Origin of the sequence: Aeromonas cavernicola, from assembly GCF_002795305.1 — a bacterium.
In the GTDB taxonomy this organism is placed as follows: domain Bacteria; phylum Pseudomonadota; class Gammaproteobacteria; order Enterobacterales; family Aeromonadaceae; genus Aeromonas; species Aeromonas cavernicola.
In genome coordinates this window covers 1-55,943 of the sequence record NZ_PGGC01000059.1, presented here as the reverse complement: position 1 = coordinate 55,943, position 55,943 = coordinate 1, and the positions used below count along the sequence as shown (strand labels likewise).

Annotated in this window: 53 protein-coding genes, 8 tRNA genes and 1 pseudogene; 38 read left to right on the top strand and 24 right to left on the bottom strand. The window is 53.8% G+C overall.

The genetic code is table 11. The features are described from left to right. From CUC53_RS06670 to CUC53_RS06645, 6 genes and pseudogenes are all read left to right on the top strand, one after another. A pseudogene (locus CUC53_RS06670) lies at positions 1–270 on the top strand (TolC family protein); the annotation flags it as partial. Positions 271–355: 85 nt separating this feature from the next. Continuing rightward, entirely contained in the window at positions 356–1,357 is a 1,002-nt protein-coding gene (locus tag CUC53_RS06665) for an HlyD family secretion protein (RefSeq protein ID WP_100293425.1), read from the top strand. Beyond that, positions 1,357–2,490: an ABC transporter permease gene (locus CUC53_RS06660; protein ID WP_100293424.1), complete on the top strand. Its 1,134-nt coding sequence runs from the start codon at positions 1,357–1,359 to the stop codon at positions 2,488–2,490. The genes CUC53_RS06665 and CUC53_RS06660 overlap by 1 nt, the downstream gene beginning before the upstream one ends. Beyond that, on the top strand, positions 2,484–3,644 hold the full coding sequence (locus CUC53_RS06655) for an ABC transporter permease (RefSeq protein WP_100293423.1): 1,161 nt from the start codon (positions 2,484–2,486) through the stop codon (positions 3,642–3,644). The genes CUC53_RS06660 and CUC53_RS06655 overlap by 7 nt, the downstream gene beginning before the upstream one ends. Before the next feature lie 204 nt (positions 3,645–3,848). After that, positions 3,849–3,925, top strand: a tRNA-Trp gene (locus CUC53_RS06650). 216 nt (positions 3,926–4,141) lie between these two features. Next, on the top strand, positions 4,142–4,846 hold the full coding sequence (locus tag CUC53_RS06645) for an SDR family oxidoreductase (protein WP_100293422.1): 705 nt from the start codon (positions 4,142–4,144) through the stop codon (positions 4,844–4,846). Here the strand turns inward: CUC53_RS06645 and folK (CUC53_RS06640) are convergent. After that, on the bottom strand, positions 4,775–5,332 hold the full coding sequence (gene folK, locus CUC53_RS06640) for a 2-amino-4-hydroxy-6-hydroxymethyldihydropteridine diphosphokinase (RefSeq protein ID WP_100293421.1): 558 nt from the start codon (positions 5,330–5,332) through the stop codon (positions 4,775–4,777). The two genes, CUC53_RS06645 and folK (CUC53_RS06640), sit on opposite strands and share 72 nt — an antisense overlap. A 231-nt stretch (positions 5,333–5,563) precedes the next feature. On the opposite strand from folK (CUC53_RS06640), the gene CUC53_RS06635 reads away from it, so the two are divergent. The 5 genes from CUC53_RS06635 to msrQ all read left to right on the top strand — a co-directional run bounded on the left by CUC53_RS06635 (position 5,564) and on the right by msrQ (position 10,720). Further along, entirely contained in the window at positions 5,564–6,973 is a 1,410-nt protein-coding gene (locus tag CUC53_RS06635; protein ID WP_100293420.1) for a sensor histidine kinase, read from the top strand. After that, complete coding sequence (locus CUC53_RS06630) at positions 6,970–7,464, top strand: hypothetical protein (RefSeq protein WP_100293419.1); 495 nt, start codon at positions 6,970–6,972, stop codon at positions 7,462–7,464. The genes CUC53_RS06635 and CUC53_RS06630 overlap by 4 nt, the downstream gene beginning before the upstream one ends. A 21-nt stretch (positions 7,465–7,485) precedes the next feature. Then, positions 7,486–8,766 carry a sigma 54-interacting transcriptional regulator gene (locus CUC53_RS06625; protein ID WP_100293418.1) on the top strand — a complete coding sequence of 427 codons (1,281 nt, stop codon included), beginning with the start codon at positions 7,486–7,488 and terminating at the stop codon, positions 8,764–8,766. A 350-nt stretch (positions 8,767–9,116) separates the two neighbouring features. After that, positions 9,117–10,121, top strand: a complete 1,005-nt coding sequence (gene msrP, locus CUC53_RS06615; protein WP_100293416.1) for a protein-methionine-sulfoxide reductase catalytic subunit MsrP — start codon at positions 9,117–9,119, stop codon at positions 10,119–10,121. Beyond that, positions 10,112–10,720, top strand: a complete 609-nt coding sequence (msrQ, locus tag CUC53_RS06610; protein ID WP_100293415.1) for a protein-methionine-sulfoxide reductase heme-binding subunit MsrQ — start codon at positions 10,112–10,114, stop codon at positions 10,718–10,720. The genes msrP and msrQ overlap by 10 nt, the downstream gene beginning before the upstream one ends. 15 nt (positions 10,721–10,735) lie before the next feature. On the opposite strand, the gene CUC53_RS06605 is transcribed toward msrQ, so the two are convergent. Then, positions 10,736–10,981, bottom strand: coding sequence for a PepSY domain-containing protein (locus CUC53_RS06605; protein WP_167386707.1), 246 nt, complete (start codon positions 10,979–10,981; stop codon positions 10,736–10,738). Between the two features lie 63 nt (positions 10,982–11,044). Between CUC53_RS06605 and CUC53_RS06600 the strand changes: the two genes are divergently transcribed. Genes CUC53_RS06600 through CUC53_RS06585 form a run of 4 tightly spaced genes read left to right on the top strand, consistent with a single transcriptional unit; the run spans position 11,045 to position 13,944 of the window. Beyond that, the gene (locus CUC53_RS06600) at positions 11,045–11,380 is read left to right on the top strand and encodes a PepSY domain-containing protein (protein WP_100293414.1); all 336 of its coding nucleotides are present in this window, start codon (positions 11,045–11,047) and stop codon (positions 11,378–11,380) included. Positions 11,381–11,400: 20 nt separating this feature from the next. Beyond that, a complete protein-coding gene (locus CUC53_RS06595; RefSeq protein ID WP_100293413.1) occupies positions 11,401–12,057 on the top strand; it encodes an AHA_4052 family stress response regulator transcription factor in 657 nt (218 codons plus the stop codon). Between the two features lie 37 nt (positions 12,058–12,094). Beyond that, positions 12,095–13,444: an ATP-binding protein gene (locus CUC53_RS06590; RefSeq protein ID WP_100293412.1), complete on the top strand. Its 1,350-nt coding sequence runs from the start codon at positions 12,095–12,097 to the stop codon at positions 13,442–13,444. Positions 13,445–13,482: 38 nt separating this feature from the next. Beyond that, positions 13,483–13,944, top strand: a complete 462-nt coding sequence (locus CUC53_RS06585; RefSeq protein ID WP_100293411.1) for a hypothetical protein — start codon at positions 13,483–13,485, stop codon at positions 13,942–13,944. A gap of 46 nt (positions 13,945–13,990) precedes the next feature. Here the strand turns inward: CUC53_RS06585 and folK (CUC53_RS06580) are convergent, their stop codons facing one another. Both folK (CUC53_RS06580) and folB read right to left on the bottom strand, forming a co-directional pair. After that, positions 13,991–14,527 (bottom strand): 2-amino-4-hydroxy-6-hydroxymethyldihydropteridine diphosphokinase, encoded by a 537-nt coding sequence (folK, locus tag CUC53_RS06580; protein WP_100293410.1) that lies wholly within the window; start codon positions 14,525–14,527, stop codon positions 13,991–13,993. After that, positions 14,527–14,898 carry a dihydroneopterin aldolase gene (gene folB / locus CUC53_RS06575; RefSeq protein WP_100293409.1) on the bottom strand — a complete coding sequence of 124 codons (372 nt, stop codon included), beginning with the start codon at positions 14,896–14,898 and terminating at the stop codon, positions 14,527–14,529. Before folB ends, folK (CUC53_RS06580) begins: the two co-directional genes overlap by 1 nt. Positions 14,899–15,080: 182 nt before the next feature. Between folB and plsY the strand changes: the two genes are divergently transcribed. The 10 genes from plsY (at position 15,081) to CUC53_RS06530 (ending at position 22,489) form a co-directional block, all read left to right on the top strand. Continuing rightward, positions 15,081–15,743: a glycerol-3-phosphate 1-O-acyltransferase PlsY gene (gene plsY / locus CUC53_RS06570; RefSeq protein WP_157798210.1), complete on the top strand. Its 663-nt coding sequence runs from the start codon at positions 15,081–15,083 to the stop codon at positions 15,741–15,743. Between the two features lie 47 nt (positions 15,744–15,790). Then, positions 15,791–15,866 (top strand) — tRNA-Phe (locus CUC53_RS06565). A 51-nt stretch (positions 15,867–15,917) separates the two neighbouring features. Then, positions 15,918–15,993: transfer RNA gene (locus CUC53_RS06560), tRNA-Thr, on the top strand. Positions 15,994–15,996: 3 nt separating this feature from the next. Continuing rightward, a tRNA-Phe gene (locus tag CUC53_RS06555) sits at positions 15,997–16,072 on the top strand. An 8-nt stretch (positions 16,073–16,080) separates the two neighbouring features. Continuing rightward, positions 16,081–16,156 (top strand) — tRNA-Asn (locus tag CUC53_RS06550). Positions 16,157–16,691: 535 nt separating this feature from the next. Then, a complete protein-coding gene (gene sbnA, locus CUC53_RS19025; RefSeq protein ID WP_201796728.1) occupies positions 16,692–17,669 on the top strand; it encodes a 2,3-diaminopropionate biosynthesis protein SbnA in 978 nt (325 codons plus the stop codon). Positions 17,670–17,693: 24 nt separating this feature from the next. After that, on the top strand, positions 17,694–18,701 hold the full coding sequence (sbnB, locus tag CUC53_RS19020) for a 2,3-diaminopropionate biosynthesis protein SbnB (protein ID WP_201796727.1): 1,008 nt from the start codon (positions 17,694–17,696) through the stop codon (positions 18,699–18,701). Continuing rightward, a complete protein-coding gene (locus CUC53_RS06540; RefSeq protein ID WP_100293407.1) occupies positions 18,695–20,551 on the top strand; it encodes an FAD/NAD(P)-binding protein in 1,857 nt (618 codons plus the stop codon). Before sbnB ends, CUC53_RS06540 begins: the two co-directional genes overlap by 7 nt. Then, positions 20,548–21,981 (top strand): L-lactate permease, encoded by a 1,434-nt coding sequence (locus tag CUC53_RS06535; protein ID WP_100293406.1) that lies wholly within the window; start codon positions 20,548–20,550, stop codon positions 21,979–21,981. Before CUC53_RS06540 ends, CUC53_RS06535 begins: the two co-directional genes overlap by 4 nt. 1 nt (position 21,982) lies before the next feature. After that, on the top strand, positions 21,983–22,489 hold the full coding sequence (locus tag CUC53_RS06530; RefSeq protein WP_100293405.1) for a DinB family protein: 507 nt from the start codon (positions 21,983–21,985) through the stop codon (positions 22,487–22,489). 218 nt (positions 22,490–22,707) lie between these two features. Here the strand turns inward: CUC53_RS06530 and clpB are convergent, their stop codons facing one another. The 3 genes from clpB to rluD form a co-directional block, all read right to left on the bottom strand. Further along, positions 22,708–25,284: an ATP-dependent chaperone ClpB gene (clpB, locus tag CUC53_RS06525; protein ID WP_100293404.1), complete on the bottom strand. Its 2,577-nt coding sequence runs from the start codon at positions 25,282–25,284 to the stop codon at positions 22,708–22,710. 189 nt (positions 25,285–25,473) lie between these two features. After that, a complete protein-coding gene (pgeF, locus tag CUC53_RS06520; RefSeq protein WP_100293403.1) occupies positions 25,474–26,211 on the bottom strand; it encodes a peptidoglycan editing factor PgeF in 738 nt (245 codons plus the stop codon). 105 nt (positions 26,212–26,316) lie between these two features. Further along, on the bottom strand, positions 26,317–27,297 hold the full coding sequence (gene rluD / locus CUC53_RS06515; protein WP_100293402.1) for a 23S rRNA pseudouridine(1911/1915/1917) synthase RluD: 981 nt from the start codon (positions 27,295–27,297) through the stop codon (positions 26,317–26,319). A gap of 117 nt (positions 27,298–27,414) precedes the next feature. Between rluD and CUC53_RS06510 the strand changes: the two genes are divergently transcribed. After that, the gene (locus CUC53_RS06510; RefSeq protein ID WP_100293430.1) at positions 27,415–28,170 is read left to right on the top strand and encodes an outer membrane protein assembly factor BamD; all 756 of its coding nucleotides are present in this window, start codon (positions 27,415–27,417) and stop codon (positions 28,168–28,170) included. Between the two features lie 131 nt (positions 28,171–28,301). Here the strand turns inward: CUC53_RS06510 and CUC53_RS06505 are convergent, their stop codons facing one another. Beyond that, positions 28,302–28,673, bottom strand: a complete 372-nt coding sequence (locus tag CUC53_RS06505) for a DUF1422 family protein (RefSeq protein WP_100293401.1) — start codon at positions 28,671–28,673, stop codon at positions 28,302–28,304. A gap of 21 nt (positions 28,674–28,694) precedes the next feature. After that, entirely contained in the window at positions 28,695–29,315 is a 621-nt protein-coding gene (gene fabR / locus CUC53_RS06500) for an HTH-type transcriptional repressor FabR (RefSeq protein ID WP_100293400.1), read from the bottom strand. Positions 29,316–29,464: 149 nt separating this feature from the next. Here fabR and CUC53_RS06495 point away from each other — a divergent pair, with 149 nt between their 5' ends. Then, the gene (locus CUC53_RS06495; RefSeq protein WP_100293429.1) at positions 29,465–30,583 is read left to right on the top strand and encodes a fatty acid desaturase; all 1,119 of its coding nucleotides are present in this window, start codon (positions 29,465–29,467) and stop codon (positions 30,581–30,583) included. Between the two features lie 76 nt (positions 30,584–30,659). Here the strand turns inward: CUC53_RS06495 and hemW are convergent, their stop codons facing one another. Then, positions 30,660–31,805: a radical SAM family heme chaperone HemW gene (gene hemW, locus CUC53_RS06490; protein WP_100293399.1), complete on the bottom strand. Its 1,146-nt coding sequence runs from the start codon at positions 31,803–31,805 to the stop codon at positions 30,660–30,662. Positions 31,806–31,867: 62 nt separating this feature from the next. Further along, on the bottom strand, positions 31,868–32,461 hold the full coding sequence (gene rdgB / locus CUC53_RS06485) for an RdgB/HAM1 family non-canonical purine NTP pyrophosphatase (protein WP_100293398.1): 594 nt from the start codon (positions 32,459–32,461) through the stop codon (positions 31,868–31,870). A 225-nt stretch (positions 32,462–32,686) separates the two neighbouring features. On the opposite strand from rdgB, the gene CUC53_RS06480 reads away from it, so the two are divergent. The 3 genes from CUC53_RS06480 (at position 32,687) to CUC53_RS06470 (ending at position 35,555) form a co-directional block, all read left to right on the top strand. Beyond that, positions 32,687–33,850, top strand: a complete 1,164-nt coding sequence (locus CUC53_RS06480; RefSeq protein WP_167386706.1) for a multidrug effflux MFS transporter — start codon at positions 32,687–32,689, stop codon at positions 33,848–33,850. Positions 33,851–33,985: 135 nt separating this feature from the next. Further along, positions 33,986–35,032, top strand: coding sequence for an oxidoreductase (locus CUC53_RS06475; protein WP_100293397.1), 1,047 nt, complete (start codon positions 33,986–33,988; stop codon positions 35,030–35,032). 310 nt (positions 35,033–35,342) lie between these two features. Then, positions 35,343–35,555 carry a hypothetical protein gene (locus tag CUC53_RS06470; RefSeq protein WP_100293427.1) on the top strand — a complete coding sequence of 71 codons (213 nt, stop codon included), beginning with the start codon at positions 35,343–35,345 and terminating at the stop codon, positions 35,553–35,555. A gap of 61 nt (positions 35,556–35,616) precedes the next feature. Here CUC53_RS06470 and CUC53_RS06465 read toward each other — a convergent pair whose 3' ends face one another. Together CUC53_RS06465 and CUC53_RS06460 are read right to left on the bottom strand one after the other, a co-directional pair. Then, a complete protein-coding gene (locus CUC53_RS06465) occupies positions 35,617–36,168 on the bottom strand; it encodes a GNAT family N-acetyltransferase (protein ID WP_100293396.1) in 552 nt (183 codons plus the stop codon). Then, the gene (locus CUC53_RS06460; RefSeq protein ID WP_100293395.1) at positions 36,168–36,722 is read right to left on the bottom strand and encodes a GNAT family N-acetyltransferase; all 555 of its coding nucleotides are present in this window, start codon (positions 36,720–36,722) and stop codon (positions 36,168–36,170) included. The genes CUC53_RS06465 and CUC53_RS06460 overlap by 1 nt, the downstream gene beginning before the upstream one ends. A 333-nt stretch (positions 36,723–37,055) precedes the next feature. On the opposite strand from CUC53_RS06460, the gene CUC53_RS06455 reads away from it, so the two are divergent. Beyond that, positions 37,056–38,825: a M4 family metallopeptidase gene (locus tag CUC53_RS06455; RefSeq protein WP_100293394.1), complete on the top strand. Its 1,770-nt coding sequence runs from the start codon at positions 37,056–37,058 to the stop codon at positions 38,823–38,825. Positions 38,826–38,959: 134 nt separating this feature from the next. On the opposite strand, the gene CUC53_RS06450 is transcribed toward CUC53_RS06455, so the two are convergent. From CUC53_RS06450 to CUC53_RS06435, 4 genes are all read right to left on the bottom strand, one after another. Further along, a complete protein-coding gene (locus CUC53_RS06450) occupies positions 38,960–39,250 on the bottom strand; it encodes a hypothetical protein (protein ID WP_100293393.1) in 291 nt (96 codons plus the stop codon). Between the two features lie 237 nt (positions 39,251–39,487). Then, on the bottom strand, positions 39,488–39,811 hold the full coding sequence (locus CUC53_RS06445; RefSeq protein ID WP_167386705.1) for a hypothetical protein: 324 nt from the start codon (positions 39,809–39,811) through the stop codon (positions 39,488–39,490). Positions 39,812–39,855: 44 nt separating this feature from the next. Next, entirely contained in the window at positions 39,856–40,278 is a 423-nt protein-coding gene (gene fos, locus CUC53_RS06440; protein WP_100293391.1) for a fosfomycin resistance glutathione transferase, read from the bottom strand. Positions 40,279–40,300: 22 nt separating this feature from the next. Then, positions 40,301–40,468: a hypothetical protein gene (locus tag CUC53_RS06435; protein ID WP_167386704.1), complete on the bottom strand. Its 168-nt coding sequence runs from the start codon at positions 40,466–40,468 to the stop codon at positions 40,301–40,303. A 56-nt stretch (positions 40,469–40,524) separates the two neighbouring features. Here CUC53_RS06435 and CUC53_RS06430 point away from each other — a divergent pair, with 56 nt between their 5' ends. From CUC53_RS06430 to gshA, 4 genes are all read left to right on the top strand, one after another. Beyond that, the gene (locus tag CUC53_RS06430) at positions 40,525–41,490 is read left to right on the top strand and encodes an NADP-dependent oxidoreductase (RefSeq protein WP_201796726.1); all 966 of its coding nucleotides are present in this window, start codon (positions 40,525–40,527) and stop codon (positions 41,488–41,490) included. A gap of 95 nt (positions 41,491–41,585) precedes the next feature. Continuing rightward, positions 41,586–42,023, top strand: coding sequence for a YqaA family protein (locus CUC53_RS06425; protein WP_100293389.1), 438 nt, complete (start codon positions 41,586–41,588; stop codon positions 42,021–42,023). 27 nt (positions 42,024–42,050) lie between these two features. Beyond that, entirely contained in the window at positions 42,051–44,864 is a 2,814-nt protein-coding gene (locus CUC53_RS06420) for a M16 family metallopeptidase (RefSeq protein WP_100293388.1), read from the top strand. Positions 44,865–44,927: 63 nt separating this feature from the next. Beyond that, a complete protein-coding gene (gene gshA, locus CUC53_RS06415) occupies positions 44,928–46,523 on the top strand; it encodes a glutamate--cysteine ligase (RefSeq protein ID WP_100293387.1) in 1,596 nt (531 codons plus the stop codon). Between the two features lie 241 nt (positions 46,524–46,764). Here the strand turns inward: gshA and CUC53_RS06410 are convergent. The 6 genes from CUC53_RS06410 to rsmC all read right to left on the bottom strand — a co-directional run bounded on the left by CUC53_RS06410 (position 46,765) and on the right by rsmC (position 51,071). Beyond that, positions 46,765–46,850, bottom strand: a tRNA-Leu gene (locus CUC53_RS06410). 44 nt (positions 46,851–46,894) lie between these two features. Beyond that, a tRNA-Leu gene (locus CUC53_RS06405) sits at positions 46,895–46,980 on the bottom strand. Between the two features lie 51 nt (positions 46,981–47,031). Further along, positions 47,032–47,117, bottom strand: a tRNA-Leu gene (locus CUC53_RS06400). 129 nt (positions 47,118–47,246) lie between these two features. After that, the gene (gene glgA, locus CUC53_RS06395; protein ID WP_100293386.1) at positions 47,247–48,707 is read right to left on the bottom strand and encodes a glycogen synthase GlgA; all 1,461 of its coding nucleotides are present in this window, start codon (positions 48,705–48,707) and stop codon (positions 47,247–47,249) included. Next, complete coding sequence (gene glgC / locus CUC53_RS06390) at positions 48,697–49,914, bottom strand: glucose-1-phosphate adenylyltransferase (RefSeq protein ID WP_100293385.1); 1,218 nt, start codon at positions 49,912–49,914, stop codon at positions 48,697–48,699. Before glgC ends, glgA begins: the two co-directional genes overlap by 11 nt. A gap of 128 nt (positions 49,915–50,042) precedes the next feature. Then, a complete protein-coding gene (gene rsmC, locus CUC53_RS06385; RefSeq protein ID WP_100293384.1) occupies positions 50,043–51,071 on the bottom strand; it encodes a 16S rRNA (guanine(1207)-N(2))-methyltransferase RsmC in 1,029 nt (342 codons plus the stop codon). A 277-nt stretch (positions 51,072–51,348) separates the two neighbouring features. On the opposite strand from rsmC, the gene dapA reads away from it, so the two are divergent. After that, a complete protein-coding gene (gene dapA, locus CUC53_RS06380; protein ID WP_100293383.1) occupies positions 51,349–52,221 on the top strand; it encodes a 4-hydroxy-tetrahydrodipicolinate synthase in 873 nt (290 codons plus the stop codon). Between the two features lie 54 nt (positions 52,222–52,275). Here dapA and CUC53_RS06375 read toward each other — a convergent pair whose 3' ends face one another. Further along, complete coding sequence (locus CUC53_RS06375; protein ID WP_100293382.1) at positions 52,276–53,247, bottom strand: CYTH domain-containing protein; 972 nt, start codon at positions 53,245–53,247, stop codon at positions 52,276–52,278. A gap of 169 nt (positions 53,248–53,416) precedes the next feature. Here CUC53_RS06375 and CUC53_RS06370 point away from each other — a divergent pair, with 169 nt between their 5' ends. Further along, positions 53,417–54,097 (top strand): TIGR00153 family protein, encoded by a 681-nt coding sequence (locus CUC53_RS06370; protein ID WP_100293381.1) that lies wholly within the window; start codon positions 53,417–53,419, stop codon positions 54,095–54,097. Positions 54,098–54,118: 21 nt separating this feature from the next. Further along, entirely contained in the window at positions 54,119–55,384 is a 1,266-nt protein-coding gene (locus CUC53_RS06365; protein ID WP_100293380.1) for an inorganic phosphate transporter, read from the top strand. Positions 55,385–55,943 lie beyond the last annotated feature (559 nt).

Here is a 55,943-nt window from a genome sequence, read left to right as displayed (position 1 = left end):
GCTCAGGGGCTAGAAGAGTATCAATCCCTCGCCTCGACCCAAGCCTTGGCACAAGAGACTGTGCGCTTGCGGGATAACGCCTTTGGCCAAGGATTATCAACGTCGCTGGACGTGGTCGATGCTCGTACCCAGTTAGCCGGAGTCAAAACTCAGCGTGCGGCGGCAGCGTATCAGTACGTCGTCTCGCTGGCGCGTTTGTTGGCCCTGTCCGGTCAGATCGAGCGCTTTAAACAGTATCAGCAAGGTCAAGTGGTTGAGTTTGGCTCATGAAGATTGAGAGCGGCTCGGCATGTGAGTCGATGTTTATCCATTTGTTAGCTATCGCCAAAGGCGATCTGTGTATTGAGGTGACGTGATGAGCCATCCCCTGAGCAATAAGATGAGCCGAGGTAAGTCAGGGCTATTAGCGCTGGGATTAGTGCTACTTGCCAGTTGGCTGGGCTGGCGTTTTTGGCTGGCTTATCAGCCGCAGCCGATCCGCTTACAAGGGCAGATTGAGGCGCAACAATACGCAGTCTCCTCCAAGGTCGCGGGGCGTATCGACCAGGTATTGGTGAAAAAGGGCGACCAGCTGACCAAAGACCAATTGGTGTTCACGCTGGCTAGCCCAGAAATTGAAGCCAAGCTGAGCCAAGCCAAGGCGGGAGAGGCCGCCGCAGGCGCCATGGCCCAAGAGGCAGAAAAGGGGGCGCGTTCCCAGCAAATTGCTGCTGCTAAAGATCAATGGCAGCAAGCCAAAGCGGCGGCCCTACTGCAGGAGAAAACCTATCAGCGGATTGCCAGTTTGCATCGAGATGGGGTGATGCCTCTGCAAAAACGTGATGAGGCGTGGACGGCTTGGCAGGCTGCCCGTTACAGCGAAGGTATGGCATGGCAGCAATATCAGTTAATTCAAGAGGGGGAGCGAGAAGAGACCAAGCTGGCTGCTCGCGAACAGGCTAACATGGCTGCCGGTTCGGTTGCGGAGGTGCAAGCGTATCTGGCGGATACCCGGATCAATAGCCCCCATCAGGGCGAGGTGTCACAAGTGTTGCTGCGCAGTGGTGAGCTTGCCCCACAGGGCTTTCCAGTGGTGACGCTCCTCGATATGGGGGATGCATGGGCTCAGTTCCATGTGCGTGAAGATCTGTTACCCCGTTTCCAAGTCGGTACCGAGTTCGAGGCCACCGTACCGGGGCTGGGCGAGCAATTAATACGCTTTAAGGTCACCCATGTCGCCGTGATGGGGGATTTTGCCACGTGGCGAGCCACCGATACTCGCCAGGGGTTCGACATGAAGAGCTTTCAGGTCGAAGCTCGCCCGCTGCAACCCGTTGCGGGGTTGCGGGTCGGGATGAGCGTGTTGGTTGAGCTCTGATGAGATCTGAATTTCGTCGGTTGTGGCAGGATCGTTTCAGCCTCGCGCTGGCCAGCTGGGTGCCATTGCTGGTGATGGGGCTACTGTGCTGGATCTTCTCGGCTGGGCTGGCGCGAGACCTCAAGGTGGGCTTGGTGGATCTCGATAAGAGCCAGTTATCTCGCACCTTGGCGTTCGCCCTCGACAGCTCAGCAGGGTTACAGCTCGCCGACGAGTTTGATTCAGTGGCTGCGGGTGCCCGTGCGCTGCGTGGTGGTGACATCTATGCGCTGGTGGTGATCCCTCGCCATGTAGAGCGTGATGCCCGCCAAGGGGCACAGCCGCAGGTGACCGTGTTTAACAATGGCCAGTTCATCTTGATCGCCAAGTTAGTTAATGCGGCACTGGCGCAAGTGGTTGGCACGGCCAATGGCCAAGTGGGGGTATTGTCGGCCATGGCAGACGGTCAAGCCCTGCCGCAGGCGCTGGGGGCGGCAGTGCCTATCGGTAGCCAAGTCACCGCGCTCTATAACATCAATGCCAGCTATGCCCAGTTTTTGCTCAGTGCGATCTTACCTGCAGTATGGCAGATCTTGTTGGTGCTCTATGGCATCAATGCACTGGCTCGCGCCGATCTTCATCAGTGCGCTTGGACATCGCAGCGGGTTGGCCGCACGCTCTGGCAGATTTTGCTGCCACAGGTGCTGATTGGTTGGGCTTGGGGAGTGGCGTGGAGTGGGTTGTTGTTTAAGGGGTTTGGGTACCCGATGCAGGGTAGTTGGTGGGTGCTCATTGCCGGGCTAGGTCTTGCAGCAGCGGCATGTGTGGCGATGGGGGCTTTTTTTTACGGCATTATCCGTGATCCGACGCGCGCGCTGTCGATAGCGGGTGCCTATACCGCACCGGGGTTTGCGTTTATGGGGGTGACGTTTCCGGCGACTGCCATGGGAGAGTTTGCCCAGTTCTGGCGGAGTTTATTGCCGATGTCTCACTACGTTGAGTTGCAAATCGGTCAGAGCAACTACGGGGTGCCCGCCAGTGCCGCATTACCCCAGCTAGGGGCCCTGCTGCTGTTTCTGCTGCCTCTGTTGCTGGTTGGCTATCGCTATCAACGGCAGGCGATACGGACCAAAGAGGAGTACCCGCCATGCTAGGTTTCTGGGCGTTGGTTCGGCTTGAGCTACACACCCTGCTGGCAGATCGTGCCATTATGCTGACCCTGTTTGGTGGGGTGCTGTTTTACTCCTTTCTCTACCCTCAGCCCTATCTGCAGCAGCTGCCCCGGGAAGAGGCCGTAGTGGTGGTCAATGAAGATGGTAGCCAATTGTCACGTCAGCTTGAGTTCATGGCTGACGCCACCCCACAGGTGCGACTGGTGGATCGGGCTAACTCGTTGACCGAGGCGCGTGCGCTGATGCTGGCTGGCAGTGCCAGCGGGATACTGCATATCCCTCGCCACTTCTATCGGGATCTGATGCAGGGCAACAGCGTCACGTTAAGTTACGGTGGCGATGCTTCCTATTTTCTGGTCTACGGCACCATTGCCGAGGGGTTAGCCCAAGCCAGTGGCACGCTGGCGGCGCAAATCAAGGTCGCGCGTTTATTGGGTAAGGGAGAAGCACTGCCGCAAGCGGCGGCAGGATGGAATGCAGTCGGGCTCAATACCTTACCGGTATTTAATCCGACGATGGGTTATGTCAACTACGTGGTGCCCGCCGTGTTCGTGCTGATCCTCTACCAAGTTCTGCTGATGGGCACCAGCATCTTGGGGGCCACGCAAAATCAGCGTCAGTTAGGTGGTGAACAAGGCTATTGGCAACAGGCCCCTGTGTTGTTGTTATTGTTGGCGAGAACCTTGGTTATTGGCGGCCTATTCCTATTACCCGTGAGTTATTTCCTTGGTTTTTGTTTTGATTACTACAGCATTACTCGGCACGCAGATTTGGCTGAGTTAGGGCTGTTTGCGTTGCCGTTTCTCTTGGCCACAACTTGGCTTGGTGTGGTGTTAGGGGCGCTGTTTACCCGCCGCGAGCGCCCCGCACAAGTGGTGCTGCTCTCCTCTATGCCCCTGGTCTTCTGCGCTGGATTTATCTGGCCGCAGGAGCTTATCCCAACGCCGATCACTTGGTTGGCACAGTGGGCTCCTAGCACACCCGCTATTGAGGGATTCTTGCGTTTGAACCAGATGGGAGCCGACGTTAGCCAAGTCGCTCATTACGAGGTGCAGCTATGGGGGCTGGCGCTATGTTATGGCCTCTTAGCCAGCCTGTTATTACGCTGGCGGCAACGACAGTCAGTGGGGCGGTGATTATCAGCTACAAGGGGGCCAACGGTCGGATGATGGGCGCCTGACGTTACCTAGGTGGCTCGACAAGGCTGAAAATACAGCAAGTTATCTAAGATTGTTGGTCGAATAAACGGCGGTTGTTTGTCCTTTGCGCAATCAACGCGAAAGAATCAAAAAAGCCTTTACCTTTGAACTTGGCTTTGTATAATTCGCCTCGTTTGCTGCAGGGGCGTAGTTCCAATTGGTAGAACAGCGGTCTCCAAAACCGATGGTTGCGGGTTCGAGTCCTGCCGCCCCTGCCACTAAATTGATTAAAAGCCAGCTTTAATAAGCTGGCTTTTTTCATTGCTGGTCACTCCTTATCTTGCCCTGTTCTCTCTGTTCTGGGCTTGGCTTGACAGTGTCTGCTGGCCAGTGACTCGGCCCGATTTATTACTCCCCTTGCTTATTTTTCTCGCATGTAGCGCCTCAATTGGCGATAGAATCGCGTATTGGCATCAATGAGCAAGGGAGAGCTTATGCGTGCACTGGTCACAGGATGTGGTCGTCGATTGGGTTTTTATCTCTGTCAGCAGCTGGTGGCTGACGGGTGGCAGGTGACCGGCAGTTATCGCAGTGAGCGGCCTGAGCTTGCCCAATTACAGGCCTTGGGGGTTGAGTTAGTGCAAGCTGACTTTTGTGATGCCGAGGCTGTCGATAGGTTGATCCAGCGGCTTGCCGTTCATCAGGATCTGGCTTTGGTGATCCACAATGCCTCGGCATTTGAGCCAATGTCGGCAGATCCACACCAGCAATTGGCGCAATTTGAACAATTCTACCGGGTGCACATGGCGGCCCCTTTTCAGCTCAATCAGGCCTTGTCGCCGCAGTTAGCGGCTCATGATAATGCCAGCATCATTCATCTCACCGACATTTACATTCATGCGCCAGCCCCCCAGTTTGCGAGCTATGTTGCCAGCAAAGCGGGCGCTCACGCCTTGGCTATGAGCTTTGCCCGTGAGCTTGCGCCACATATCCGGGTTAATACCATCGAGCCTGGCCCGATCCTGTTCCTTGACGAGCACAGTGCACAGTGGCGGCAACATGTACTGGCCAAAACACCGTTAGCCAGAGAGGGAGGGCTGGAGCCGATTTGGCAAGCGGTGCAGCTATTAATGACCAATCACTACATGACCGGGGCCAGCATCCGCGTCGATGGTGGGCGGGCGTTGGCGGTCATTTGAGCTCATTCCAAGCCACAGGGGAGCCAAGCCGATTTGCCACTCTTCAATCACCTTACTGGCGGTCAATTGGGTGTGGAGTGGGAGTGACACTTTGCCGGACTGGATCTCGGTACGGCCATACAATTCTGCCAATAACTCATTGAGGTAGTCATCTACGGTAGCGCTGGAAAAGTCTTGTTCCTCGCTGGAGGCAAGAATGTCTATATCCAGTGGCCGATCGCGTATCTTGCAATCTGGTGCTTGCCTATCACGGCCATGAGCTAGCTCCATGGCAATAAACAGGGCCTTCAACGCTGGCGAGGCCAGTGGGGTTTCGATAATAAACAGGCAGTTAAGGAAGTCGTGGCTAGATTGCATGCCCACAGGCGTGGTCTGGATGACTGAACTGAGGTGCAGTCGGCCAAATTGAGTCAACAATTCGGTCAACGCTTGGCTGACATGAGTGTGAGGCTCGATATTTGACCCCATGCTACACAGATAGAACATGTTCACTCTCCTTGTGTTGCCGCATCGGATATAGGTACGCAACGCACTATGATGGGACTCACTATCTCTTAAGTGACTCCCATCAATTGTGATCCAACGCCAAATTGGTGCAGATGGGGCTGTAACAGGGGTATAGGAGAGGCGCAGGGAAATTGCTATGGCGCATTGGCCTTGTTTTTGAGGGATGTGCAGATATGCTGCTTTCCCCTGATATCGAATGAGTAATGAAACATGACCAAGGTTCGCCCACGCTCTTTGTTGCACGTAGTGCTAATGGGCTTTGTGCTGATATTACTGGCGCTGGGTGGCATGATTTGGCACAACAGTCGGGCGTTAGATCACCTCAGCCGACTCGCTAGTGATGAGATGGAACGAGCGGTTGTCGATACTCGGCGTGCGACGCTGTTAGCAAGCCAAGCGATGGAGCTAGAACGTTCACTGCGTCGTTATGTGGTGCTGGAAGACGTTAAAATCTTGGCTAGTTTTGAGCGGCAATTAGCCGATTATCAGGGGTTATTGGCGCAGCATCGCCGGGCGATTACCGATGCTCAATGGGATAGCAAGTTAGATCTCTCATTATCTTGGTTAAGGGGCCTACGTGACCCTAGCAAGGCAAGAGCCGCAGTGAACAACGCTAAATTTGATCTGTTTAATCAATTCAACCAACAATTGGAAACCGTGACCCGTAACCGTGTTGATGAGCGTATCACTCGGGTACGCCAGATGATCGCTGATCTGACCCGCAAAATTTGGTGGGTGAGCGGATTGGTGGTCGCGTTGAGTTTGCTGCTGGTCTTTATTTTCACCTATCTGATCATCCACCCCGTACGACAAATTGAGTCGCGTATTTTGAGTTTGGGGGCGGGCGTTGAACCTGATCCAAGACCGATAGATGGCCCTGCAGAGCTGGCTAGATTGGGCGAAAAAATCCTCTGGCTCCACGAAAAACTCAAGATGCTAGAGCTGCAAAAATACCAGTTTTTGCGGCATGTCTCTCATGAGCTGAAAACCCCACTGGCGGTACTACGAGAGGGGACCGACCTGCTTTGCGAGCAGCTGGTCGGGCCATTGACCCCTGATCAGCATGAAATCTGCGTGATGCTGGATGACAATAGTCGTCGCCTACAACAGCTGATCGAGCGGTTGTTGGACTTTAACCGCTTGAGTCAGCAAAAAGTCTTCAAGCATGAACCGGTAGCTGTCGGTCCGATGCTGGTTGCCTTAATTGCCGAGTATCGACTGGCATTGGAGTCCAAGCAGATCTGTGTACACTTGCCCGTCGCCCCACTGACCTTGTGGGCTGAGCCGTATCGATTACGTCTTATCCTCGATAATCTCTTTTCCAATGCGGTGAGCTACGGTGCGAACAAGGGCAATATCTGGATTCGTGGCCAGCCAGACCAAGAAGGCGGGTGGTTAGAGGTGGCAAACCAAGGGCCACCGATCCCGCTGGTGGAACAAGAGCGGATCTTTGAACCCTTTGAGCAGGGCAGTTTGGTGCGGCACGGTTTGCTCAAAGGGTCGGGGATCGGGCTTTCTATTGCTCGTGAGTCGGCCCATAGCTTGGGGGGCGAGCTGATATTGGTTAATGATGAAGGGGCAGATGTCTGTTTTCGCTTAATGCTGAAGTACCACTCATGAGAAGACTTGGGTTATTGACCACGATGGCAGGGTTACTTGCTGGTTGCTCCCTGCCACCGCCACCGGCGCCACAGCAAGACTTGGCATTAGAACGGGTTGCCCGTTTGGAGAGCGCCAATAAAGCGTTACAACACCATCTGCACTATGCGGATTGGTTGCTCACCACTAAGCCAACACAACGACAGCAAGAGCGGCTGAGGTTGCGAGCGGATCACAGCATCGACAGCCAAGTTAGTCTGGCCATGATCAACACTCATCCGCAGGAACCTGTGGCGAGCCGCCGCGCAGGCCTTACGCGGCTGACGGCGTTGCTGCCTCAGCTTGGTCGCGATAGCCAAACCTTTTTACGTAGTTGGATTGCGCTTGCAGAGGCGCTATTAGCCAAAGAGTGTCGGTGCGATGAGCAGCGTCAGGAAATCCAGCGGTTACGGCATCAGATTGAGCAACTCTCTGCCATCGATGAGCACATTTATCGGCGTAAGCGGAATTAACCAGCACTGCGAGGCGAAGGGATGAGTCGGATTTTATTGGTTGACGATGACGCCAGTCTGCTCAAATTGATGGGAATGCGCTTGCGTAGCCAAGGTTATGAGGTCGATACCGCAGACAGTGCGGAAGCGGCACTGGATCGCCTACGCCAGCAACGGGCAGATTTAGTGCTCAGTGACTTGCGGATGGGGGGGATGGACGGGTTGGCGCTGTTTGAGCGGATTCAAGCGCAGTGGTTAGGGTTACCGGTGATCATCATGACTGCACATGGCACTATCCCAGATGCGATTGCCGCCACTCGCTCGGGGGTGTTCAGTTTTTTAACTAAACCAGTTGATAAAGAAGCCCTCTTCAACACTATCGAACATGCGCTGAGTTTAACTCAGCCTAAGCAGCAACAAGAGTGGCAGTCGCTGATTTTGACCCGTAATTCTCAATTACAACAGCTGTTGATCCAAGCCCATAGTATCGCCGCAATGGAAGTGCCGGTGCTAATAATGGGGCCCTCTGGGTCGGGTAAGGGGGCTATGGCGCAAGCGTTGCATCAGGCTAGCCCACGCCGAGATCAGCTACTCCATACCATCAATTGTGCGGCTATCCCTTGGTCGTTGCTCGACATTCAACTGTTTGGCGAGGATGGTCAATCTGGTCTGTTTGCGCAAGCGAAGGGCGCGACCTTGTTTCTCGATGAGATAGGTGGCTTATCTGAATCGTTACAAGCCAAGCTGCTGCAGGTGATGGCGGAGTACGGGCAAGGGACGCCTGAAGTGCGGGTACTGAGTGCTAGTCACCAAAATTTAGTGGCGGCGATGGACGAGGGGCGTTTTCGCGAAGATCTTTTTTATCGCCTCAATGTGGCCAATATTACGCTGCCGCCGCTTTGCGCCCGCCGCGAGGACATTCCATTGTTGGCCAGACAAGCACTGGATGATTACCGCCAGCGCCACAGTGACTGTGCTGCCATGGGATTTTCACCACAAGCCTTGGCGATGTTAGCCAGCGCGGCTTGGCCTGGAAATGTGCGCCAGCTTTGCAATCTAGTAGAGCAATTAGCCAGCCTTTGCTGTAGCCCTGTGATAGGGGCTGCGATGGTGGAGTCAGCCCTGAGCGCTGGTGGCGGTGTCATTCCTTCGTTCAACGAGGCGCGTGCCGAGTTTGAAAAAGAGTATTTGATCCGGCTGTTACGTACTACCGAAGGCAACGTGACCTTAGCGGCGAATATGGCAGGCCGCAATCGCACGGATTTCTATAAGCTATTGAATAGACACAGTATTGAAGTCGCCAATTTCAAACAAAAAGGATAGTGCGAGCGTGCCGGATAGCGGCTGCGGTGTGTGTTGTTCGATAGCTTAAGCACGGTGTGTCCACCTTCTTTTAGGCGTTCACACCAATTAGAAATACGCTCGTGCGAGCGAAAAAAATTCATTGGAGACGGCTGTCAGGTTGAGCCATATTCAGGAGCCCTGTCCTGCTCATGGAGTGAGTCTGATGGTGCCTAATCTGCTTGTTCCCCTGCTCGTCTTTGTCTTGCTGTTCCTAGTCGGAACCATGGCGAAAGCGTTACCCCTGTATCACTTTTTATAAGATGTTGTGAAATAAAACCCTGAGGTATGCGGTCTTATCACCATTAGCCTCATTGCTTCGGGAGTTTTTCATGTTGATTAAACGACGTTCACCACAGCATCCCACCGAACGGGATGTAACCCCAGAATCTGTCTACCAGGATCGTCGCTTGATCCTAAAAGGGCTGGGGTTAGGCGCTGCGACACTCGCCTTTCCTAGTCAGGCAGGGGTGCTTGATTTGCTCCGTGGTGAACAAGCGGTTGCTGCCCCAGTGACAAAACCGCTTATCACTAAGGGCGCCGCCCTGCCTGAAGGTGTGGTGTTAACCCCAGAAGATAAAGCCACCAGCTACAACAATTTTTATGAGTTTGGCTATGACAAGTCTGATCCGGCGAAGTATGGCCACACGCTCAAATCGGAGCCTTGGCAAGTGCGGATTGAGGGGGAAGTGGCGAAGCCTTTTACCTTGGATGTGTGGGATCTCATCAATAAAACCGAGCTGGAAGAGCGGATCTACCGATTTCGCTGTGTTGAAGCTTGGTCCATGGCGTTGCCTTGGAATGGCATTTCGCTAGCTGACTTGCTTCGACGGGCAGAGCCAACCAGTCGTGCCAAATTCGTGGCGTTCGAAACCCTATATGACCCAGAACAAATGCCAGGTCAGGCATCTCGTGGGTTAGGGGGCGGGATTGATTACCCTTATGTCGAAGGGTTAAGAATCGACGAAGCGATGAACCCGCTCGCCTTTTTGGCCATGGGGCTTTATGGCAAAACGTTACCCGCCCAAAACGGTGCTCCTATCCGCTTAGTCATGCCTTGGAAGTACGGCTTTAAGAGCATCAAGAGTATCGTTTCGATCCGGTTGGTCGAGGAGATGCCGCCGACCACTTGGAATCTCTTGGCCCCCAACGAGTATGGTTTCTATGCCAACGTGAATCCCCAAGTCGACCACCCGCGGTGGAGCCAAGCCAGCGAACGCTTTATCGGTGAAGGTGGGGTGTTTGGCGCTAAACGCCAGCCGACCTTGCTGTTTAATGGTTACGCTGACGAAGTGGCTTCACTCTATCAAGGGATGGATCTGCGCAAATGGTATTAAGAGTGACCCCCAATCATGCCCGTTTGTTACGGGCTATGGTGCATCTTGGGGCGGGCATTTTTTTACTCTGGCTTGTTTATGCTATCCCAGCAGGGTTATTGGGGGGAGACCCTATCCCTGAGCTTATCCATTACCTCGGCAAAGGTGCGTTGAATCTGCTATTGCTGACGTTACTCGTGACCCCAGTGGCCAAAAAGTGGCGCCAAGGTGCGCTTATTAAGTTGCGGCGGCCGCTCGGACTTTGGTGCTTTGTCTGGGCGTCGCTGCATGTTTTGGTGTGGGTAGGCTTAGATTTGCAGTTTGATTGGGCGTTAATCGGTGGTGAGCTGGTCAAGCGCCGCTATATCGTGGTGGGGCTGGTTGCGTTGTTGTTATTGGCGGCCCTGAGCATTACATCGCTCCCTGCGCTGCTACGGCGTATGGGGTCTCGCTGGCAAAAGCTGCATAACTGGATCTATGCCATCGCGATACTCGTCCCCATTCATTACTGGTGGTCGGTAAAAAGTGGTTGGCTAGAGCCCGTTATCTACCTGTTGTTAGCGGCTGCGTTACTGTGGTTACGGCGGGATCGTCTGTTACGGATTTGGCGTATACGTTAACGCTGCACGCTGGGTCTATTTGGTCGTTTGTTGTTTGATTTCACCGGTATGGGCATCAACGATCAGACTAACTGTCTGGTCTTGTCGATTGAGTGTTTTCACTTCAAATGTCTCCCCCTCAAGCTCTATCTCACGGATATCGTGATAACCCTGTGCCAGCAGTAATTTAACCAGTGCTGCCATATCAAGGCGATGGGGGTTTGCCCATGCGGTGTTGAGGAGTAACAGAGTTAACAAGACGCAGCGCGAGATCATATTCATTCCTGATTCATTGCTGGCAGACTATAAACCACAGTAGGTTAGTTTTTTGGAGATGAATCATCCATGAATAGGTGGCTCCCTCTTTTGTGCTTGTTGTGGTCAACGCTAGGGCTGGCGAATACGCCTGATGAAGCCCAGTTACAACAGGCTGTGCTGGAGGGGCGGGTGCGACCTTTTCATGAGATGTTGGTGCTCGCCGCTAAGTTACCAGTGCGGGTGCTACGGGTTGATCTCGGCGAAGAAGATGGCATCTGGCTCTATGAATTGCGAGTCATTGACAGAAAAAACAGTGTGATGAAGGTTGCCTATCGGGCCGATAATCTCGAGATGGTATGGGCCAGAGGCCACCATCTGGAGCGGCTATTTGAGCCAAAGAGGCTCCCGATAGCGGAAGAGTGATCCTGATTTGGAGTCCTTTGATGCGAATTCTGATAGTTGAAGATGAAAAAACCTTGGCCGGTCAGTTAGCGGAACAGCTGCGCCAATCGGGTTTTGTCACCGACCTTTGCCACGATGGTAATGAAGCGGGATTTCTTGGTGAAACAGAGCCTTATGATGCGATTGTCCTCGATCTAGGGCTACCAGGGCGCGATGGGCTGAGCGTGTTAAAAGAGTGGCGTAGCAAGGGAATTGATATCCCGGTGTTGGTTCTGACCGCTCGTAGTCAATTGCACGAGAAGATTGAAGGCCTCAATGCTGGAGCGGATGACTATCTCACCAAGCCATTTCAGGTCGCAGAGCTGGTGGCTAGGGTGCATGCGTTGGTGCGCCGAGCGGCAGGTAATGCGAGCTCTATTTTAGAAATCGGTGGTGTGCGCCTTGATGTGTCAGCATCGCAGGTGTGGTACGAAGGCACGCCGATTAGGTTAACTGCTCACGAGTTTCGCGTATTGGGATATTTGATGCAGCATCGCGGCAAGGTGGTATCCCGTAGTGAGCTGATTGACCATATTTATGCCCAAGATTTCGATCGTGATTCGAATACCGTTGAGGTATTTATCGGGCGCATTCGTAAGAAGACCAATTCTGATCTCATTGAGACCGTTCGTGGTCTTGGCTATCGGATTAACGAATGAACCGTCACCTGAATAACGGTCTCTGCAGGGCCACTCAGTGAGGCTGGTGCGCACGTTACGTGGGCGATTACTCGCGATTGCGTTGGTGTGGTGCGGGCTGTTCTTATTTGCAACAGGGTTTGGCTTACAGACCATGATGCGCAGTTACTGGCAAGGCGCTGAAGCGGATGGCTTGCGCTTGCAGATTTATGACCTGCTCTCTCGCCTTGAAGTACAGCAAAATGGCATGCCAGTGGTGGCCGAGCCGATGACCGATCCCCGCTTTCGTCAGCCCTATTCTGGCTACTACTGGCAAGTGGAGTCAGAGGGGCGGGTGATCGGGCGGTCACGCTCCTTGTGGGACACCAGCCTCAAAACCCAGGGCCTTAAATCTGCGTTCGGTGGCCCTGATCTGTTTATCGGTAAAGGGCCCAATAAAGAGCCATTACTCATTATGACTCGCACTATTTTGCTACCGGGGTCAGATCGTGTGTTCACCTTGGTGATTGCGAAAGACAGCAGCGTGCTGACGCAAACATTAAAAAAGACGCGCATCAGCTTGTTTTTTGGGCTTGTTTTTGCGGCCGCTGGGTTAGTGCTCGGGTTTATGTTTCAGGTTATCTATGGGCTACGCCCACTTCAGTTGCTACGTCGTGAGTTGGGGCGAGTCCATCAGGGACATCAAGAGAGCTTCCGCCTACGGTATCCGCTAGAAATTCAGCCATTAGTGGAAGATATCAACCGCCTGCTACACCACTACGGCGAGTTGTTGCAGCGGGCCCGCTCCCATACCGGTAACTTGGCGCATACATTAAAAACTCCCCTCAGTATTTTGCGTAATCAGGTCGCTCAGCTGCCGCCTGAGGAACAGTGCGCGCTCGGGGAGCAGCTTGATCAGATCCAGCGTCATATCGATTATCACCTTGGCAAAGCCAGAGTCACCGGTGCCGCGAAAATTCTCGGGGTATCCACCCCTGTGCGGGCAAGGGTGGAATACATCTGCCGTGCTTTTTCTCGCCTCTATCCGCATAAAACGGTGGATCTACAAGTCCCTGCGGATCTCGCCGTCGGCGTCGAAGAGCAGGATTTTGACGAAATGGTAGGGAATGTGCTGGAAAATGCATTTAAATGGTCAGCCAGCCAATTGCGGATTTCTAGTGCTGATCTCGGTGGCTGGATCACCTTGCGCATTGAAGATGATGGGCCAGGGATGAGTGAAGATGAGATTGCAAGATCGGTGCTACGCGGTGTCAGGCTGGATGAAAAGGTACCCGGGTCTGGATTGGGCCTCAATATCGTGGCAGGTCTGGCGGAAGCATATCGAGGCAGCTTTATCATGGGGCGTGCCGAGTTGGGGGGGCTAGCGGCATCTCTTTCATTACCCAAGGTAGCAAGGGTGGTGAGCTAGGCCTAATATGGGCTCTTTTTTAGCTAAGGAAGATAACCATGACAGATGATCCATGGGCGCTGTGTCACCTTGACGATTCGTTTGATGCCTCATTGTTGGGCAGAAAAGGAGCCCAGATCCAGTGGTTTGAAGAGCGAAGGGGTGTAATTGCCTTTCTGCAGGAAGATTTTGTCGACCAGCTGGCCGATATCGGTGAGTTAGATGACGACCAAATCGAACAAGCTAGATCGCGCTTTGCCTTATTGGTGGAACAAAGCACGGATGACCGCATTTTGATGGATGCTATTAATGACCTGGCCTCTGGTTTGCGCCGTATCGCGTGGCTCGGACCACTATCGGAACTTGCAGAAGTCAGCGATGAATTTGCCTCTGGCCTGCGTCGCTATTTCTGGAGCCAGTACGATGGGGACGAAGATGATCCCGATGGATGGGTGCCCGAAGAGCTGTGGCCACAGCTAGTGGAATGCGCCCAAGAGTACATGGAAGAAGGTGATTTTTAAGTTTGCGAACACGCCTTGAGCTGAATACATCTCAAGGCGGCTCTTATCACACGCCGAGCCGCTGCTCGCGGGTATCGTGCGGGTGCAACGTCGGTGGTTGCCAGTGAAAAGGGATGGGGGAGAGTTGTTGTGCCTGCTTGTCGTAGTCCTGCCATAGCTCACCGAGTGAGCGGCCGACAACGGGGTGGCGCAAGCTCGGAGCAAGCTCGGCCAGTGGCCATAAGACAAACGCATTGGTAAGAATCTCGCCCCGCGGCAACACTACAGGCGCTTCACAGACTAAGTCGCCGTAGAGTAAAAGATCCAGGTCGAGGGTGCGCGGTGCAAATTTCTTCGCATTCATTTCCCTACCGTGGGCAAATTCCATCGTTCGCAGATGATGACACACGGCCATTAATGGTAAGGCGGTCTTTGCGCTTACCACCAAGTTGTAAAAAGGGCGGCCATGAAAGCCGACGGCTGCACTCTCGAACACCCGCGAAACGGTAAGTTCACCAAACGTCGTATATAGCGCGTCCAACCCCGCCCGAATGTGATGCTCCCGTTCAATGTTGGAACCCAGACTGATATAGATGGCGGTCATCAGCGATGGCTCACCGTGTGGGTTTGGTGGCGCAGGATCTCAACGCCGACGCCAGTAGCATTGGGGACTGCTGTCGGTTTGGTCAGCGTGACGCTTACCCAATGTACGCGGCGATCAGAGAGCACTAACATGGCGATCTGCTCAGCCATGGTTTCCACCAGTTCCACCACCGTTGTTGCCGCGTGATCGCAAATCTTGCGAGACAGATCGGCGTAATCGAGCGCCAGCGTGATATCGTCTGTTGCGGCGGCAGGATGATTATCGAATCCCATTTCGAGGTCGAAACAGAGCTTTTGGCGAATGCCTTTCTCCCACTCATAAACACCGATAGTGGCCAACACTTCGAGTCCGCGAATAAACACCTTGTCCATGACAGTACTTCTTCTTTACTCTAAATTGGTTCGCTGTGATGACAGCGCAGGGATGCAGGTTTGGTAACTAGGTTACCGCGCAGGAGCGGTTTTGGAGGGCGTATTGCTGGGCAACTCCAAGCCATATCCAGATAATGTGGCCTGCATCATACCCCATTCATTTCGTGGTAAGAACGACCAAGATGACAGCCCTGACGATTTTCATGATTATTCTGGCTTATCTGGGTGGCTCGCTATCCAGTGCTGTGCTGGTTTCTCGTCTCACAGGGTTACCTGACCCGCGAGACCACGGCTCCGGCAATCCTGGTGCAACTAATGTGTTGCGTCTGGGCGGACGGATAGCAGCACTCGTCGTGCTACTGCTTGATATATTGAAGGGCACGATTCCTGTTTATCTTGCCTGGTACTTACAGATTAAGCCTGTCTATCTTGGCTTTATTGGGGTTGCCGCCTGCCTTGGCCATATGTACCCCATTTTTTTTCATTTTCGGGGTGGTAAAGGGGTAGCAACAGCGCTAGGGACCATGATGCCCATTGGTTTCACCATGGGGGGCGTCGTGATGGGGTCTTGGCTATTGGTGTTGTTGGTGAGCGGTTACTCATCATTGGCGTCGATTATCACGGTGTTGTTAACGCCACTGTTCACCTACTTGCTCAAGCCAGAGTATACGTTGCCTGTTTCGTTGCTCTCTTGTCTGATCCTCATCCGCCATCATGAGAACATTGCTCGCCTACTCAAGGGGGAAGAACCAAGGTTATGGCCAAAAAAAGGGCGCAGATGTGATGAAAAAACGCTAAAAATGGGTGATGTTGAGCAAAAAAAAGACGAACGAGATAAAAAGTAAAATTTCCCGTTGACCACTTGCCCTAAAATCCGTTTAATAGCGGCCACGCCCAGATAGCTCAGTCGGTAGAGCAGGGGATTGAAAATCCCCGTGTCGGCGGTTCGATTCCGTCTCTGGGCACCACATATAGGTGCAATGAAATATAATGTTTACATGCACAAAGGTTTAAAGTGTGCCGGCTTAGCTCAGTAGGTAGAGCAACTGACTTGTAATCAGTAGGTCACCAGTTCGATTCCGGTAGCCGGCACCATTTGCCCAGATAGCTCAGTCGGTAGAGCAGGGGATTGAAAATCCCCGTGTCGGCGGTTCGATTCCGTCTCTGGGCACCATTTATAATTCCTCCTTAGCTCAGTCGGTAGAGCGACGGACTGTTAATCCGCAGGTCGCTGGTTCGAGCCCAGCAGGAGGAGCCACATCGAAAAGCCCCTGTCGCAAGACAGGGGCTTTTTTATTTTTTGATTTATCCTCACCACGGCGCTATAGCACCTAATGGCAATGCAATCAGCATTAGCTATTCCCACGAGAGGCTGCTAGCGCTGGCCTATTGAGCATATATCCCGATGTGTTCAATCATTTTCAGGTCGTGCACTTGAAGATACTGAGTTGGTATAAATACGCGCTCGGCTGGCGAGTGTCGGATGCTGGCTGATGCCATAAAAATTTTTCTGATATTAAATCTCGTTAGTTTATCTATTGCTAGTCGATATAACATGCGCTCTTTTTGAGCAAAATTTGACGATAGATGTTGCTATGACAGCAAGAAAGCGGAAAAAAATTCCGTTATAAGCGCTTTGCTAGCAGCAGTAACCTTCAAAAAAAATATAAAAATCAGTTAATAGTGTGGAACCTTGGCAGGTGAGGCTATATTGAATCCCATTTCAGATAATGTTATTAATAATAAAGTCAAAAATGACTGTGTTATGCCTAATAATATTATATGGAATGACTATGTATCGCGATATCCAAGGGCCAATCGCTAAGGTTGGTCCGCTGTCAGCTATGATCCATGATTACAATTTTCTTCCTCTTTACGAACTATCTGGTATTAATGCGTATCTAAAAATAGAAGCGATGAACCCATCCGGCTCAATTAAAATGAAAGCCGCTTTGGGCATGATAAGTGATCTTGAAAACCGTAACGTAATTAATGAAGATACCATATTAATTGAATCTTCATCAGGTAGTTTAGGCGTCGCACTGAGTATTATTTGTGCAGAGCGAGGCTATCAATTTGTCTGTGTCGTTGACCCCAATGCAATGCCTAGCAATATAAGATATATGAAAGCATTAGGGACTCGGATTGTTATGATCGAGCATCGAGATATTAATGGTGGTTTTCTCGGCTCAAGAATTTCATATATAAAAGGCTGTATTGCAGAAGATCAGCGATATGTATGGTTGAACCAATATGAAAATCATAAAAATCCCGCTATGCATGCCAATACGACAGCGACAGCTATTACCGATACATTTGATAAAATTGATTATTTGTTTATTGGTGCTGGTACAACGGGCACCCTGATGGGGTGTTTGCAGCATTTCGCTACGCTCAGTCCAGATACTCGGATCATTGCTGTCGATAGTATCGGCTCGGTCACCTTTGGGGTGCCGCCTGGGCGGCGAGTTATTCCTGGGTTAGGCTCTAGCCACCGTCCTGGAATATATCAACCTGCGGGTATTTATGCCTTTGAGCTAATACCAGAAGCAGAAGCTGTGATGACCTGCCGTCAGCTGGCTCGGCGCTATGGTTTGTTGGCGGGAGGATCTACCGGGACGGTCATGTCGGCATTATATAAATGGCATACTCGTATTGAACCAGGATCAACCGTAGTGGCTATTTCTCCTGATTTTGGCGAGCGATACCTGGATACTATTTATAATGATGAATGGGTTAATGAATCCTTTGAACTAGTGACTATAAAATAACACCTTTATTAAGATGGAATATTTATGTTTAGTTTTAATGTTGTTACAGGATGTACGATTAAAACACTGCTTTGTGCAGACCCGCGTAGTGTTATTGAATGTGTAAAGGCTGCTTATATCGACCATCATTATGGTAAGACCATTAACCCTGATAGTTATTTTTTACGATTTCCTGATAATCCAGATAACCGTATTATTGCCTTGCCTGCGGCAATTAATGCGGAAGAGAAAGTATCAGGTTTAAAATGGATATCTAGTTTTCCAGCCAATATTCAAAGTGGTATTCCACGAGCCTCCGCTGTACTGATATTAAACGATCATGAAACGGGCTATCCATTTGCCTGTTTAGAAGCATCTCTCATCAGTGCTGCTCGCACAGCAGCGTCTGCGGTGTTAGGTGCATATTGGTTGAATGGCCAATCAAAACGAGTTGGTTCTATTGCCTTTATCGGGGCAGGAGTCATTGCCAGAAATATTGCAGATATGTTCATTGCGGATGATTGGAGCCCCAACGAGATCCTTTTTTATGACCAAGACCCCGCTTATGGGGTGGCATTACAGCAGCATGTTGGCGAGAAGCTATCTGGTAAGAAAACCATCGCCAATGAGCTGGAGCAGGTCTTACATGCCGATATTCTGGTTTTCGCTACCAGTGCCGGCACCCCGTACGTGCCAGCTTCTACTGAGCTGGCGCCAGGTCAAATCGTGCTCAATATCTCGCTACGTGATGTGGCCCCCGAGCTTATTTTTCAGGCTTGGAACTTGTTTGATGATGTTGAGCATTGCTTAAAAGCCAATACCAGCCCCCATCTGGCCGAGCAGCGTTGCGGTGATCGCCACTTTGTTCATGGCACCTTAGCTGAATTGATGTTGGGGCATATTACGCCGGATAAGAGCAAACCCAGTATCTACTCGCCTTTTGGTATGGGCATGCTGGATCTGGCATTAGGTAAGCAACTTCACGACCAAGCCGTCGCAAAGGGTTTAGCTCTCGCTATTCCTCAGTTTTTCGGAGAAACAAAAAGATGGTAACGAACAAGCTAACAGTGGCTATTGTTGGGCTGGGTTCGCGTGGCCTCTCTTTGTTGGAGCGTTTATTGACGCTAGCGCCGCTGCAGAATGGGCGGCAGCTAGCGATCCATATCTTTGAGCCAAATAAACCAGGGTGTGGTGTGCATGACCCACAGCAGCATGACTATCTGCTGCTCAATACCGTGGCTGAGCAACTCTCGATGTTTCCTAGCCATGCAGCCAATGGCAGCCCTTTTGAGCGGTTAGGGCCGAACCTATATGAGTGGTGTCTGGAGAGAGGAATTCGTATTGCTGTGAATGGGCATCAAGATCAGGTTGCTGGGCGCCTGGTTCTGCCTACGGACTTTTTACCAAGATCACTATTGGGTGGCTATTTGCATTGGTTTTATCAGGAGATCACGGCAAATTTAGCGGACAACATTAGCCTCACTTTGCATCAGGAACGGGCGGTGGCGTTAGATTATGCTGCGGATGCTGCGGTCCTTTATGGCGAGAGCGGCAGCGCGATCCGTGTTGATAAGCTCTTTTTGATGCAAGGTCATACTGGTCAAATGGAGCAGCCTCTTTCGGCACACCACATCGTGAACATTTACCCCATCCCAGCCAGTTTGGCGCCGATAGCCCCTCAAGACGAGGTGGGCCTTGAAGGATTTGGCTTGGCGAGCATGGATGTGCTAGCCGCGCTGTCGACTGGGCGAGGAGGCGTCTTTGTACGCCAAGCAGGCCAACCGGTTGTTTACTTAGCATCAGGCCAAGAACCTAACATCACCCTATTTTCCCGCACCGGCCTCCCGTTTCGAGTTCGACCCGATACAGGGTCGCAACGAGTGCGTCATCGCCCTCTTTTTTTGACAGAGCAGGCCATCGCTAGTTTGCGAGCGCGCAGGAGTATGGGTCAACTGAACCTTGAACAGGATCTGTTGCCGTTACTGCTAGATGAGATGAAAGCAGCCTACTACCTGACCCTCGTCAGCGCGCAGCACGCCCCCTCGGCGGCGGTTTGGCGAAACACACTCACTGCGGCCGTGAGCACTGGCACCTTGGCAGAGAGTTGGAACTTGTTAGAGCGTCTGATGGGCAAGGTAGATCTGGCGGCGTTGTTACTGCGTGCAGTGCCTGCTGCTCATCGAGGGGAGGGGTATAGCGACTGGGTAAAGGCGTTCATTAACGAAGATTTGGCCATGGGGCAGCATGGGCTCGAACACTCCGCCGATAAAGCTGCCCTAGAGGTCTGGCGTGATATGCGGGACAGTCTACGCAGTGTCATCGATTTTGCAGGGCTGGATGACGCTAGTCACCGGGCGTTTTTTCAAGAGTGGGCTCCCCTTATCAATCGCATGGTGGCAGGCCCGCAAAAGGAGCGTTATCAGGACCTGATTGCCTTAATCGAGGCCGGTATTGTCACCTTGGCTGCTCCTGGTACGCGGTTCCAGTGGTCTGCGGACAGTGGCAAATTCCACGCGGATCAGGAGTCAGCAATGTCGCTGCAATGGTTGATCAGTGCACGTCAAAGCAAGAGTCTTCTCAAAGGTAGCAGTGACCGCTTACTGCGTTGCTTGAGTGACAAGGGCTATCTCTCTGAACATGTCGGATTACGACAAGGGGAGCTGCGTATCGACCAGCATTACCATCCGATCGATGCGCAAGGTGTATCCCTTAAGCGGATCTGGTTGCTCGGCCCCTTGCTAGAGGGAGCCACCTACTACAACCATTATGTTCCCTCAGCAGGCGGCTATTCCAGAGCACTGAGCGAGGCCCAACAACTGGCCAGTGACTGTCTCGACTTGCCACATTGGCTGGCGGCAGTCCAGCACCACCCTCACAGCCACCATTGCGAGTTTCCATCATGATTGCCCTCATTCAGCTATCACCGATCTTATTGGTCATTTCCCTCATCATGGGGCTAAAACGTCCGCCGATACAGGCGGCATTAATGGGCTCGTTGTTAGCCCTGACCCTGTGGGGTAGTGGGCTGGCCGATCCTTTTGTTAGTACGACCTTGGTCAAGGTCATGCAAGATAGTGGGGTGCTCTTTCTGAGTACCGCGAGTGTGATCGCACCAGGTCTCTTGTTTGTCATCTACCTTGAGCGGATCAAAGCCAATCAAGCGCTAGAAGGATGGGTGAGTGGGCTCGGTTGGCGTGGCGCTGCTTTAGGGGTGTTTGTGGTGCTCGGGCTGGCGCCGTTGCTTGAGTCGATGACCGGTTTTGGCGTGTCTCTGATTGCCACAGTCCCGCTCCTACTGGCGCTGTTGGATCGTCACGTTGCGTTACGGATAGCTCTTACGGGGATGTGTATCATGCCCTGGGGAACCTTGGGGTTAGCGACGGTGATCGGTGCGGCGCTAGCTGGCTTGCCTGCTGAGACGCTCGGAGCATGGTCCGCTTGGACCAGTGCCCCAGTGTTTGTCTTAGCCATCAATGTGGCCCTGTGGTTAATGGGACAGCGCCAGCCTCTGGTTTATCTTGCGGCGAGTGCCACCGCTGGGATGTTTGTGCTCTTGCTGCATTTCATCAGCCGCACGGTGGGGCCTGAAATTGCTGGGGTCTGTGCAGGGGGAAGCGTATTACTGGTTGGCCTGTTGTGGGCGCGCGTGAAACAGCGGGCGCGGCTTCAGTTCCCTTATCAGGCGTGGCCCTATCTCGCGTTGTTGGCGGCGATTTTACTGCTTAAGGGACTAAATAGCCTGTTTGGTATTGCCGATCTACTGGTGATCCAAGGTAGCCAAGTTAGCTGGAAACCCCTTGCTTCTCCCGGGATTGCATTACTTGGTGTGCTGCTACTGCTGGTTGCACGGGAAGGTGGTCAGCAGCTAGGTAATGCGTGGTGGCTGCGTGCTAAACGCCCCTTACTAACGATCCTGTTCTTTCTTTTTATGTCACAAGTCTTGGTCAAGGCCGGATTTCTGACTCGAATTACGCTGGGCTTAAGTGAGCTTGATCTCAGTGTGCTGAGCCCGCTGATCGCGCTATTTGGCGGGTTATCAGGGTTTATCACGGGTTCTAATGTGGGCGGCAATGCCATCGTGATGCCATCAGTGGCGCATTTGCCACTGTCGGAACCACTCCTGCCGATTATGGCGGCGATCCAAAACAGCGCTGCGGGTCATGCGGCATTGGGTTCTTTACCCATGATCGCCTTACTGATCAGTTTGGCGAAGGGGACGCCGGAGGAAGAGCAGCGGTTAGTCCGTTTTGGTTTTGGGTTAGTGATCGCCAACACCTTATTGGTGGCTACCATTGGCACTTTGCTGGCCACTGTGATCACCGTGGGAGGATGAGATGTCACCCTTTACAACCCTGCTAGCCATGCCGGATCAGTTTGAACAGTTGTTCCGTCAGGTGCCAAGCGATTATCTGGATTGGGAGCCCGCCAATTGGGCGGGCATTCCCTCAGAGCGTTTCAGTGCGCGGGGGCACCTCTGCCATTTGGTGGATATCGAGACGCTGGGCTATCAAGAGCGGTTTCGGCGCACATTAGCGGAAACGAGGCCCGTGCTCGCCTCGTTGGATGGTTATCAGCTGGCGATAGATCATCACTATCAACAGCGCGATCCCACCTTGGCGCTGGCGGCGTTTCGCGCTGCTCGTCAGCAGACGGTTGACCTCTTGAGCTCACTCCCTGCCACCGCTTGGCCACGACGAGCCGGTTACGGCAGTTATGGTGAGGTGAGTTTAGATGGCTTGGTGCGGCTGCTCATTAGCCATGACTATCAGCATCTTGCGGGTATGCAGTGGCTGATTATGCGGTTAAACGCAGACACGCCTCTTGCTCTTGCGCTTGGCTGAAACCGTTCATTGCCCAGACGGCAAAGGCGGTGACTTGGGTTGACACTCCATCAAGGGGATAGATGAGCCGTTTCAGCGGTTGGGTGAGCTAGACCGCATGGCCTGTTCGTTGCTCTGGCCCTGCCAAGGGATGCCGCGGGATCATGCACTGTCTGCGTGCGCAAGCAGCATAACAAGATCAAGCCAGCTCGTGCTGGCTTGATTTTTTGCTCAATGGGCTATGACTGCGTCATGGTCAAGCCATTGCTGTCGGCTCCCAATACCAGCTTCTTGGCCGGAGTGATACGACCACTGAGTAGCGCCTGTGCCAGCGGGTTTTCTACTTTCTGCTGGATGGCGCGCTTGAGGGGACGCGCCCCGTAGACGGGGTCGAACCCGGCGTGCACCAGTTTGTTGAGCAGCGCTTCGCTTACCTCTACCTGATAGCCCTGAGCTTCCAGTCGGCCCATCAGACTCTTGAGTTGAATGTGAGCGATGGACTTAATGTGCTCTTCACCGAGGGGGTGGAACACCACGGTCTCATCGATGCGGTTGATAAATTCCGGCCGGAAGCTGCGGGTCAGCACCTCCATCAGCATGGCTTTCATCTCGTCGTAATCCTTCTCGGCGTGATGCTCCTGAATCAGATCCGAGCCGAGGTTGGAGGTCATGATCACCACCGAGTTACGAAAATCGACGGTGCGGCCCTGACCATCAGTCAGGCGGCCATCATCGAGCACCTGCAGCAGGATGTTGAACACATCCGGGTGGGCCTTCTCCACTTCGTCCAGCAGGATCACCGAGTAGGGACGACGGCGTACCGCCTCGGTCAGATAACCGCCCTCTTCATAACCCACATAGCCCGGAGGCGCCCCCACCAGCCGGGCTACGCTGTGTTTCTCCATGAACTCGGACATGTCGATCCGTACCATAGCATCTTGGCTATCGAACAGAAATTCGGCCAGCGCCTTGCACAGCTCGGTCTTGCCCACCCCAGTGGGCCCCAAAAATAGGAAGGAGCCGATGGGGCGCTGTGGGTCAGAAAGGCCCGCCCGAGAGCGGCGAATGGCGTTGGAGACTGCATCGACAGCCTCTTCTTGGCCGATCACTTTGCTGTGTAACTGCTCTTCCATTCGTAGCAGTTTCTCCCGTTCCCCTTCCAACATGCGGGCGACGGGGATGCCGGTCCAGCGGGCCAAGACGTCGGCAATCTCCACATCTGTGACGCGGTTGCGCAGTAAACTGCTTCCCTGCATCTCCGCCTGAGTAGCCAGATCGAGTTGCTTCTCTAGCTCGGGGATCCGGCCATATTGCAACTCGGACATGCGCCCCAAGTCGCCAGCTCGGCGGGCGACATCGAGATCTTGGCGGGCCTGCTCCAATATCGCTTTAATATGCTGGGTGCCGGCGAGGGCCGCTTTCTCGGCTTTCCACACCTCTTCTAGCTCGTTGTATTCCCTGTCTTTTTCGCCAAGTTCCTGATTAATCAGCTCCAGTCGTTTGCGACTAGCGTCATCGTTCTCTTTCATCAGCGCCTGTTGTTCCAGCTTGAGCTGGATGATGCGCCGCTCGAGGCGATCGAGCGCTTCGGGCTTGGAGTCGATCTGCAACCGGATGCTGGCTGCCGCCTCGTCGATCAGGTCGATCGCTTTATCGGGTAATTGCCGATCGCTGATATAGCGATGGGAGAGCTGAGCGGCGGCCACGATGGCGGGGTCAGTGATCTGCACATGGTGGTGCAGCTCATAACGCTCTTTCAAACCGCGCAGGATGGCGATGGTGTCCTCGACTGTCGGCTCTTCCACCAGCACCTTCTGGAAACGGCGCTCCAGCGCGGCATCTTTTTCGATGTACTGACGGTACTCATCGAGGGTGGTGGCACCGACGCAGTGCAGGTCGCCACGGGCCAGCGCAGGTTTCAGCATATTGCCCGCGTCCATGGCCCCTTCGCCCTTGCCGGCACCGACCATGGTGTGCAGCTCGTCGATAAAGAGGATGACGTTGCCCTCCTCCTTGGCCAGATCATTGAGTACCGCTTTGAGCCGCTCTTCAAATTCGCCACGATATTTGGCACCGGCCACCAGTGCCCCCATGTCCAGCGACAATACCCGCTTATGCTTGAGCCCTTCCGGCACCTCACCGTTGATGATGCGCTGGGCTAATCCTTCGGCGATGGCGGTTTTGCCGACGCCAGGCGCACCGATCAGCACGGGGTTGTTTTTGGTGCGGCGCTGCAACACTTGAATGGTGCGGCGGATCTCGTCATCACGGCCAATCACGGGGTCAAGTTTGCCCAGCTCCGCCCGTTCGGTCAGGTCGATGGTGTACTTCTCTAATGCCTGCCGATTTTCCTCGGCGTTGGCATCTTCAACCCTTTTGCCGCCGCGCACCTTATTGATGGCAGTCTCTAACTTCTCTTGGGTCAGGCCTTGGGCCCGCAGCAGTTCACCTAAGGTTCCTTTGTCATCGAGTGCGGCCAGCACGAATAGCTCGGAGGAGATGAATTGATCTTTGCGCTGCTGGGCCAGCTTGTCGCAGACGTTAAGCAACCTACCAAGGCTATTGGATAATTGAACATCGCCCTCAACCCCGCTCACCTTGGGCAGCCGATCTAACTCCTCCCCGAGCCGAGAGCGTAACGTGTTGATATCCAATCCGGTCAGTGTCAGCAGTGGCCGAATAGAACCACCATCCTGATTGACGAGGGCAGACATGAGGTGGATAGGTTCGATAAACTGATGGTCACGGCCCAGTGCGAGTGACTGGGCATCGGAAATGGCTATTTGGAATTTGCTGGTCAGGCGATCGAGACGCATGGCACTTCCCCTTCAAGACTGGCGCCGCGGCGCGGCAAACGACATCACTTTCTAAGGTGAAAGATGAGGCTCTCAGCGTCTATTTCAAGGGCTAAGGCTGGTTATTTTCTCCGCAAGGCTGCGGCGGACACCCCACTCTGCTCAGGATGAGCTGATCGTAAGCGGCGTGGGGAGAATCCAGATCTGCACTTAGCGAGTCAGCCAGATGAGGGAGGCCATCCGGCCGGTTTGACCATCACGGCGATAAGAGTAGAACTGCTCACGGTCACTAAAGGTGCAGTATTCACCGCCGTAGACGGCGTTCACCCCCGCGCGGGCCAGCCGCAACCGCGCCAGCTGGTAGATATCCGCCAGCCATTTGCCTTCATTGAGCGAAGGGACGAACGCAGCCGCCGCTTCTGCCTGCTCCACCATAAAGGCCTCGCGCACCTCGCCACCCACTTCAAACGCAGTGGGGCCGATGGCTGGGCCAAGCCAGGCCAGGATCTCGCTAGGCTCGCAGCCCATGGCCGCGATGCTTGCCTCCAACACACCCTCTTTTAGCCCACGCCAGCCAGCATGGGCGGCAGCTACCACCGAGCCTGCGCGATCACAAAAGAGTACCGGCAGGCAGTCGGCAGTCATCACGATGCAGGCTTGTCGCGCTTGATGAGCACATGCCGCATCGGCATCTGGCGCCTGCTCATCATGGTTGCTGAGTGGATGAACGACGGTGCCATGCACCTGATTGAGCCAGTGGAGGGGGCTAGGGATCTGGGCGGCTTGCTGCAAGCGGGTGCGGTTAGTCTCAACCTGACTGAGGGCATCTCCCACGTGGGACCCTAGGTTAAGCCCTGCAAAGGGGCCGATGCTGACGCCGCCGTCTCGAGTCGTTGATAATGCCTTAACGTGGGCAGGGGCTGGCCAATTGGGTTCAATCCATCGCATTACTCACTCCTTCTTTAATCAATCTCTCAAACGTAAACGGGGCTCTTGGCTGTCACCAGTCAAGAGCCCCGTTGTTGCGTGCATACAGTGACGCCCGCGTTGTCGTTATTTCCAGACCAACTCGTCTGGGTTGGCCAAGGTATCAGCCCGCAGCACCTCCATCAGCGCCACCATGTCTGGCGGGGTAGGGGAGTGCCACTGCATCACTTCACCGGTGATGGGGTGAGCCAGTTGCAGCATGGTGGCGTGCAGCGCCTGACGGTTGAAATTGCGCAGCGCCTCAGTCAGCTCCGGCGTTGCATTACGCAGCGGGCGCAGGCGGCCGCCGTAAGCGGGATCGCCTACCAGCGGGTGTTTGATGTGGGCCATGTGGACACGGATCTGGTGGGTTCGGCCGGTTTCAAGACGCAGACGCAGACGGGTGTGGCCACGAAACTTCTCATGCACCCGGTAGTGGGTCACGGAAGGACGACCATTGGGCACCACGGCCATGTGGGTACGCTGGGTCGGGTGCCGGCCGATAGGGGCATCGACAGTGCCACCGGCGGTCATGTGACCGATGGCAATCGCTTCGTACTCACGGGTGATCTGGCGTGCCTGCAACGCTTCCACCAAGTGGGTTTGGGCGGGTACTGTCTTGGCTATCACCATCAGACCGGTGGTGTCTTTATCCAGACGGTGCACGATACCGGCGCGGGGCACCTCGGCAATACCGGGGTAGCGGTGCAGCAGGGCGTTGAGGATGGTGCCATCCGGCGTGCCCGCACCTGGGTGAACCACCAAACCGGCCGGTTTGTCGATCACCAGAATGTGTTCATCTTCATAAACGATGTTGAGCTCGATATCCTGGGCATCCCAGCGAGTATCATCTTCCAGCTCTACATCCACATGCACCTGCTGCCCCGCCAGAATCTTCTCGCGTGGGGTGTTGGCAACCTGACCGTCCAGGGTCACTCTGTCCTGTAAAATCCACTCCTTGATGCGGGTGCGGGAGTAGTCGGGAAACAATTCAGCTAGGGCCTGATCGAGTCGTTGCCCGAATTGGTGATCCTGAAATTCGCCTGTCAGTTCAATATGCTGGCTCATGTATGGTCTCTTGAGCGGGGGGTATCAATTCGAAATAATCCGCGTATTCTAGCTTTTCTTTTAGCTGAGCATAACGGATACTTTGCCAATTTCGTGGAAATGGACTGGATGTTGTTGATGAGAAAGAAGTCTCACCTGCTGATGTCGCTCGCCTTGGTTGCTACCTTGATCACTGGCTGTTCCAGCACCAAACCCAAGGTACCGGACGATCCGCCTGAGGTTCTGTACCAGCAAGCCCGCCTCAAACTTGACGCTGGTAACTATGTTAATGCGATCGAATTACTGGAAGCATTAGACACCCGTTATCCGTTCGGTGCTTACTCTAATCAGGTTCAGCTTGATCTCATTTATGCCTATTACAAGCAAGATGATACGGCGCAGGCAATCGCCAGCATTGATCGTTTTATTCGTCTGAATCCTGCTCATAAGAACATTGACTACGTGTTCTATATCCGTGGCCTGACTAATATGGCGGCCGATTACAATTTCTTCCAAGCTCTGTTTGGCATTGACCGACAAGATAAAGACCCAGGTTATGCGCGTCAGGCTTTCCAAGACTTTAAAACCCTGTTGCAGAATTATCCGAACAGCATGTATGCGGCGGATGCCCGTGCTCGCATGATTGGTCTGAAAAATCGACTGGCTCAATACGACCTGAATGTTGTGCAATATTACGTGAAGCGTGATGCGCTCGTGGCGGCGGCGAATCGTGCCGCAGCAATCGTGGAAACCTATCCCGATACACCACAGGTTGAAACTGCACTGGAGATCATGGTCTCGTCTTACGAGACGCTTAAGATGCCGCTGTTAGCTGAGCATGCGCGTGAGGTGTTAGCTAAAAACTACCCTGACAACCGCCTCAATCGTAGTTAATACATTTACAGTGAAATAGATTAAAAAATGCCAGTCAGCGCAATCTGACTGGCATTTTTGTTTTCACTGACTTGAACGCTAGGTGATGGTGAATGGGTCATCAGGTCAGGCGGAGGCAGTGTGGTGTGTTGTTACCCGGCTTTCTTATCGACTTTATCGACGCTCAGGCCCAGTTTGATTGAGAGTGCTGCGAGCAGTAATAGCGTCATGATCAGGGCAAAGAAATTACTGCCCAGCTCTGGATACTGCACCTTGAGTAAGGACGAGTGACCAAAAATGCCGATCAAAAAGCCGAGCAAGGTGCAGATCGGTGTGTTGCCTAACATCGGATGAACTCGGTAATACTGGAGTAGCTGATAGGCGGCTAAGCCAAATGCAATAATCGGAAAAAAAGAAAAGGGCACTACCGAGTGGCTGAGCAGTGCCACTGATGCATCGGCACAAATGCCAGTGAGCAGTGCCAAGATCAAAGGCTTTTTGGGGATGTGATGTGATTGGCTCATGTCGCAGTTCATCCTATCAGGTCAAGGGTGAGGTTCACGGCGCCTCTGGTTTTGTACCTCGGCACCCATGGCTATCATCCGCAATTGGCGAATGACGCGATGAGACAGCGCGCGCCGCTCTTCATGGGACATATCGAGTGCATCGGCGCCAGCGTGAAAGACGATAGTGACCACGGCTTCCGCCTGAATGTAAGCCTCTTCACGAGGCGCACCGGTGGTCGTTTCAAGGTAATCGGTTAATTCGGCAATAAAGTGTTGGATCTCTCTGGCCACCGCTTGGCGGAAAGCGGCAGAGGTGCCAGATCGTTCTCGTAGTAGCAGTCGGAACACATTGGGATTGTTTTCAACAAACTCCATAAAGGTTTGGACCGAGGTACTGATCACACTGCCGCCTCCTGCAATACGCTGGCGCGCTTGGCGCATCAGCTGGCGCAAGGTGAGGCCCCCTTCATCCACCAAAGTGAGACCGAGTTCTTCCATATCACGAAAGTGACGATAAAACGAAGTCGGAGCGATGCCCGCCTCCCGCGCCACTTCCCGTAAACTCAGATTAGAAAAACTCCGGTTGGCACACAATTGGCTGAATGCAGCATCGATCAATGTACGCCGGGTTTTTTCTTTTTGTTGCGCGCGAATACCCACGAAATCAGTCACCTTCAGCTTATTGAAGCCAAATGATAACCCGAAGGGGCCTCAGGATCAGGTTTGTATCCTACTTTTTTATCATTGACCCTGATGAGATCGCCATGGAAAATGGCTAACAGTTGTTCGCTGAAAGGATGCAAGTCATGATGACTCCCCCCCCCATCATTGTTACCAATGCCTTGTTATTTGCGCTATCAGGGCTGGTCGCATTAGTTGTCGTGCCCTGGTATGGCCTAACCCATGGTTATGATCTGTGGCAGTGGCTCAGTTTTTTGGTGTTGTTCTGTTTTAGCGGTATTTCAATCACCGCAGGTTATCACCGCCTTTGGTCGCATAAAGCGTACAAAGCCCACCCTGCTCTGCAGTGGCTATTTGCGGCTGGTGGAGCACTGGCGCTGCAAAATTCAGCGTTGCATTGGTCATCAGATCACCGCCGTCACCATCGTCATGTCGATGATAATGAACAAGATCCTTATAGTGCGGGGCGAGGATTCTGGTATTCCCATATCGGTTGGATGCTGCGGGAGTATCAAGGGGAGCGCTATCGGGATTACAGCAATGTACGCGATTTGCAAAACAACCCCGTTGTCGCCTTTCAGCATCGCCATTATCTCGTGCTGACACTCGCTGCCAATCTTGGTTTGCCGCTGCTACTGGGAGTTCTGCATGGTGATCTGCTCGGCATGTTACTGCTAGCGGGCGTACTACGGATGGTGATGACCCATCACACCACCTTCTTTATCAACTCACTGGCCCATATCTGGGGTAGCCAGCCGTTTACCGACCGCAACAGTGCCCGAGATAACGGCATTTTAGCGTTCTTTACCTTTGGTGAGGGATACCACAACTTCCATCATCTGTTTGAAAATGACTACCGCAATGGCATCCGCTGGTGGCAGTTTGATCCGACTAAATGGCTGATTAAAGCCGCGGCTTGGTGTGGGCTCGCGCGGGATTTACGGGCCTGCCCTGATGAACGAATCGAGCTCGCGCGCTTGGAAATGCAGTTAAAGCGAGCGCAAGCGCGTCTGCGCAAGCAAGATGATCGCGAGTTGTGGCAAGCGTTGCTCCAGGAAGAGTTCGACAAACTCAGTCAGCAGTTGCAGCACTATTACGCCAGCCGCAAGCGATTGCTGGAACAGCGTAAGCGCACGGCGCTGGCTCACTACGACCGACTCAGATTACAGCTGGAGTACCGTGCGCTGCAGGATGCGTTTATTGCCAGTAAACGCAGTTGGAGCCGCTTACTAGCGGGGATTGCCTGATTCTTTTCTCGTGTTGTTGTTCCGTTGCAGGGCGGTATAGGCGGTTTGGTCCCCGCCATATTGCCCAACACCGCCGCTACTCATCCATAAAAAGCCCAAGAAGTACGTTTAGGTAGCGGTGGCCTAGGGAAGTGAGCTGCCAACTCTCCCCTAAATCCTCTATCAGCTCCTTGCTCTGGGCAATCGTCAGCACCGTCTCTACCCGCTCCAGCGGCAGGCCGGTATAGGCCATGAACTCGGCCTTGGGGGTCGGTTCAAACAGCCGGAAGCGATTCATAAAGTACTCGAGCGGCAGATCATCCGCCGTCACCTGCCATTGCTGGTCCAGATAGGGGCGACCCGGGTCCAGATACCCTTGTGGATGTTTCACCTTGGTAGTGCGCAGAATCTGTTGCTGAGCGAGATCGGTCACCTTACCGTGAGCACCACAGCCAATGCCCAGATAATCGCCAAAGCGCCAGTAGTTGAGGTTATGGCGGCACTGATAGCCCGCTTTGGCGTAAGCCGAAATCTCGTACTGGCGATAACCGCTGGTGGTCAGCATGGCGTGGCCCTGCTCGTAGATATCCCACAAGGTGTCATCTTCCGGCAGTTTGGGTGGCTTGGAGGCAAACGCCGTGTTCGGCTCGATGGTGAGCTGATACCAAGAGAGGTGCGGTGGCGCGCAGTCGATGGCCTGCTGTAGGTCATAAAGCGCATCATCCAGACTCTGATCCGGCAGACCGTGCATCAGATCCAAATTGAAGGTCGGCAGCGCAATGGCGTGGGCCAATGCGGCAGCCTTGCGCGCCTCTTGCGGGCCGTGGATGCGGCCGAGGCGGGTCAGTTTTTCTTGCTGGAAACTCTGTACCCCGATGGAGATACGGTTGATGCCAGCGCGTTGGAAGCCAGCGAACTTGTCGGCCTCGACTGTGCCTGGGTTAGCCTCCATGGTGATCTCGCAATCCGCCGTGAGTGTAATACGGGCTCGTACCCCATCCAGCAAGGCTTGCATCGCTTCGACCGTCAACAGACTGGGAGTGCCACCGCCGATAAAAATCGAGGAGATCGGCCGCCCCTGTACCCACTTCAGGTCTTGTTCCAGATCCTCGAGCAAGGCCGCCACATAGGCAAGGTGGGGCAACTCCCCCTTCTGGGCATGGGAGTTAAAGTCACAGTAAGGGCACTTTTGCACACACCAAGGCACATGAATATAGAGGGAGAGGGGGGGCAATTGCAGCATGGTTATTCCAGTAAGATGGCGGCACGCAGGCCCCATGAACGATGACGATATGGGCTCGGTGCTCAGTGAGCTGCCAGCGCCGCTTTCAGTTTAGCCAGCGCTTGGGCGCGGTGGCTCAGCTGGTTTTTCAGGTCGCTCGGCATCTGGGCTGCGGTGCAGTCGTGATCCGGCACGAAGAACACGGGGTCATAGCCAAAGCCATGCTGGCCACGGGGCTCATCAATGATCATCCCCTCCCAGCTCGCCTGACAAATGATCGGGGTCGGATCGTCGGCGTGACGCATATACACCAACACACACCAGAAGCGGGCCCGCTTGAGCTCTGAAGGTGCCCCTTTCAACTCGCTGAGCAGCTTAGCAATGTTGCTCTGATCGGTGGCGCCTTGGCTCGCAAAACGAGCGGAGTAGACGCCGGGGCGGCCTTGCAGCAGATCGACTTCGAGGCCAGAGTCATCGGCGACGGCGGGCAGGCCGGTGATACGGGCTGCATGGCGGGCCTTAATGATGGCATTTTCGACAAAGGTAGTGCCGGTTTCGTCGGCATCACTGACCGCGAATTCACTTTGCGGGATCACCTCAATCTTCATGTCGGCCAGCATGGTGGCCAACTCCTTCACCTTTTTCGCATTCCCTGTTGCCAGTACCAACCTGTTCATCGTGCACCTCCAGTAAGCATTATTGGCGCATTCTATGCGGGGCAACCTGGGAGTCAAAGCGCCAATTGTCCTAGCGTGGACCAGCCTCTGTGGTCTAGGTGGACCCTGATGGTCACCATCTTTCTTATTAGGAATAACCTAAGTGATTAAATACCATTTCAATTCATTACTATGAGCCAGTAGACTCGCGTCCCTCCTAATTTGTGTTATGCCATGAGGTGACTGATGCCCTTGATTCTACTGTTGGTGCTACTGGTGTTATTCAGTCCACTGGCTATCGATATTTATTTACCGGCTATTCCGCAGATGGCCGAGCTGCTGAGGGCCGATGTGACCCAGATGCAGGGCACCATCACTTGGTTTTTGTTCAGCATGGGGCTGGGCCAATTATTAGTCGGGCCGCTGGCCGATCGCTATGGCCGCAAACCTATCGCGCTAGGCGGCGTGCTGCTTTATGGCCTGAGCGCACTGGGGGCGGGTTTTGCCGCCAGCCTCGGCGAATTGATGCTGGCGCGAGTGCTGCAGGGCTTCGGCGCCTGCGCTACCTCGGTCGCCGCCTTCTCGGTGGTGCGTGACAGTTACGGCCCGAAAAAGAGCGGTCAGATGATCTCCTACCTCAATGGCGCCATCTGCTTTATTCCGGCGCTGGCGCCTCTGCTCGGAGGCTGGCTCACCGCCAAGGCGGGTTGGTCAGCTAACTTCTGGTTTATGGCGGGTTATGCGCTCATCGTCGGCAGCTGGCTGATCTGGCGGATGCCGGAGACCCGGCCAGAGGAGACCCGTAGCGAAGGCGCGCTCATCAGCTGGTCCCGCTACAGCCCGGTGCTGCGCTCCCCCAGCTTCCTGTTCAATGCGTCCCTGTGCATGTTGGCGATGGCGGTGATCCTCGCTTATGTCACGGCTGCTCCGGTGCAGCTGATGGTCAAGCTGGGACTGGACATGAGCGGTTTTAGCCACTGGTTTACCGCCAATGCGGCGCTTAATATTCTGGCCTGTTTCATGGCGCCGCGCTTTATCGCCAAGGTGGGGCCAAGACGTACCCTGCGCCTAGGATTAGTGGTGTTATTACTGGCGGCCATCGCCCTGACGTTGGCGATCCAGGTTCCTCACCCATTGGCGATGATGGGGCCGGTATTTCTCTCCAGCATTGGCTTTGCCATGATTTTGGGCGCTGCCGCTGGGATGGCGTTAGCGCCTTTTGGCCACTGTGCCGGTACTGCCGCCGCCCTGCTTGGCCTGTTTCAGATGAGCGGCGCAGGCGCCTTGGTTGGCCTGACCGGTGCCCTGATGCACGACCCGCTCAGCCAGCTGGCGTTGCATATGTGGCTGCTGCTGCCACCGCTGGTGATGCTGATGACCCGCCGCGGACGCCGCTTGTGTTGGCAATAAATCCTATGCTCTGATGGGCCACACTCAGGGGGCCATCGGCCCCTTTCTCGTTTATATCGTCTTCACAGCGTATGGCCTTGGGCAGATCGCCTGCGATGGCAACCTCATTCACTTGATGTCAGCGGAGAACTCCCGATGCGCCACACTCTCAATGCAGCCCTGGTGGGCTATGGCTTTGCAGGCAAGACCTTCCATGCCCCCTTCCTCTCCACCACGCCGGGCTTGTCCCTCAGTTGGGTGGTGAGCCGCGATGCCGCCAAGGTGCAGGCCGATCTGCCCGGCTGCCGAGTTGGCTCGCTGGAACAGGTGCTGAGCGATGACAGCGTCGATCTGCTGGTGATTGCCACCCCCAACGATACCCATGCCCCCCTCGCTCGCCAAGCGCTGTTGGCCGGCAAACATGTGGTGATCGACAAGCCGTTTGCGCTGGATCTGGCCGAGGCGCAAGCACTGGTCGAGCTGGCCGAAAAACAGCAGCGATTGCTCAGCATCTTCCACAACCGCCGCTGGGATGGGGATTTTCTCACCGTACGCCGCCTGTTGGCAGCAGGAGCGATGGGGCAGATCGCCCAGTTCGAGTCGCATTTCGATCGCTATCGCCCCGAGGTGCGCCAGCGTTGGCGCGAAGCCGGTGGCCCAGGTTCCGGCCTCTGGTTCGATCTCGGCCCTCACCTGCTGGATCAAGCGTTGCAGCTGTTCGGCCAGCCGGATTGGCTGCAAGCCGATCTGGCCGAGCAGCGCCCCGGCGCACTGGCGGACGACTACTTCCACGTGGTGCTGGGTTACGGTGCTCTGCGGGTTATTCTGCATGGCAGCTGTCTGGTCTCGGTCACCATGCCGCGTTTCATCGTCCACGGCAGCCAAGGCTCGTTCGTGAAATTCGGTATGGATGGGCAGGAAGATCAGCTCAAACTGGGCAAGCGGCCACCGGCAGCGGATTGGGGCGTGGATGGCGAGCCCGGTCAGCTCAGCCGCATGGTCGATGGTCAGTTGCAGCAGCAGAGCGTAGTGGGTGAGGCGGGGGATTATGGCGCCTACTATCGCGGTGTCTGCGCCGCCATCAAGGGGGAAGGGAGTAACCCTGTGCCAGCGAGTGAAGCGTTGGCGGTCATGGCGCTACTGGATCTGGCCCGTGAGAGTCATCAGCAAGGGGCACGGCTGGCTTGTCAAAAGCTGTCTTAGTGATCGCCGCGAAGTACGGGATAAATGGCCTAGCGCAATAACGGTGAATGAGCTGTCGATGGGATTTTTTTAGCGTTTTATATTTAAATAAAACGTTATTTTTGTTTTTTAACCCGTAAATCGGCTTTCTGGTAGATATTGCGTCCGATGCACACTGGCATCGTCACTAAGATAATTATTTTCATCGGTCACCTCATCAGGCTATATTGCGCACGCGCTTGAGCTCCTAGTGGCTATTTTACTGGCTAGCAGCAGACGCATCAGGGTGGTTACTTCAACCATCTCTCTATTTTTATGTGAGGGCATGTTCATGAACAAGTTACTGGTTGCCGGCATCCTAGGCTTGATGTTGACCGCATGTGGTCAAAAAGAAGAGCAAGTCGCTGAGCCAGCAGCACCGGCTGCAGAAGCGGCGGCCGCGGTTGAGAAAGCCGCAACTGACGTGTCTGCGACTGTTGAAAAAGCGGCGACTGACACCGCTGAGAAAGTTGAAGCTGCCGTGAAAGACACCACCGCTAAATAAGCAAATGGGTTGGTAAACACGGGCCTGAGGATAACGTCAGGCCCGTTTTTTTATCTGTCGATCAGGGGGCCGGATTGATCAGCGAGGTGAGGATGTGATCCTCCCAGCGACCATTGATCAGCAGGTACTCCCGTGCATATCCCTCCCGCTCGAAACCAAGCCGTGCCAGAAGAACGCCGCTGCGTCGGTTAGTTGGCATGTAGCAGGCCATGATGCGATGCAGGCCCCGTTCGTGAAATAGATAGTTGATGACAGCAGTGAGAATCTCCTGCATCAGCCCTTGTCCTTGATAGTGCTGATCAACGGCATAACCTAGATGGCACGCTTTGAAGATCCCCATCATGATATTGCTGGCGTTGCAGATGGCGATCACCTGCTCGCCAGCGGGATCAAGTGCTACCAGATTGATTCCGGTGCCATTGAAACATTGGCTGTAACTATCCTGCAGCCGACCATGCCAGTACGGGAGCGTGTAAAAATACGCGTCCCGCAGTGGCTCCCAAGGGGTGAGATGAGCACGGTTGCGCTGATAAAAATCGAGTATCAACCCTGCTTTGTCGGGGGTCAGTAACGTAAGGTGGGCTCTGGGAGTCTTAATATAGGGAAGTGTCATCAGGGGTCCCTCTGTCTTAGCCACTCATCGCGCAGTAGGCTGTAGTGGGCATGGTCCACAATCCGCGCACCCAGCCGCCCCGCCCGTCGAGTTACCCCCTCCTGCTGCATCCCGAGCCGTTCGCACACTGCTCTGCTGGGCTCATTATCGATGGCGACGCTGATCTCCACCTTTTCCATGCCCATCTCCTCAAAAGCGTGATGGATCAGGGCTTGGCAGGCGCGGGTAATGATGCCATGGCCCTGCCAGCGCTCGGCTAACCAGTATCCCATCGTCACTTTACTAAGGGCCTGATCGATCTGGTTATAGCTAATCATGCCAACCAACTCCCCTTGATATTCGATGGCGGTGGTGAGCCCTTCACCACGAGCAAACTGTTCAATGGCGTGGCGAATAAACGCAACATAATCTGCTGGTTGTTGGATCATCGTTGGCCAAGCTAGCCATTGGCAGAGGTATTCACGATTGTTTTGGCAAAGCGCAAATAACTCGCTAGCCATATCCGGTTGCAAGAAAAGCAGTGCCAACTCATCATTCAGTTGCCATGAAAACATAAAAATTCCTTTTAAATCATCAGTTAAATAATAAAAAAGCGAAACCAGAGTGGTGGCTAGCCTACTCTGTATTGCGTCCTACGCCAGCCGGTAATCGCATCTTATCCCCCCCGATTTATCGCTCTCTCTGAAGAGATAGCGACCGTCGTTTAACCCGATAATCTGCCAAAAATAAACAGCGTATGGCTCTTTTTTTGGCTGCTCAGCATAAACGGCTACCGATTTATGCTGCCCTGTTAAATATGACAGGCTGAGTTTTTTATGAGTCTCGATAGCTTGAAGAGGTCCGACCAATCGTCGGTATGTTCACTCATCGATTTAAGGAAAGAAAAGATGAATAAAGTCTATCTGGCCATCACATTAGCTTGCTGGGGCAGTGCGGCATTGGCCGCGCAAGAGGTCGAGATCACTCAAGCTGACGGTATTAAGGCACGCGCGGGGATTGCGGCAGCCACCTTACTCGTAGGGGAAGGTGAATTTCGCCAGGTTCGGATAGTCAAGCTGCCCAACGGCAAGCAGCGGGTACGTTATGAACAGACCTGGAACGGTATTCCGGTGATGGGGCAGGTGTTGGTGGCAGAACAAAGCGCCAATGGGCAAGTGCAGCAGGCGAAGGGGCGTATGCTGCGGCAAATTGAGCAGGATGTTGCCAGTCCGACAGCTACCCTTTCCCCTCAGGAGGCCACTAGCAAAGCCAAAGTGGGAGCCAAGGGTAACAACGAGCAGACCAAGCTCTATGTGATGCAAGATGAGAGTGGGCAGGCTCGCTTGGTCTATCAGGTCTCTTTCGTTGCCGAGGGTGGTAAACCAAGCCGTCCCTTCGTGATTCTCGATGCCCAGACTGGCGAAGAGATCAAACGCTGGGAAGGGATAAATCATAAAGATGCGATAGGCCCAGGCGGTAATATCAAGACCGGAAAATACGTTTATGGCACCGACTTTGGCCCGCTGGTCGTCGATGATACTTGCCGGATGACCAGCACTAACGTCGACACCATTAACCTTAACAACGCTACCTCGGGCGGTTCAATCCACCAGTTCACCTGTCCAGAGAACACGGTCAAAGCGATCAACGGCGCCTACTCACCGCTCAATGATGCCCACTATTTTGGTAACGTAGTCTTCAACATGTACCGCGAGTGGTACAACACCGCACCGCTCAGCTTTAAGCTCAAGATGCGGGTACACTATGGCAAGAGTTACGAGAACGCCTTTTGGGATGGCAGCCAGATGACGTTCGGTGACGGTGCCACCACCTTCTATCCCTTGGTTAGTCTGGATGTCGCCGCCCATGAGGTGAGCCATGGCTTCACCGAACAGAACTCGGGGTTAGTCTATGCCGGTCAGTCTGGTGGGATTAATGAAGCGTTCTCCGACATGGCGGGGGAGGCGGCGGAGTTCTACATGAAGGGCAGCAACGACTGGCTGGTCGGTGCCCAGATCTTCAAGGGCAACGGATCGCTGCGCTACTTTGAAGACCCTACCCGAGATGGCAACTCTATTGGCCATGCGGCGGATTATAAAGAGGGGATGGATGTTCATCACAGCTCCGGGGTTTACAATCGCGCGTTCTACCTGCTCGCCACCACCAGTGGTTGGAACACCCGTAAAGCATTTGAGGTCTTCGTGCTTGCGAATCGTCTTTACTGGGGGGCGAATACTGACTATCAGCAAGGGGCCTGTGGCGTCAGCAAAGCGACAGCGGATCTCGGTTATAGCCAAGCCGATGTTACGCGGGCTTTCCAGACGGTCGGTGTCGATGCCACGTGCGGTACTACCACCCCACCGCCTAGCGATAATGTCTTACAAAATGGCGTACCCGTTAGCGGCCTTTCCGGCACCAAAGGGGGCAAGCTTAATTACACCCTGACCGTGCCAGCAGGGACTACCCAACTGCAAGTGAGCAGTAGTGGTGGCACGGGGGATGCAGATCTCTACGTCCGTTTTGGCACTGCCCCCACCAGTAGCAGTTATGATTGCCGCCCCTTTAAAGCGGGTAACAATGAAACCTGTACGTTAAGCAATCCCAAGGCTGGCACTTGGTATGTACAGCTCTCCGGCTACACGGCATTTAGTGGCATCACGCTTAAGGCCAGCTACTGATCTCTAGGTATGGATCTAGCTAGTGGGGGTAACAGAGCTAACTGCGGCTAGCGATGGTCTCGGTATGTAATACCTGCCAATGTACAGAGGGGCCAATGGCCCCTCTGTACATAAAACGTTCAATTTATGCGGTATTACATAGCTGCGTTAGGATCACGAACGTTCGAGTTGTTGCGTTGAGACATCTCGCGGTTATAGCGGTCCCGATATTTCTGATCCAGCAGATCGCATTTGGGTTGTGACTCGAGGTTTATCTGCCCGGTATTGATGCAGTTTTTTTGCCACCATTCGACTTCTTGCTGCGCAGACATCAGCCCTGAATTGCTGTTATCGGGAGCTAGCGGACTGCCATCACTGTTTTGGGGATCGGCAAGCACCACGCCGTGCGCCAATACGAGAGAAAGTAATAGACCAATTTTTTTCATTATGACCTCGACCTGTCGAGAATGTATCTGAGTGTGGGAAGGGCAGGACTTATCCTCTGCCAGCAGAGTAGTATCCGTCCAAATCAAGCCATCATAAGGCATCTATGCGGGGGTGACTAGCCAACTCGTTAGCGAGCCGTCGCGGGCAGTCGCAGTGCGAACAGGGGTGGCGTAGCGCCTGTTTTCCTTGCTCAGGAAGAGAGGGGCCGGCGGCCCCAGTGGGATAACAGACAGTGTTCAGTTCTTCTTACTTTTATCTCTCTTATCTTGTGCTTTGTGTTTGTTATGCCCCTTGCCTGGGTTGTGCTCCCCATGCACGCTGCGGTTATAGTGCTCTCGGTATTTGCTTTCAACCTTATCGCAATTGAGTTGGATCCGGTTATCACCGAATCCTACGTCAAGGCAGTTGCTCTGCCACCAGTCGTACTCTTTTTGATCCCAGTTAATATCTAGTTTGATGTCATCACGAGAGCGGTTCTCGTCATCGTGGTGTTTCGGGGCAGCAAACGCTACGCCATGAGCCAGTATCAGCATCAATAGCAGAGAAGTTCTGTTCATCATCACCTCGGTGTTGGGGGAGCTACCTGAAGTTTAGGGGGAAAGCGCTAAGTCGTTGTTGAAGGTGTGTGATCCAGCCAGAGCAGCTCCTCATAAGGCTGCTGTGCGAGAGACGCAAGCCGACTGGCCAGATCGCCGACATGGATCTCCAAACGGTGGCCGTCAGGATCTTGCAGATAAAGAGAATCCCCTTCGCTGCGGTTGTGTTTCCACTCGGTGACACCGGCTCGGCGCAGCCGCTCACAGAAGTGGGCAAATTGTTCGGGCGCAATGGTGAAGGCCACATGGCTATAGTCTTGAGCCGGTTGTGGTATGTCACAGGAGAGACAGAGCCACACTTCGCCGAGCGTCAGGTAGGCACCGCCTGCCCAGCGCACTCGCGGGCGCGCTCCCAGCAGGTCAACATAGAATGCCAGACTACGATCGAGATCCCCAGTGGTCAGGGTCAGATGATTCAGGCCGGTTAGCATTTTTGCTCTCCTTATCTCATCCCTAGTGAGTGAGCACCATCATCAGGCTAAAGAATGCCGCCAGTCCGCCGCCGATGCCAATAATCCAATAAAAGCCTTTTGCTCCCTGTTTGATTGGAATACGAAAGTAAAGCAAACAGGCCCACCATCCCAACGCCAGTAACAGAGGAATAAGAAACATTCGAGCCATGATGCCCTCGCTGTTATTCTGTGGATCTTATATCAATCAACAGGATGGATTGTGTGATGACGCAGCTACAGATTACCGCATTCGGTGGCCTCTCGGTACTTCAGCTTGCCCCTTTGCTCGATAAGATGCCAGCCGAGGGCGAGGTCAGAGTGCGAGTCTGTTTTGCGGGGGTCAATCCGATCGATGCCAAGACTCGTGCGGGGTTAAGCTGGGCGGCAAGTCAGCATAAAGATGCGTTACCTTGGACCCCCGGTTTTGATGCGGCGGGCGTGGTTGAGCAAATTGGTCCCGGTGTTACCGCACTGCAGAAGGGGGACAGGGTGTGCGGTATGATTGGGGTGCCACTGCGAGGGGGTTGTTATGCCGAGTCGGTAATAGCCAGCGAACAGGAGCTGGTCAAGCTTGATGGAGTCGATCTCCGGCAGGGAGCCGCGTTGCCGCTAGCGGGGCTGACCGCGTGGCAGGGGCTGTTTGAACAAGGGGCGCTCCAGGCGGGGCAACGGGTGCTGATTTTGGCGGGGGCAGGTGGTGTCGGCCATCTAGCGGTGCAGTTTGCTCATCGTGCTGGTGCCGAGGTGGCGACTACCGCTAGCCATGACAATCATGGGTTCCTGCAACGCCTCGGGGCGGACTTAGTGGTCGATTATCATCAGGCTGATTGGGTTGCCCAGATTGGACAGGTCGATCTGGTGCTGGATCTGATGGGCGGCGCCAGTGCTCAAGCGGCACTGGCTTGCGTCAAACCCAATGGTCGGCTGGTGACGGTGCCCACTATTACTGCCCAGCAGATAAAGGATGCGGGAGCTGCGGCCGATGTTAATGTCGTTGGGATGCTGGTTCATCCCGATCGTCAACAATTGGCTCAGATGCTAGCACTGCTACGCCAAGGAGAAGTGCACACTACCGTTTCTGGCGAATTTGCTTTGGCTGACGGGGCCTTGGCCCATCAATCCATTGAGGCGGGTCATGTGCGTGGCAAAATACTGCTACGCATGCCTGCGGCTGACCTAGTGGGCGCATGAGCCATGGGTGATGCCCTGCGAGCGAGCATGAGTGGAAGGAACGACGTGCTGAGGGATGCGGTGACGCTCTCCCCCTACCGCAAGGTGTGCTGGTGATGAACGCACTGATGGAGATGAGCCTCGGCTGGTTATTTGTGAGTGCATTTACCTCGGCGACCCTGCTGCCTGGTAGTTCGGAGGTGTTGCTGGCTGCCATGACGGGGAAAGGCGAATGGAGCATGGCCAGCTTGCTTTTTTGGGCCACCTTGGGGAATACCCTCGGTTCTATGACCACTTGGTGGCTGGGTTGGCTTGCTACTTTCAAGAAAAAACCGGAGGATTTTCAAAGCCGAGGGGAACAAAAAGCCTTAGGTTGGCTCAAACAACACGGTCACTGGTGTCTGCTGCTTGCTTGGACACCGGTGTTGGGCGATGGTCTTTGTCTACTGGCCGGCTGGCTACGCCTCTCGTTCTGGCGTTCTCTGATCCTGATTGGGCTTGGCAAGTTATTGCGTTATGCCCTGATATTTCTCTTGGCCAGCCAGATTTTTTAGCTCTTTTTCGTGACGCACGAGGTTAGCGTGAACAAATTGATTCCATTAAGTATGTTGCTGGGGTTTACCCTGCCGGTGTTGGCTGCCCCGACGCTGGTGGCGGAGCAGCTGAAAGAGGAGGGCAAACTCGCCATCCCTTATCAGCTCTACAAGTTAGATAACGGTCTGACGGTGATCCTTGCCCCCGATCGCACAGATCCGCTGGTTCACCTTGATGTCACTTATCACGTTGGATCATCGCGCGAGACGGTTGGCAAATCGGGCTTTGCTCATTTCTTTGAACACATGATGTTCCAAGGCTCGAAACATGTCGGTGATCAGGAGCATATGCGGATCATCAACGAAGCTGGTGGTGATATGAATGGCACCACCAACAAGGATCGGACCAACTACTACGAAACTGTGCCAGCTAATCAGCTGGAAAAAGTGTTGTGGCTAGAGGCGGACCGGATGGGGTTTTTACTCGATGCGGTAAGCCAGAAAAAATTTGAAATTCAGCGTTCCACGGTCAAGAACGAGCGGGCCCAGCGGGTCGACAATCAGCCTTACGGGCTGGTGAGTGAGAAGGTGGGGGAGGCGCTCTATCCGCGGACTCATCCCTATTCTTGGCAGCCGATCGGCTATGTGGAGGATCTCGATCGGGTTGATGTCAACGATCTCAAGCAGTTCTTCCTGCGTTGGTATGGCCCGAACAATGCGACCCTGACCCTAGGGGGTGACTTCGATACCAAGCAAGCGCTGGCTTGGATTGAACAATACTTCGGCTCCATTCCTCGCGGCCCAGAGGTGGCTGAGCCGACCCCTAAACCGGTCACTCTGCCCGAGACCCGTTATCTGACGTTAGAGGATAAAGTGCACTTACCGCTGCTCTATATCAGTTACCCGACGGTCTCTCTTGGCGATCCACAAGAGCCGGCGCTCGACATGTTTGCCGATGTGCTGGGTGGTTCGGCTAGCTCGATGCTTTACCAGTCGTTGGTAAAGACCGGTAAGGCGATCGATGTAGGGGCATCGCACTACTGTGAAGAGCTAGCCTGTACCTTGACTGTCTATGCCTACCCTAACCCAGCGGTTGATGGCAGCCTCAAGACCCTCAAAGGCGAGGTGGACAAGGTGATTGGTGAGTTTGCCCAGCGCGGCCTCAAGCCTGAGGACCTAGAGAAAGCCATCAGCAGTTATCGTGCTTCCGCCATCTGGGGGCTGGACAGCGTTTCGGGCAAGGTCAGCCAGCTCGCCATGGGTCAGGTATTTGCCAAAGACCCTAACTATGTGTTCAAAACCCTCGATGCGATTAGCAAGGTAACCCCAGCGCAGGTGAAGAGCGCTTACGACACCTTCATTGCTAACAAGTCGGCGGTGGTGATGAGCGTGGTACCCAAGGGCAAGGGAGCATGGCAGGTGGCCAAGCCGAACTTTGTCCCAGCCAAACGGGCGTTGCCAGACTATAGCAAGCACGATGTGGCACTGGTCGAACGGCCAGTTAAGGATACCTTTGATCGTAGCGTGCAGCCCAACATGGGGGGCGCGGTCAGTGTCAATATGCCGGTCATCTGGCACGGCAAGTTGGACCAAGGCATTCAGATCATCGGCACCCAGAATGATGAGATCCCCGCCGTGTCTATCATTATCGCCCTGCCTGGCGGCATGTTAGCCGAAGGAAAAGGCGAGCTTGGCTTGGCCAATTTGACTGCCGCCATGATGGGGCAGGGTTCAGAGCGCCTAACCGAGGCTGATCTCAGTGATGAACTACGCAAATTGGGTTCTAGCGTCAGTGTTTCCAGCGCCCAATACAACACCTTGATCACCATCAGTTCACTGGCCGACAAGTTGCCGCAGACCTTGGCATTAGTGCAGGAGGTTTATCAGCAACCGGGCCTACGTGCGGCAGACTTCGAGCGAGTTAAGGCGCAATTGTTACAGGGCATGCAGCAAAGCCAGCAGCAACCTGAATGGTTGGTGAGCCAAGCGTTTCGGGAGCTGGTGTATGGTAAGCAAAATCGGCTAGGTCAGCCGTCAGATGGGACCGCGACCGACGTGGCTAAGTTGACGCTGGCCGATGTGCGGCGTTTCTATCAGCGTTACTACAGCCCGCACAATGCCAAAGTGGTGGTGGTGGGCGATGTAACCCAATCACAACTGGAAGCGCAGCTTGGCTTCTTAACCCAGTGGCAGGGTAAAGCCCCCACCCTAGGTAGCTTAATGCCGAAGGGGGAGCAGGCTAAACCGGGCATCTATTTGGTCGATAAGCCTGGGGCTCCTCAATCGGTGATCCGTATCGGTCGTCGGGCTATGCCGTTTGATACCATGGGGGATTACTTCACCGCTGGGCTGATGAACTTCAATCTGGGGGGGAATTTCAACAGCCGTATTAATCTCAATCTGCGCGAAGATAAGGGATATACCTACGGCGCCAGTTCCGGTTTTTCGGCCAACCGAGAAGCAGGGACCTTTGCCACCGGCGCCGATGTGCGCAGCGATGCGACCGTGGATGCCATCCGTCAATTTTTACAAGAGCTGGACAATTACCGCACTACGGGCCCCACCCCTGTCGAGCTGGCCTACATGCGTAGCGCTGTCTCTCAGCAGGATGCGATCTCCTACGAAACCCTTGATCAGAAAGCGAGTTTTCTGCTGCAGATGATCATGTATGACTTGCAGCCGGATTATGTCCAGGCCCAGACGCAGCGGATCAAAACGGTCGCTTCGGCAGAGCTCAAAGCCAGCGCCGCCCACTGGTTGGACCCTGCGCAGATGGTGATTGTGGTGGTTGGCGACAAGCAAAAGCTTGAAAAACCCCTGCAGGAGCTTCATCTTCCCATCTATCCGTTGCAGTTGCCGTAAGCGCACTACCATCACGAAATAGCGCCGCCCCCGAGTGGGGCGGCCCCACATTGAGCCGTGTATATGACCACAACTAGCTTGTCACTGACCGAGTTACTGAATGCCCTAGGGACACCGGAGCGGTTGACAGCCCTGAAGGGCATCCGGCGCGGCATCGAACGAGAGTGTCTGCGTATTACCCCAGAAGGACGATTAGCCGACGGCGATCATCCTGCGAGCCTTGGCTCGGCCCTGACCCATGCCAATATCACTACCGATTATTCCGAAAGTTTGTTGGAATTCATCACCCCAGCGACCGACTCCATCGATAGTTTGATGGAGCAGCTTGGCGACATTCATCATCACGTGCTGCAGCATTTGGGCGAAGAGCGTATTTGGCCGCTATCGATGCCCTGTTTTGTGGGAGATGAAGAGAGTATCCGACTGGCCCAATATGGCAGCTCTAATATCGGGCGGATGAAGACTCTTTACCGCCAGGGTCTTAAGAACCGCTACGGCAGCCTGATGCAGGTGATCGCCGGAGTGCATTTTAATTTCTCGATGCCGGATAGTTTTTGGAGCGAATGGCAAGATCTGGTGTGCGAAGGCTGTTGTAGCCAGCGTTTCATCTCCGACAAATACATGGGGCTGATCCGCAACGTTTATCGTTTCGGCTGGCTGGTGCCCTATCTGTTTGGTGCATCCCCTGCCATCTGCGAATCTTTCCTAAAGGGGCGCGATAGCTCGCTGCCCTTCCAGAAAACCGGTAAAGGCACGCTCTATCTGCCTTATGCTACCGCGCTGCGGCTGTCTGATCTGGGTTACACCAATAACGCCCAAGCGGGCCTGAATATCAGCCATAACAGCCTGCCGGCGTATGTCAGTAGCCTGCGCCGCGCGATCAATACCCATCACCCCGAGTTTGCGAAGACCGGGGTTAAGGTCAATGGTGAATATCGTCAGCTCAACGACAACGTGCTGCAGTTAGAAAACGAACTGTACGCGCCAATTCGGCCCAAGCGCACCCCGCGCAGTGGTGAGAAACCGTCTGATGCCTTGGCGCAGCGGGGCATCGAATACATCGAGCTGCGTACTGTAGACGTCAACCCCTTTACGCCGCTGGGAATTGAGGCGGATCAGATCCGTTTCTTTGACCTGTTCTTGGTCTGGTGTCTGCTACGGCCCTCTCCAATGCTCAGTGAAGAGGAGATTGCCCGTAATCGGCGCAACCAGAACAAGGTGGTGTTGGAGGGGCGTCGTCCCGGCCTTGAACTTGAGGACGAGCAGGGCCAGGCCATCGCGCTCAACGCGTTCGGTCTCCGGCTATTTGATGAACTGGATCAAGTGGCTGAACTGCTGGATCGCTGTTGTGGTCGCCATCACTACCGCAAAACATTGGCCGAACACCGAGAGAAACTACATAACCCTGAGTTGACGTTCTCCGCTCGGATGCTCAAAGCACTCTTGGCCAACGGTGACGATAACAGCTGTTTTGGCGATCACTTGGCGACCCGTTACCGCGATGAGTTGTTGGCCGCTGAACTGCAATATTGGGATGAAGCCTATTTCACCGCGGAAGCGCGGGACTCTCTAGTGAAACAGCGGGAGAGGGAACGCAGCGATAGTCTGAGTTTCGACGAGTTTCTTGCTGACTATTTTGGGAGCAGTAAACAGCCGTAAATCAAGGTTTTCGAGCAAGAGGGCGCTCTTCATTGTCCCTCTTACTCGGAAAGCATGTTGGTTCTGGGCTGGTTTGTGAGAGGAAGAGGGCGACAGAAAAACAGAGATAAACCACAAATGCAGGGTATTAGCATTTACAAGCATTATGGATTGGCATTAACAAGGCGAACGTGGAACGAATTGAACTGGCTATGAAGGGTGGTTAGATAGAAGAGTAACGCGGTGGATTTTTTAGAAAAGATGGTGCGAAGAGAGGGACTCGAACCCTCACATCCGTGGGACACTAACACCTGAAGCTAGCGCGTCTACCAATTCCGCCACCTTCGCACACTGGTTTTCAGTCTGGATTTACATGCTGTCTGAATAAAGCATGGTGCGAAGAGAGGGACTCGAACCCTCACACCCGGGGGGCACTAACACCTGAAGCTAGCGCGTCTACCAATTCCGCCACCTTCGCACATTGGGAGTACCAGAGAGATTTACATGTTGCTGGTTCAACACGGCAGTATGGTGCGAAGAGAGGGACTCGAACCCTCACATCCGTGGGACACTAACACCTGAAGCTAGCGCGTCTACCAATTCCGCCACCTTCGCATCACTGCGGTGGGGGATTCTATAGTGTTTTGTCGGAGCGTCAACAGCCAAAGATGACTTTTTTCGCTGTTGACGCTGAAAACAAAGGCTAAGGGGTAAAAAGGTTAGCAATAGCCGTAAACCTGTCTGCTAGCTGCGGCCTAACGCATTCAGATACATCTGTTCGTACTGGATAACAGAGTCAGGCCAGTGAAAGCGCGTCTGCATGGCATGGCGCTGAACCTTGGTAAACTGGGCCTTGTCTTGCAAAAAACAGATCAAGCTGCGGCGCAGGGTATCGAGCAGCGTCGCGGCGGTTGGTTGCTCAAAGCAAAAGCCAGTTGCACGGATAGGGTCGTCATCCCAATCTACCACGGTATCTTTTAACCCTCCCACCGCCCTGACCAGCGGTAAGGTGCCGTAAGCCAAGCTGTACATTTGGTTGAGGCCACAAGGCTCGAATAATGACGGCATCAGGAAGAAATCTGCTCCCGCCTCCACCAGATGAGCCAAGCGGTCGTCGTAGGTGTTGATAAACACTAGCTTGCCTGGATGCAGCTGGGCGGCGGCCTGTAATTGGTTGGCGAGGGCTGGATCGCCAGAACCGACAATGACGACTTGTACTTGGTGGCGCAAAAATGTCGCAAGGATAGGCAGCAGCAGATGCACCCCTTTTTGCTCCGTCAGGCGGCACACCATGCCGTAGATGGGGAGATCGACCACAGGCAGGCCCATTTCCTGTTGCAGGCGTTGCTTGCAAATATGTTTACCTGCGAGGTCATCCACGTGATAAGTCGCAGGCAACAAGTCATCAAATTGGGGGTCCCAGTCTTGATAGTCGCATCCGTTGAGGATGCCGCACAAATCGGCAGCCCGTTGCTGAAAAATGTGTGCCATGCCATGAGCACCGAGATTAGTCAGTAGCTCTTGGGCATAGTTTGGGCTGACCGCATTGATTTTGTCGGCATAAAGCACACCGCATTTAAGCAAGTTAACAGAGCCATAATCGTCGTTGATGCGCTGCTCATAATCGGCAATTTCGGGGATAGCCCAGAACTGTTCTCGGCCAAATATGCCCTGAAAGGCGGCATTGTGGATGCTGATCACACTGCGTGTTTGCTTAAAGAAAGGGTGGTGAGCATAGCGGGTCTTGAGCAGCAGGGGCAGCAGGCCGGTGTGCCAATCGTTACAGTGGGCAATATCGGGGGCAAATCCGAGCTGTTCACAGGCATGTAACGCCGCCGCCGCCAGAAACGCAAAGCGTTCGCCATTATCTGAATACGCCTCGTTGTTTTCTGCGTAGAGTTGGGCTCGTTCAAAATAGGGCGGGTAATCAAGCAGATAAATACATACCCCATCTTGAGTCAGCTGATAAATGCGATAGTTCAGTGCCGGCAAGCCAGGATAGGTCGGTAGGGAGTAGTCACCCAGCAGGGTGGCCTCATCTCGGCGTTTTATGCTCTGGTAAAACGGCAGCATAATTCGGACATCATGGCCGTGCTGGGTCAGATACAGTGGCAGTGCTCGGGCCACATCGGCCAATCCGCCAGTTTTGACAAGCCCCTCAACTTCTGAGGCCACAAACAATATTTTCAATGAGTTAGTATCCAACGCGCGCTCCCTTAGGTACTACAACGATACCGCCTTCGGATACGGTAAATCGCTCTCTGTCGTGGTCTAGATTTTCACCGATTACGGTGCCTGGCGCAATTTCAACATTCTTGTCGATAATGGTGCGATGAATGATGCAGCCTTCGCCAACCTTGACATCGCCAAGCAGAATCGACTCTCGAAGCTGGCTGCCGGGGCCAATGTTGCAGCGAAATCCCAGGATCGACCGTTGAATTTGACTGCCTTGAATGAAACATCCTGCGGAAATTAACGAATGAGCAATGTTCACTTTGTGCTCGTCGCTATCGATAAAGGTGGCGGGAGGCAGAGCGGGGTAGTGGGTATGCAGCGGCCATTTGCGGTTATAAAGGCTGAAAGGAGCCGGTGTGGTAACCAGGTCCATGTGCGCCTGCCAATAGGCATCCAAGGTGCCCACGTCACGCCAGTAAACCCCCGGTTGTTCCCCTGGGATCACATTGCTGCTGTAGTCATAGACATACACTGGCGCTTGTGGGTAGAGACTGGGAATAACATCTTTGCCAAAGTCATGGCTGGAGCTAGGATCGACAGCATCTTGTTTGAGCACTCGGTACAATACCTCGGCAGCAAAGATGTAGTTCCCCATAGACACTAGGGCCAGCTCAGGTGCTCCAGGAATAGGCTTGGGATGGCGGGGTTTTTCCACAAAGCCGATCATGCGTCCTTCATCATCGACCTCAATAACCCCAAAGGCACTGGCTTCCTCAATCGGCATACGCAGTGCTGCGACTGTTAACGCTGCGTTTTTTTGTTTGTGAAAGTTGACCATCTGGCTCACATCCATCTTGTAGATATGATCCGATCCAAAAATACAGACGTGATCGGGCTCTGCTTGTTCGACGAAACTGAGATTTTGATAAATGGCATCAGCGGTGCCCGCATACCAACGTTTTCCCATCCGCATTTGCGCCGGAATCGGGTCGATAAAGCGATCAGTGATCCCGACGATGTTCCAGCCCTTCTTCATATGTAAATAGAGAGATTGGGATTTGAACTGGGTCAGCACATAAATCCGCAGGAAGTCGGCATTGACGAAATTATTGAGTACAAAGTCGATCAACCGATAACTGCCACCGAAAGGGACGGCTGGTTTACTGCGTGTTGTCGTCAGCGGCTGTAAGCGAGTGCCTTCGCCGCCAGCCAAGATCATGGTCAATATGCCTGCCATCTTGCCGCCTCCGTTGGTTCAACCCAGTGCCATTTTGTCACCAAGGCCCCGCACGAAGGCCTAGTGTGAGTACCTTAACGGATCTGTGGTCGGGTGTTCTAGCGGTTTTGAGGCACCCCGAGAGGGGGTTAAAGGCGACTCAGATAAACCTTGAACTTGGCATCGCTACTGACAATCTCGGTCTGTTTGAAGTGGTTTTCTAGGAGCGGTTGGTAGCGTAAAAAGCCATTGGCGACGATGGTGAGGCGACCTTGGGCCCGTAAAAATGCCGGCGCCTGACAGAGGAAGGTTTCCGTGGCGGCATAGAAGGTGTTGAGCCCAGCATGAAAAGGCGGGTTTGAGACAATATGATCAAATGGTTGCGAGAGATCGGAATAAATATCGGATGCGCGCACCGTTGCCGTTAGTCCATTGATCGCTAAGGTGCGACGGCTTGACTCCAGCGCCAGCGCATTGATATCCACCATGGTGACGGCGAGATCGGGATTGCGCTTAGCAAGCACCGAGCCGATGACCCCAGCCCCACAGCCAAAATCGAGCAGCTCACCCGCCATCGGGGGCAGGTTATCAAGTAACATTTTACTCCCGTCATCAAGCTCTTCGGCACTAAAGACACCGGGTAAAGCCAGCACGGTGAGGGACGTGTTGCCAGCGTGGCATTCATATTGGCGCAACCACTCATCTAGCACAAACGGTGCAACCGGTTTGCTCAGTATGCTGTGGTAGAGCGAGCAGCGCCGCGCCGAATCCCGCTTAATGGACTTGTCGCCATAAAGCGCCAGCAGTTTATCGGCGCCATTGATACCACCACGATTTTCCCCTGCCAGAAACAGCTCGGCGCTGGGCTCAAGCAGCGGCGCCATCATGGCCAGCAGATACTGTGCTTCAGCTTTCGCTTTGGGCATGAGTAGCAACAACGCATCAAAGCGAGGGGAGCCCGCCAGTTGATGATCGAACACAACCGCTGCCCCAAGCGCCCTTTGCTGGCGACGGTAGTAGCAGTAGTCAGTGGTAAAAACGGTCAGCGCACTGGTTAAGGTGCCGAGCTGATGCGGATAGTCATCTTCGAGTGCGCCACAGATCAGCAGCCGTTTGCCGACAAAAAAGGCTTGGTTTCGTTGCAACATTTGGCTGACGGCACTGATTGGGCTGCTCATCGGGTTTCTCCACATCATTTTGGCCGGCCATTATACATAGCCGGTTTCGCCTTGACATTTATGCTGTGTTCCCGAAATATGCCCTGACACTATTTTTTCACCAGAGATGATGAAATGCGGTTTAACGGGTTGAAACGAAAGCATAAAAAAAGCCTGATTACTGGGCCTGCCGACGTTCGCGCGTAACCTCTCATCCCTGAGACGATTTAAACCCCGGTTGCGCACATCGTACCGGGGTTTTTATTTGCCATTTACGATCCACCGGAAAGGAGATCCCATGTTTCATGGTTCGATAGTTGCCCTGATCACCCCATTTAGAGCGGGCAAGTTAGATGAAGAAGCGTTACTGCGATTAGTTGAGTGGCATGTTGAGCAAGGCACCCATGGTATTGTGCCGGTCGGCACTACTGGTGAAAGCCCGACCTTGACTCATGATGAGCATTGCCGCGTTGTGGAATTGGTGGTGCAGCAAGTTGCAGGACGTATCCCGGTGATCGCCGGTGCGGGTTCTAACAATCCGGTTGAGGCTATCGAATATACCCTGTATGCAGAGCGAGTGGGGGCAGATGCGACCCTGCATGTAGCTGGTTACTACAACCGCCCTAATCAAGAAGGGCTCTATCACCACTTTAAGGCGCTACACGACGCCACAGCTAAACCCATCATTCTGTACAACATTCCACCCCGTGCAGTCGTCGATTTACAACCTGCCACTATTGCTCGCTTGGCCCAACTGCCCCGAATTGCAGGGGTAAAAGATGCCACTGGTGATTTGGCACGCCCCTTGGCGGAGCGTCAGCTGATCAATAAACCCTTTGCGTGGCTCTCAGGTGAGGATGGCACGGCGGTAGCCTATAACATTGGCGGTGGTCAGGGCTGTATTTCCGTGACGGCTAACGTAGCCCCCAAGTTGGTGGCTGAGGTGCAAAACCTGACGCTGGCTGGTCAGTGGCAAGAGGCCCGTGAGTTACAAGACAAGTTAATCCCGTTGCATCAGGCGATGTTCCTTGAACCCAGTCCCGCCGGAGCTAAGTACGCAACTTCCCTACTCGGTCTGTGCAGTGACGAATGCCGGTTACCGGTCATGCCACTCGCTGAGGCCACCCGCGAACGTATTCGCAGTGCCATGCAGCAGTTGAACCTGCTGTAAGCAAAAACGGGTGAGCTTAGGCTCACCCGTTTTGTTTGTTAGCTCCAAAGGGGATCATTTAGAGGCATGGTGTAGCGTTGCAGTAATGGCGAGCTGTAATGCGATGTAGTTGGGGCAAACCAAGAGCGTCGCCAGTTCATTGGGCCAACTGTGGCTTTCATTTAGATTGGCTTGCAAGTGCGTCAATAGGTTAACCAGTGCTGGCAACCAAGAGACAGCTGGGGAAATAGTGCTGGCACAGTCAGCCACTAACACAATCCCTTGGCACATGGCGTGCAGTGCTTGCTGCTGTAGCGCCAGATCCTGAGGGTGTTCTAGCCACAGCTGTTCGTGATGTTGCCAGTGATGCAACCCTGCGCTGACTCCGGTCAGTTCGGCCAGCGGCTCAGATCCTGTCAATGGGACTAAGCCCAGCGGTTTACCCAGTCCTGCCAGACGATAGCCTCGCTGTGCTTTAGATTGCGCTCCAAGCCTAAGCCCACCTAGCTGTGCAAGTTGTTGTGCCACGGTAAATAGCGCCATGGCATCCCCAGATTTGAGCTCCAGTTCCAACTCGTTGATCTCTGCTCGTCCTTGGCTGCCAATGATGTCTCCTTGATCCCACGCCAGTTCTATCTCGCCACCCGTAACCGCGATACGCCAATAGCGTCGCAGAAAATCGGTGCGAAATTGGGCCTCTAATTGCGGCTGGATACGATCGCGTTCGGTTGTGCTTGGCCAAATGTGATCAGGAAAGGCAGTCAGGTCTGGCAGATCGCCATGAATCGGGGCGTTATATTCTGGCCGAGCATGCAGCCCACCGATCACTTGACCGCGACACTTGATGGTTTGTTCGGCAAATGTATCGCAGCGGCGGATCCGTAATCCCATCTCGAGACGGCGTAAATCTAAGTTCGGTGTATCGAAATAGACGTTACCCAATTGCTGTGATGAATGTTCATTAATTGCAAAAAAATTCAACAGGTTGGATAAATCAACCTCGATATTGCGGGTGACAAAAAATTTTATCTCGATCTCAGTTTGCATAGTTGGTTCGCACTGATTGATTGCGTTAAGGGGCAAGATAGATATGGCGGGGATATAATACCCGCGAGATAGCGACATGAATTGGCGGTTTTATTGAGGGCTTAGTTCGGTTACCATGCGCGCCTCGTAAAATCGTATCGAGTGTTTTTTCACCGACACAGGTTTGACCATGCCAGTAAATACTATATTAGGGCTTTTTGCCAAGTCCCCCATCAAGCCGTTGCAGAAGCATATCATTAAGGTTCACGAGTGTTGTGAGCGGCTAGTCCCTTTCTTTGATGCCATCGCGCAAGACCGTTGGGAAGATGCCGAGCGTATTCGGCAACAGATAGCCCAATTGGAAAAAGAGGCAGATACTCTTAAGCGTGAAATCCGTCTAAAACTCCCTCGCGGTCTGTTTTTACCCGTCGCACGTACCGACTTGTTGGAGTTACTGACCCAGCAAGACAAAATTGCCAATCGCGCTAAGGATATTTCTGGCCGGATGTTGGGTCGGCGCATGGAGTTTCCTGCCGAGATGCGAACCGACTTCATGGCGTATCTGAAGCGTTGCATTGATGCGACCGCTCAAGCCGAAAAAGCGATCGGTGAGCTCGACGAGCTACTCGAAACCGGTTTTAAAGGACGAGAAGTCGAGATGGTCGCCGAGATGATCCATCAACTGGATCTTATCGAAGATGACACTGACACCATGCAGATCGGATTACGCCAGCAGCTACAAGCCGTTGAGCAGAAGTACAACCCGATTGATGTGATGTTCCTCTATAAGATCCTCGAATGGGTAGGTGACCTAGCAGATCAGGCTGAGCGCGTTGGTGCTCGTCTTGAGCTGATGCTGGCTCGTTCGTAATCGACAGACAGGGTACGACTAATGGACATTATCGCGAATTACGGCCCCACACTGGTGCTGGTGGCGGCCTTGTTCGGCTTTTTGATGGCGTGGGGTATTGGTGCTAATGATGTAGCCAATGCCATGGGAACCTCAGTGGGTACCAAATCACTGACCATCCGTCAGGCGATCATCATCGCCATGATTTTTGAGTTTGCTGGCGCCTATTTAGCAGGGGGCGAGGTAACGGCCACGATCCGCAATGGCATTATCGACAGTAATGCCTTTGCCGACACCCCGGACCTGTTAGTGCTTGGCATGATTGCCTCACTGCTTGCCGCGGGTGTCTGGCTCATATTGGCCTCTTATTTTGGCTGGCCGGTATCAACGACCCACTCCATCATCGGTGCCATTGTTGGTTTTGCGGTGGTGAGCATTGGCCCCGAGGCGGTGCAATGGAGCAAGTTTGGTGGCATTGTCGGTTCTTGGATCGTCACCCCCGCTATTTCAGGAGTGATCGCCTACTTCATGTTTATCAGTGTGCAAAAGCTGATTTTTAACACTGACAATCCTCTTAACAATGCCAAACGTTACGTTCCTTTCTACATGTTCTTAACCGCCTTGGTGATTTGTTTGGTCACGATTAAGAAAGGGCTGACTCACGTTGGTCTGCACTTAACCGATGGCGAAGGGATCATGTTGTCAGTTGTCATATCTATTGCGGTAGCGTTTGCAGGGTGGATCTATATTCGTGGCCAGCAATACAACCCACAAGATGACAGCAAGATGCACTTTGCTAACGTGGAGAAAGTGTTCGGCATCTTGATGGTGATCACCGCCTGTGCCATGGCGTTTGCTCATGGGTCTAACGATGTGGCGAATGCCATCGGGCCCCTCTCTGCTGTTGCCTCTATCGTTGCTTCTGGTGGGGAAATCGCCAGCCAGGCATCGATTGCTTGGTGGATCTTGCCACTCGGAGGCATTGGTATCGTGATTGGCTTGGCGACCATGGGTGAGAAAGTGATGGCGACAGTCGGCACGGGGATCACCCATCTCACCCCGAGCCGTGGCTTTGCCGCCCAGCTTGCGACTGCGGCCACGGTGGTGATCGCATCTGGCACTGGGCTGCCAATTTCCACCACTCAAACACTGGTCGGGGCGGTCATGGGGGTTGGTTTAGCCCGTGGCATTGCAGCACTGAATTTGGGTGTACTGCGCAATATCGTTATCTCTTGGGTGATTACCCTACCAGCAGGTGCGATCTTGTCGATTGTGATTTTCTATGTGCTAAGGGCCTATTTCGGTTAGCGCCCAATAGCGTTGGTATTAAAGAATCACTAGGTGGGTATTATGTGAACCTGCTCACCTAATAGCTCTGCTTAAGCACAAACCATATTTGGTTTGTGCTTTTTTATTGCATCAATTTTTGTTATTGGAGGTTTTACCTTGGGTAAAAGAAGGTGGAGGTAAGCTAAATGAAGATACTTAATGAGAAAATATCTTGAGGGAGCATGAGACTGATCGGTAATCCTAATCACCCCGAAGGAGGTGGGCGTTAGTTTAGTGCTTCACCCTAGTGTGCTAAGGTCCTCCTCCTCTCACGCCACAACAAACTGTTGAGGTTACGAGAGAGTGGTGATGTTTAGCCCAACGCCACGGAATATGTTGCTTCATATTTTGCGTTATTATCAGCTAATGCCCCATCTTCAAATAAATTTCGAGTGAAATGCCATCAATTTGTTGTATATCCGAGCAAACAAACGGGTTAGGCAAAAAAGCTCTTGTCATCTTGGCACGCCTCCCTATAATGCGCCCCTACCAGCACGGCACCTAGCGCCACGCTGATGAGCTCGCCTCCTAGTGAACC

Excerpts from the sequence above, each read along its gene's own strand:
- rsmC (WP_100293384.1), bottom strand. The coding sequence starts at position 51,071 with ATGAGCAGCCCAATCAGTGCCGTCAGCCAAATGTTGCAACGAAACCAA.
- CUC53_RS06460 (WP_100293395.1), bottom strand. The coding sequence starts at position 36,722 with ATGTTTTCATGGCAACTGAATGATGAGTTGGCACTGCTTTTCTTGCAA.
- CUC53_RS06425 (WP_100293389.1), top strand. The coding sequence starts at position 41,586 with ATGAACGCACTGATGGAGATGAGCCTCGGCTGGTTATTTGTGAGTGCA.
- folB (WP_100293409.1), bottom strand. The coding sequence starts at position 14,898 with ATGGACAAGGTGTTTATTCGCGGACTCGAAGTGTTGGCCACTATCGGT.
- CUC53_RS06625 (WP_100293418.1), top strand. The coding sequence starts at position 7,486 with ATGAGTCGGATTTTATTGGTTGACGATGACGCCAGTCTGCTCAAATTG.
- CUC53_RS06605 (WP_167386707.1), bottom strand. The coding sequence starts at position 10,981 with ATGAATATGATCTCGCGCTGCGTCTTGTTAACTCTGTTACTCCTCAAC.
- CUC53_RS06445 (WP_167386705.1), bottom strand. The coding sequence starts at position 39,811 with ATGATGAACAGAACTTCTCTGCTATTGATGCTGATACTGGCTCATGGC.
- CUC53_RS06645 (WP_100293422.1), top strand. The coding sequence starts at position 4,142 with ATGCGTGCACTGGTCACAGGATGTGGTCGTCGATTGGGTTTTTATCTC.
- CUC53_RS06635 (WP_100293420.1), top strand. The coding sequence starts at position 5,564 with ATGACCAAGGTTCGCCCACGCTCTTTGTTGCACGTAGTGCTAATGGGC.
- CUC53_RS06480 (WP_167386706.1), top strand. The coding sequence starts at position 32,687 with ATGCCCTTGATTCTACTGTTGGTGCTACTGGTGTTATTCAGTCCACTG.
- CUC53_RS06595 (WP_100293413.1), top strand. The coding sequence starts at position 11,401 with ATGCGAATTCTGATAGTTGAAGATGAAAAAACCTTGGCCGGTCAGTTA.
- CUC53_RS06450 (WP_100293393.1), bottom strand. The coding sequence starts at position 39,250 with ATGAAAAAAATTGGTCTATTACTTTCTCTCGTATTGGCGCACGGCGTG.
- rdgB (WP_100293398.1), bottom strand. The coding sequence starts at position 32,461 with ATGAACAGGTTGGTACTGGCAACAGGGAATGCGAAAAAGGTGAAGGAG.
- CUC53_RS06510 (WP_100293430.1), top strand. The coding sequence starts at position 27,415 with ATGAGAAAGAAGTCTCACCTGCTGATGTCGCTCGCCTTGGTTGCTACC.
- CUC53_RS06470 (WP_100293427.1), top strand. The coding sequence starts at position 35,343 with ATGAACAAGTTACTGGTTGCCGGCATCCTAGGCTTGATGTTGACCGCA.
- dapA (WP_100293383.1), top strand. The coding sequence starts at position 51,349 with ATGTTTCATGGTTCGATAGTTGCCCTGATCACCCCATTTAGAGCGGGC.
- CUC53_RS06630 (WP_100293419.1), top strand. The coding sequence starts at position 6,970 with ATGAGAAGACTTGGGTTATTGACCACGATGGCAGGGTTACTTGCTGGT.
- CUC53_RS06535 (WP_100293406.1), top strand. The coding sequence starts at position 20,548 with ATGATTGCCCTCATTCAGCTATCACCGATCTTATTGGTCATTTCCCTC.
- rluD (WP_100293402.1), bottom strand. The coding sequence starts at position 27,297 with ATGAGCCAGCATATTGAACTGACAGGCGAATTTCAGGATCACCAATTC.
- fos (WP_100293391.1), bottom strand. The coding sequence starts at position 40,278 with ATGCTAACCGGCCTGAATCATCTGACCCTGACCACTGGGGATCTCGAT.
- CUC53_RS06435 (WP_167386704.1), bottom strand. The coding sequence starts at position 40,468 with ATGGCTCGAATGTTTCTTATTCCTCTGTTACTGGCGTTGGGATGGTGG.
- CUC53_RS06600 (WP_100293414.1), top strand. The coding sequence starts at position 11,045 with ATGAATAGGTGGCTCCCTCTTTTGTGCTTGTTGTGGTCAACGCTAGGG.
- gshA (WP_100293387.1), top strand. The coding sequence starts at position 44,928 with ATGACCACAACTAGCTTGTCACTGACCGAGTTACTGAATGCCCTAGGG.
- CUC53_RS06505 (WP_100293401.1), bottom strand. The coding sequence starts at position 28,673 with ATGAGCCAATCACATCACATCCCCAAAAAGCCTTTGATCTTGGCACTG.
- CUC53_RS06370 (WP_100293381.1), top strand. The coding sequence starts at position 53,417 with ATGCCAGTAAATACTATATTAGGGCTTTTTGCCAAGTCCCCCATCAAG.
- CUC53_RS06475 (WP_100293397.1), top strand. The coding sequence starts at position 33,986 with ATGCGCCACACTCTCAATGCAGCCCTGGTGGGCTATGGCTTTGCAGGC.
- CUC53_RS06530 (WP_100293405.1), top strand. The coding sequence starts at position 21,983 with ATGTCACCCTTTACAACCCTGCTAGCCATGCCGGATCAGTTTGAACAG.
- clpB (WP_100293404.1), bottom strand. The coding sequence starts at position 25,284 with ATGCGTCTCGATCGCCTGACCAGCAAATTCCAAATAGCCATTTCCGAT.
- msrP (WP_100293416.1), top strand. The coding sequence starts at position 9,117 with ATGTTGATTAAACGACGTTCACCACAGCATCCCACCGAACGGGATGTA.
- plsY (WP_157798210.1), top strand. The coding sequence starts at position 15,081 with ATGACAGCCCTGACGATTTTCATGATTATTCTGGCTTATCTGGGTGGC.
- CUC53_RS06585 (WP_100293411.1), top strand. The coding sequence starts at position 13,483 with ATGACAGATGATCCATGGGCGCTGTGTCACCTTGACGATTCGTTTGAT.
- sbnA (WP_201796728.1), top strand. The coding sequence starts at position 16,692 with ATGTATCGCGATATCCAAGGGCCAATCGCTAAGGTTGGTCCGCTGTCA.
- hemW (WP_100293399.1), bottom strand. The coding sequence starts at position 31,805 with ATGCTGCAATTGCCCCCCCTCTCCCTCTATATTCATGTGCCTTGGTGT.
- CUC53_RS06465 (WP_100293396.1), bottom strand. The coding sequence starts at position 36,168 with ATGACACTTCCCTATATTAAGACTCCCAGAGCCCACCTTACGTTACTG.
- pgeF (WP_100293403.1), bottom strand. The coding sequence starts at position 26,211 with ATGCGATGGATTGAACCCAATTGGCCAGCCCCTGCCCACGTTAAGGCA.
- CUC53_RS06665 (WP_100293425.1), top strand. The coding sequence starts at position 356 with ATGAGCCATCCCCTGAGCAATAAGATGAGCCGAGGTAAGTCAGGGCTA.
- CUC53_RS06495 (WP_100293429.1), top strand. The coding sequence starts at position 29,465 with ATGACTCCCCCCCCCATCATTGTTACCAATGCCTTGTTATTTGCGCTA.
- glgC (WP_100293385.1), bottom strand. The coding sequence starts at position 49,914 with ATGGCAGGCATATTGACCATGATCTTGGCTGGCGGCGAAGGCACTCGC.
- CUC53_RS06455 (WP_100293394.1), top strand. The coding sequence starts at position 37,056 with ATGAATAAAGTCTATCTGGCCATCACATTAGCTTGCTGGGGCAGTGCG.
- CUC53_RS06540 (WP_100293407.1), top strand. The coding sequence starts at position 18,695 with ATGGTAACGAACAAGCTAACAGTGGCTATTGTTGGGCTGGGTTCGCGT.
- CUC53_RS06430 (WP_201796726.1), top strand. The coding sequence starts at position 40,525 with ATGACGCAGCTACAGATTACCGCATTCGGTGGCCTCTCGGTACTTCAG.
- sbnB (WP_201796727.1), top strand. The coding sequence starts at position 17,694 with ATGTTTAGTTTTAATGTTGTTACAGGATGTACGATTAAAACACTGCTT.
- folK (WP_100293410.1), bottom strand. The coding sequence starts at position 14,527 with ATGACCGCCATCTATATCAGTCTGGGTTCCAACATTGAACGGGAGCAT.
- CUC53_RS06660 (WP_100293424.1), top strand. The coding sequence starts at position 1,357 with ATGAGATCTGAATTTCGTCGGTTGTGGCAGGATCGTTTCAGCCTCGCG.
- CUC53_RS06365 (WP_100293380.1), top strand. The coding sequence starts at position 54,119 with ATGGACATTATCGCGAATTACGGCCCCACACTGGTGCTGGTGGCGGCC.
- CUC53_RS06375 (WP_100293382.1), bottom strand. The coding sequence starts at position 53,247 with ATGCAAACTGAGATCGAGATAAAATTTTTTGTCACCCGCAATATCGAG.
- CUC53_RS06655 (WP_100293423.1), top strand. The coding sequence starts at position 2,484 with ATGCTAGGTTTCTGGGCGTTGGTTCGGCTTGAGCTACACACCCTGCTG.
- msrQ (WP_100293415.1), top strand. The coding sequence starts at position 10,112 with ATGGTATTAAGAGTGACCCCCAATCATGCCCGTTTGTTACGGGCTATG.
- folK (WP_100293421.1), bottom strand. The coding sequence starts at position 5,332 with ATGTTCTATCTGTGTAGCATGGGGTCAAATATCGAGCCTCACACTCAT.